The 56,305-nt window shown below is 47.1% G+C and carries 62 protein-coding genes, 1 tRNA gene and 1 pseudogene (1 of these 64 cut by a window edge); 51 read left to right on the top strand and 13 right to left on the bottom strand.

Features of this window, described 5'->3' with window-relative positions:
- The 11 genes and pseudogenes from ftsX to ACH97_RS24415 form a co-directional block, all read left to right on the top strand.
- Nucleotides 1-539 carry the 3' portion of a permease-like cell division protein FtsX gene (ftsX, locus tag ACH97_RS06510; RefSeq protein WP_020453095.1) on the top strand. It extends 352 nt beyond the left edge of the window, so only the last 539 of its 891 coding nucleotides appear in the window; its start codon lies off the left edge, out of view; its stop codon occupies nucleotides 537-539.
- A gap of 92 nt (nucleotides 540-631) precedes the next feature.
- The gene (locus tag ACH97_RS06505) at nucleotides 632-1,882 is read left to right on the top strand and encodes a murein hydrolase activator EnvC family protein (RefSeq protein WP_020453094.1); all 1,251 of its coding nucleotides are present in this window, start codon (nucleotides 632-634) and stop codon (nucleotides 1,880-1,882) included.
- 154 nt (nucleotides 1,883-2,036) lie between these two features.
- Nucleotides 2,037-3,095, top strand: a complete 1,059-nt coding sequence (locus ACH97_RS06500) for a tartrate dehydrogenase (RefSeq protein ID WP_020453093.1) — start codon at nucleotides 2,037-2,039, stop codon at nucleotides 3,093-3,095.
- Nucleotides 3,096-3,222: 127 nt separating this feature from the next.
- Entirely contained in the window at nucleotides 3,223-4,641 is a 1,419-nt protein-coding gene (gene ctpB / locus ACH97_RS06495; RefSeq protein WP_020453092.1) for a carboxy-terminal processing protease CtpB, read from the top strand.
- Between the two features lie 352 nt (nucleotides 4,642-4,993).
- Nucleotides 4,994-5,347 carry a swarming motility protein SwrAA gene (gene swrA, locus ACH97_RS06490; protein WP_003185659.1) on the top strand — a complete coding sequence of 118 codons (354 nt, stop codon included), beginning with the start codon at nucleotides 4,994-4,996 and terminating at the stop codon, nucleotides 5,345-5,347.
- 273 nt (nucleotides 5,348-5,620) lie between these two features.
- Nucleotides 5,621-6,856 carry a PDZ domain-containing protein gene (locus tag ACH97_RS06485; RefSeq protein ID WP_080131513.1) on the top strand — a complete coding sequence of 412 codons (1,236 nt, stop codon included), beginning with the start codon at nucleotides 5,621-5,623 and terminating at the stop codon, nucleotides 6,854-6,856.
- 125 nt (nucleotides 6,857-6,981) lie between these two features.
- The gene (locus ACH97_RS06480) at nucleotides 6,982-7,275 is read left to right on the top strand and encodes a DUF5316 domain-containing protein (RefSeq protein ID WP_020453090.1); all 294 of its coding nucleotides are present in this window, start codon (nucleotides 6,982-6,984) and stop codon (nucleotides 7,273-7,275) included.
- A gap of 118 nt (nucleotides 7,276-7,393) precedes the next feature.
- Nucleotides 7,394-7,627: a CsbA family protein gene (locus ACH97_RS06475; protein ID WP_020453089.1), complete on the top strand. Its 234-nt coding sequence runs from the start codon at nucleotides 7,394-7,396 to the stop codon at nucleotides 7,625-7,627.
- 183 nt (nucleotides 7,628-7,810) lie between these two features.
- Nucleotides 7,811-9,796, top strand: coding sequence for an excinuclease ABC subunit UvrB (uvrB, locus tag ACH97_RS06470; protein ID WP_020453088.1), 1,986 nt, complete (start codon nucleotides 7,811-7,813; stop codon nucleotides 9,794-9,796).
- Between the two features lie 7 nt (nucleotides 9,797-9,803).
- Nucleotides 9,804-12,677, top strand: coding sequence for an excinuclease ABC subunit UvrA (gene uvrA / locus ACH97_RS06465; protein ID WP_048349939.1), 2,874 nt, complete (start codon nucleotides 9,804-9,806; stop codon nucleotides 12,675-12,677).
- A gap of 143 nt (nucleotides 12,678-12,820) precedes the next feature.
- A pseudogene (locus ACH97_RS24415) lies at nucleotides 12,821-13,190 on the top strand (VOC family protein).
- Nucleotides 13,191-13,196: 6 nt separating this feature from the next.
- On the opposite strand, the gene ACH97_RS06450 reads toward ACH97_RS24415, so the two are convergent.
- Nucleotides 13,197-13,427, bottom strand: coding sequence for a hypothetical protein (locus tag ACH97_RS06450; protein WP_048349940.1), 231 nt, complete (start codon nucleotides 13,425-13,427; stop codon nucleotides 13,197-13,199).
- 214 nt (nucleotides 13,428-13,641) lie between these two features.
- Between ACH97_RS06450 and ACH97_RS06445 the strand changes: the two genes are divergently transcribed.
- From ACH97_RS06445 to ACH97_RS06425, 5 genes are all read left to right on the top strand, one after another.
- On the top strand, nucleotides 13,642-13,968 hold the full coding sequence (locus ACH97_RS06445) for a membrane protein (protein ID WP_048349941.1): 327 nt from the start codon (nucleotides 13,642-13,644) through the stop codon (nucleotides 13,966-13,968).
- Nucleotides 13,969-13,993: 25 nt separating this feature from the next.
- Nucleotides 13,994-15,088, top strand: coding sequence for a DUF4097 family beta strand repeat-containing protein (locus ACH97_RS06440; RefSeq protein ID WP_048349942.1), 1,095 nt, complete (start codon nucleotides 13,994-13,996; stop codon nucleotides 15,086-15,088).
- A gap of 4 nt (nucleotides 15,089-15,092) precedes the next feature.
- Nucleotides 15,093-15,293 carry a PspC domain-containing protein gene (locus ACH97_RS06435; RefSeq protein WP_003185633.1) on the top strand — a complete coding sequence of 67 codons (201 nt, stop codon included), beginning with the start codon at nucleotides 15,093-15,095 and terminating at the stop codon, nucleotides 15,291-15,293.
- Nucleotides 15,290-15,649, top strand: coding sequence for a phage holin family protein (locus tag ACH97_RS06430; protein WP_048349943.1), 360 nt, complete (start codon nucleotides 15,290-15,292; stop codon nucleotides 15,647-15,649). Before ACH97_RS06435 ends, ACH97_RS06430 begins: the two co-directional genes overlap by 4 nt.
- 97 nt (nucleotides 15,650-15,746) lie before the next feature.
- Nucleotides 15,747-19,757, top strand: coding sequence for a lamin tail domain-containing metallophosphoesterase family protein (locus ACH97_RS06425; protein ID WP_048349944.1), 4,011 nt, complete (start codon nucleotides 15,747-15,749; stop codon nucleotides 19,755-19,757).
- A 16-nt stretch (nucleotides 19,758-19,773) separates the two neighbouring features.
- Here the strand turns inward: ACH97_RS06425 and ACH97_RS06420 are convergent, their stop codons facing one another.
- Nucleotides 19,774-21,333, bottom strand: coding sequence for an MFS transporter (locus ACH97_RS06420; RefSeq protein WP_048349945.1), 1,560 nt, complete (start codon nucleotides 21,331-21,333; stop codon nucleotides 19,774-19,776).
- 139 nt (nucleotides 21,334-21,472) lie between these two features.
- Entirely contained in the window at nucleotides 21,473-21,952 is a 480-nt protein-coding gene (locus tag ACH97_RS06415) for a MarR family transcriptional regulator (RefSeq protein WP_023856369.1), read from the bottom strand.
- A 196-nt stretch (nucleotides 21,953-22,148) separates the two neighbouring features.
- Here ACH97_RS06415 and hprK point away from each other — a divergent pair, with 196 nt between their 5' ends.
- Genes hprK through ACH97_RS06390 form a run of 5 tightly spaced genes read left to right on the top strand, consistent with a single transcriptional unit; the run spans nucleotide 22,149 to nucleotide 26,029 of the window.
- Nucleotides 22,149-23,081 carry an HPr(Ser) kinase/phosphatase gene (hprK, locus tag ACH97_RS06410; protein WP_023856368.1) on the top strand — a complete coding sequence of 311 codons (933 nt, stop codon included), beginning with the start codon at nucleotides 22,149-22,151 and terminating at the stop codon, nucleotides 23,079-23,081.
- An 11-nt stretch (nucleotides 23,082-23,092) separates the two neighbouring features.
- The gene (gene lgt / locus ACH97_RS06405; protein WP_020453077.1) at nucleotides 23,093-23,905 is read left to right on the top strand and encodes a prolipoprotein diacylglyceryl transferase; all 813 of its coding nucleotides are present in this window, start codon (nucleotides 23,093-23,095) and stop codon (nucleotides 23,903-23,905) included.
- 24 nt (nucleotides 23,906-23,929) lie between these two features.
- On the top strand, nucleotides 23,930-24,877 hold the full coding sequence (locus ACH97_RS06400; protein ID WP_020453076.1) for a nucleoside recognition domain-containing protein: 948 nt from the start codon (nucleotides 23,930-23,932) through the stop codon (nucleotides 24,875-24,877).
- On the top strand, nucleotides 24,867-25,514 hold the full coding sequence (gene ppaX, locus ACH97_RS06395) for a pyrophosphatase PpaX (RefSeq protein WP_048349946.1): 648 nt from the start codon (nucleotides 24,867-24,869) through the stop codon (nucleotides 25,512-25,514). The genes ACH97_RS06400 and ppaX overlap by 11 nt, the downstream gene beginning before the upstream one ends.
- Nucleotides 25,511-26,029: an acyltransferase gene (locus ACH97_RS06390; RefSeq protein ID WP_020453074.1), complete on the top strand. Its 519-nt coding sequence runs from the start codon at nucleotides 25,511-25,513 to the stop codon at nucleotides 26,027-26,029. Before ppaX ends, ACH97_RS06390 begins: the two co-directional genes overlap by 4 nt.
- A 29-nt stretch (nucleotides 26,030-26,058) precedes the next feature.
- On the opposite strand, the gene ACH97_RS06385 is transcribed toward ACH97_RS06390, so the two are convergent.
- Together ACH97_RS06385 and ACH97_RS06380 are read right to left on the bottom strand one after the other, a co-directional pair.
- The gene (locus tag ACH97_RS06385) at nucleotides 26,059-26,727 is read right to left on the bottom strand and encodes a pectate lyase (RefSeq protein ID WP_020453073.1); all 669 of its coding nucleotides are present in this window, start codon (nucleotides 26,725-26,727) and stop codon (nucleotides 26,059-26,061) included.
- Nucleotides 26,728-27,007: 280 nt separating this feature from the next.
- Nucleotides 27,008-27,733: a C39 family peptidase gene (locus ACH97_RS06380; protein WP_048349947.1), complete on the bottom strand. Its 726-nt coding sequence runs from the start codon at nucleotides 27,731-27,733 to the stop codon at nucleotides 27,008-27,010.
- 232 nt (nucleotides 27,734-27,965) lie between these two features.
- On the opposite strand from ACH97_RS06380, the gene ACH97_RS06375 reads away from it, so the two are divergent.
- From ACH97_RS06375 to hisIE, 8 genes are read left to right on the top strand one after another with little or no spacing between them, the layout of a single operon-like run.
- The gene (locus ACH97_RS06375; RefSeq protein ID WP_020453071.1) at nucleotides 27,966-29,141 is read left to right on the top strand and encodes an ATP phosphoribosyltransferase regulatory subunit; all 1,176 of its coding nucleotides are present in this window, start codon (nucleotides 27,966-27,968) and stop codon (nucleotides 29,139-29,141) included.
- Nucleotides 29,134-29,775 carry an ATP phosphoribosyltransferase gene (gene hisG / locus ACH97_RS06370; RefSeq protein ID WP_020453070.1) on the top strand — a complete coding sequence of 214 codons (642 nt, stop codon included), beginning with the start codon at nucleotides 29,134-29,136 and terminating at the stop codon, nucleotides 29,773-29,775. Before ACH97_RS06375 ends, hisG begins: the two co-directional genes overlap by 8 nt.
- Entirely contained in the window at nucleotides 29,772-31,052 is a 1,281-nt protein-coding gene (gene hisD / locus ACH97_RS06365) for a histidinol dehydrogenase (protein ID WP_020453069.1), read from the top strand. The genes hisG and hisD overlap by 4 nt, the downstream gene beginning before the upstream one ends.
- Nucleotides 31,052-31,636, top strand: coding sequence for an imidazoleglycerol-phosphate dehydratase HisB (hisB, locus tag ACH97_RS06360; protein WP_020453068.1), 585 nt, complete (start codon nucleotides 31,052-31,054; stop codon nucleotides 31,634-31,636). The genes hisD and hisB overlap by 1 nt, the downstream gene beginning before the upstream one ends.
- Entirely contained in the window at nucleotides 31,637-32,275 is a 639-nt protein-coding gene (gene hisH / locus ACH97_RS06355; protein WP_020453067.1) for an imidazole glycerol phosphate synthase subunit HisH, read from the top strand.
- A complete protein-coding gene (gene hisA, locus ACH97_RS06350) occupies nucleotides 32,272-33,009 on the top strand; it encodes a 1-(5-phosphoribosyl)-5-[(5-phosphoribosylamino)methylideneamino]imidazole-4-carboxamide isomerase (protein ID WP_020453066.1) in 738 nt (245 codons plus the stop codon). The genes hisH and hisA overlap by 4 nt, the downstream gene beginning before the upstream one ends.
- A complete protein-coding gene (hisF, locus tag ACH97_RS06345) occupies nucleotides 33,006-33,764 on the top strand; it encodes an imidazole glycerol phosphate synthase subunit HisF (RefSeq protein WP_020453065.1) in 759 nt (252 codons plus the stop codon). The genes hisA and hisF overlap by 4 nt, the downstream gene beginning before the upstream one ends.
- A complete protein-coding gene (gene hisIE, locus ACH97_RS06340) occupies nucleotides 33,761-34,393 on the top strand; it encodes a bifunctional phosphoribosyl-AMP cyclohydrolase/phosphoribosyl-ATP diphosphatase HisIE (protein WP_020453064.1) in 633 nt (210 codons plus the stop codon). The genes hisF and hisIE overlap by 4 nt, the downstream gene beginning before the upstream one ends.
- A 58-nt stretch (nucleotides 34,394-34,451) precedes the next feature.
- On the opposite strand, the gene ACH97_RS06335 is transcribed toward hisIE, so the two are convergent.
- The gene (locus ACH97_RS06335) at nucleotides 34,452-34,931 is read right to left on the bottom strand and encodes a GNAT family N-acetyltransferase (RefSeq protein ID WP_020453063.1); all 480 of its coding nucleotides are present in this window, start codon (nucleotides 34,929-34,931) and stop codon (nucleotides 34,452-34,454) included.
- A gap of 294 nt (nucleotides 34,932-35,225) precedes the next feature.
- Here ACH97_RS06335 and ACH97_RS06330 point away from each other — a divergent pair, with 294 nt between their 5' ends.
- The 8 genes from ACH97_RS06330 to ACH97_RS06290 all read left to right on the top strand — a co-directional run bounded on the left by ACH97_RS06330 (nucleotide 35,226) and on the right by ACH97_RS06290 (nucleotide 42,613).
- The gene (locus ACH97_RS06330) at nucleotides 35,226-36,686 is read left to right on the top strand and encodes a tetratricopeptide repeat protein (RefSeq protein ID WP_048349948.1); all 1,461 of its coding nucleotides are present in this window, start codon (nucleotides 35,226-35,228) and stop codon (nucleotides 36,684-36,686) included.
- Nucleotides 36,687-36,852: 166 nt separating this feature from the next.
- Nucleotides 36,853-37,803 (top strand): thioredoxin-disulfide reductase, encoded by a 951-nt coding sequence (gene trxB, locus ACH97_RS06325; RefSeq protein WP_020453061.1) that lies wholly within the window; start codon nucleotides 36,853-36,855, stop codon nucleotides 37,801-37,803.
- A 410-nt stretch (nucleotides 37,804-38,213) separates the two neighbouring features.
- Nucleotides 38,214-38,687, top strand: coding sequence for an 8-oxo-dGTP diphosphatase (locus tag ACH97_RS06315; protein ID WP_142238573.1), 474 nt, complete (start codon nucleotides 38,214-38,216; stop codon nucleotides 38,685-38,687).
- A 21-nt stretch (nucleotides 38,688-38,708) separates the two neighbouring features.
- On the top strand, nucleotides 38,709-39,596 hold the full coding sequence (gene rapZ / locus ACH97_RS06310; RefSeq protein ID WP_048349949.1) for an RNase adapter RapZ: 888 nt from the start codon (nucleotides 38,709-38,711) through the stop codon (nucleotides 39,594-39,596).
- 1 nt (nucleotide 39,597) lies between these two features.
- The gene (locus tag ACH97_RS06305; RefSeq protein ID WP_003185579.1) at nucleotides 39,598-40,551 is read left to right on the top strand and encodes a gluconeogenesis factor YvcK family protein; all 954 of its coding nucleotides are present in this window, start codon (nucleotides 39,598-39,600) and stop codon (nucleotides 40,549-40,551) included.
- 28 nt (nucleotides 40,552-40,579) lie between these two features.
- Nucleotides 40,580-41,530 carry a DNA-binding protein WhiA gene (whiA, locus tag ACH97_RS06300; protein WP_003185576.1) on the top strand — a complete coding sequence of 317 codons (951 nt, stop codon included), beginning with the start codon at nucleotides 40,580-40,582 and terminating at the stop codon, nucleotides 41,528-41,530.
- Between the two features lie 17 nt (nucleotides 41,531-41,547).
- Entirely contained in the window at nucleotides 41,548-41,817 is a 270-nt protein-coding gene (locus ACH97_RS06295; RefSeq protein ID WP_003185574.1) for an HPr family phosphocarrier protein, read from the top strand.
- 106 nt (nucleotides 41,818-41,923) lie between these two features.
- The gene (locus ACH97_RS06290; RefSeq protein ID WP_241494243.1) at nucleotides 41,924-42,613 is read left to right on the top strand and encodes an arylamine N-acetyltransferase family protein; all 690 of its coding nucleotides are present in this window, start codon (nucleotides 41,924-41,926) and stop codon (nucleotides 42,611-42,613) included.
- A gap of 65 nt (nucleotides 42,614-42,678) precedes the next feature.
- Here ACH97_RS06290 and ACH97_RS06285 read toward each other — a convergent pair whose 3' ends face one another.
- From ACH97_RS06285 to ACH97_RS06275, 3 genes are all read right to left on the bottom strand, one after another.
- Nucleotides 42,679-42,954 (bottom strand): barstar family protein, encoded by a 276-nt coding sequence (locus ACH97_RS06285; protein WP_020453055.1) that lies wholly within the window; start codon nucleotides 42,952-42,954, stop codon nucleotides 42,679-42,681.
- A gap of 4 nt (nucleotides 42,955-42,958) precedes the next feature.
- Nucleotides 42,959-43,414, bottom strand: coding sequence for a ribonuclease (locus ACH97_RS06280; protein ID WP_048350580.1), 456 nt, complete (start codon nucleotides 43,412-43,414; stop codon nucleotides 42,959-42,961).
- Between the two features lie 254 nt (nucleotides 43,415-43,668).
- Nucleotides 43,669-44,364, bottom strand: coding sequence for an ArsR/SmtB family transcription factor (locus tag ACH97_RS06275; protein WP_048350579.1), 696 nt, complete (start codon nucleotides 44,362-44,364; stop codon nucleotides 43,669-43,671).
- 88 nt (nucleotides 44,365-44,452) lie between these two features.
- Between ACH97_RS06275 and ACH97_RS06270 the strand changes: the two genes are divergently transcribed.
- Entirely contained in the window at nucleotides 44,453-45,052 is a 600-nt protein-coding gene (locus ACH97_RS06270; RefSeq protein WP_048350578.1) for a flavin reductase family protein, read from the top strand.
- Nucleotides 45,053-45,067: 15 nt separating this feature from the next.
- Here the strand turns inward: ACH97_RS06270 and ACH97_RS06265 are convergent, their stop codons facing one another.
- Complete coding sequence (locus ACH97_RS06265; RefSeq protein ID WP_020453051.1) at nucleotides 45,068-46,039, bottom strand: 2-hydroxyacid dehydrogenase; 972 nt, start codon at nucleotides 46,037-46,039, stop codon at nucleotides 45,068-45,070.
- A 397-nt stretch (nucleotides 46,040-46,436) separates the two neighbouring features.
- Here ACH97_RS06265 and ACH97_RS06260 point away from each other — a divergent pair, with 397 nt between their 5' ends.
- Nucleotides 46,437-47,036, top strand: coding sequence for a beta-class carbonic anhydrase (locus ACH97_RS06260; protein ID WP_020453050.1), 600 nt, complete (start codon nucleotides 46,437-46,439; stop codon nucleotides 47,034-47,036).
- Nucleotides 47,037-48,656: a SulP family inorganic anion transporter gene (locus ACH97_RS06255; protein ID WP_048350577.1), complete on the top strand. Its 1,620-nt coding sequence runs from the start codon at nucleotides 47,037-47,039 to the stop codon at nucleotides 48,654-48,656. It begins immediately after the preceding gene.
- A gap of 47 nt (nucleotides 48,657-48,703) precedes the next feature.
- Here the strand turns inward: ACH97_RS06255 and ACH97_RS06250 are convergent, their stop codons facing one another.
- Both ACH97_RS06250 and ACH97_RS06245 read right to left on the bottom strand, forming a co-directional pair.
- The gene (locus ACH97_RS06250; RefSeq protein WP_057957823.1) at nucleotides 48,704-49,681 is read right to left on the bottom strand and encodes an HD domain-containing protein; all 978 of its coding nucleotides are present in this window, start codon (nucleotides 49,679-49,681) and stop codon (nucleotides 48,704-48,706) included.
- On the bottom strand, nucleotides 49,668-50,003 hold the full coding sequence (locus ACH97_RS06245) for a MazG nucleotide pyrophosphohydrolase domain-containing protein (protein ID WP_020453047.1): 336 nt from the start codon (nucleotides 50,001-50,003) through the stop codon (nucleotides 49,668-49,670). Before ACH97_RS06245 ends, ACH97_RS06250 begins: the two co-directional genes overlap by 14 nt.
- Nucleotides 50,004-50,113: 110 nt before the next feature.
- On the opposite strand from ACH97_RS06245, the gene ACH97_RS06240 reads away from it, so the two are divergent.
- Nucleotides 50,114-50,689, top strand: coding sequence for an LOG family protein (locus ACH97_RS06240; RefSeq protein ID WP_023856348.1), 576 nt, complete (start codon nucleotides 50,114-50,116; stop codon nucleotides 50,687-50,689).
- A 74-nt stretch (nucleotides 50,690-50,763) separates the two neighbouring features.
- Here ACH97_RS06240 and clpP read toward each other — a convergent pair whose 3' ends face one another.
- On the bottom strand, nucleotides 50,764-51,360 hold the full coding sequence (gene clpP, locus ACH97_RS06235) for an ATP-dependent Clp endopeptidase proteolytic subunit ClpP (RefSeq protein ID WP_003185550.1): 597 nt from the start codon (nucleotides 51,358-51,360) through the stop codon (nucleotides 50,764-50,766).
- A gap of 206 nt (nucleotides 51,361-51,566) precedes the next feature.
- On the opposite strand from clpP, the gene ACH97_RS24325 reads away from it, so the two are divergent.
- The 10 genes from ACH97_RS24325 to ACH97_RS06195 form a co-directional block, all read left to right on the top strand.
- Nucleotides 51,567-51,785 (top strand): TM2 domain-containing protein, encoded by a 219-nt coding sequence (locus ACH97_RS24325; RefSeq protein WP_338399913.1) that lies wholly within the window; start codon nucleotides 51,567-51,569, stop codon nucleotides 51,783-51,785.
- 95 nt (nucleotides 51,786-51,880) lie between these two features.
- A tRNA-Arg gene (locus tag ACH97_RS06230) sits at nucleotides 51,881-51,956 on the top strand.
- Nucleotides 51,957-52,142: 186 nt separating this feature from the next.
- Nucleotides 52,143-53,129 carry a tyrosine-type recombinase/integrase gene (locus ACH97_RS06225; protein ID WP_048350759.1) on the top strand — a complete coding sequence of 329 codons (987 nt, stop codon included), beginning with the start codon at nucleotides 52,143-52,145 and terminating at the stop codon, nucleotides 53,127-53,129.
- Between the two features lie 269 nt (nucleotides 53,130-53,398).
- On the top strand, nucleotides 53,399-53,656 hold the full coding sequence (locus ACH97_RS06220) for a hypothetical protein (protein ID WP_048350758.1): 258 nt from the start codon (nucleotides 53,399-53,401) through the stop codon (nucleotides 53,654-53,656).
- Between the two features lie 93 nt (nucleotides 53,657-53,749).
- Nucleotides 53,750-54,616, top strand: a complete 867-nt coding sequence (locus ACH97_RS06215; RefSeq protein WP_241494242.1) for a hypothetical protein — start codon at nucleotides 53,750-53,752, stop codon at nucleotides 54,614-54,616.
- Between the two features lie 13 nt (nucleotides 54,617-54,629).
- On the top strand, nucleotides 54,630-55,127 hold the full coding sequence (locus tag ACH97_RS23620) for a hypothetical protein (RefSeq protein ID WP_053073140.1): 498 nt from the start codon (nucleotides 54,630-54,632) through the stop codon (nucleotides 55,125-55,127).
- A gap of 7 nt (nucleotides 55,128-55,134) precedes the next feature.
- Nucleotides 55,135-55,488, top strand: a complete 354-nt coding sequence (locus ACH97_RS23615) for a helix-turn-helix domain-containing protein (protein ID WP_048350756.1) — start codon at nucleotides 55,135-55,137, stop codon at nucleotides 55,486-55,488.
- 204 nt (nucleotides 55,489-55,692) lie between these two features.
- Nucleotides 55,693-55,866 (top strand): hypothetical protein, encoded by a 174-nt coding sequence (locus ACH97_RS23610; RefSeq protein WP_162264442.1) that lies wholly within the window; start codon nucleotides 55,693-55,695, stop codon nucleotides 55,864-55,866.
- Complete coding sequence (locus ACH97_RS06200; protein WP_025810917.1) at nucleotides 55,844-56,032, top strand: hypothetical protein; 189 nt, start codon at nucleotides 55,844-55,846, stop codon at nucleotides 56,030-56,032. The genes ACH97_RS23610 and ACH97_RS06200 overlap by 23 nt, the downstream gene beginning before the upstream one ends.
- The coding region (locus tag ACH97_RS06195) for a hypothetical protein (protein WP_048350755.1) at nucleotides 56,032-56,305 on the top strand (274 nt) is incomplete at its 3' end. The genes ACH97_RS06200 and ACH97_RS06195, both read left to right, overlap by 1 nt.

Genomic DNA, 56,305 nt, shown 5'->3' with positions numbered 1-56,305 from the left:
AAAACCCGCTGAACGATGCATTTGTCGTAAAAACAAAAGACCCTCAAGACACACCGAAAGCTGCCAAGAAGCTTGAGAAGCTGACCAACGTCTATAAGGTGACATACGGGCAGGAGCAGGTAGACCGCCTGTTTAAAATCAGCGGTGTCACCAAAGTAATCGGGATTGCATTGGTTGTCGGCCTGCTGTTTACGGCGATGTTTTTAATCTCTAATACGATCAAAATCACGATTTTTGCAAGACGCAAAGAAATCGAGATTATGAAACTTGTAGGCGCGACAAACTGGTTCATTCGCTGGCCGTTCTTCATTGAAGGTCTGCTCTTAGGCGTATGCGGTTCTATCATTCCGATCGCTATTTTGCTCGGAACGTATCATCATGCCGTTAAGTGGATCGCTCCGAAAGTTCAGGGCACATTCATACAGCTCTTGCCGTACAATCCGTTCGTCTTCCAAATTTCAGCGATCCTTGTGCTGATCGGAGCCGTTATCGGTGTATGGGGAAGCTTGATGTCGATTCGCAAATTCTTAAAAGTTTAAACCGGCGCTCTCGCCGGTTGTATCATGTTTAAAGCTGGGATGCCTGCAAAGCGCCGGGCTCCCTTGATTCTGAAGGCAAGGAGGAACCAAGGTTGAAAAGAAAGCTTATGACGCTGGGGCTGACCGCTGTGCTCGGATCGTCGGCAGTGCTGATCCCCCTAAAAAGCAACCATGCTTTAGCTTATGAAGACTTGGAGAAAGAAAAGAGCGACGTTCAAAGCAAGAAATCTGAAAACGAGTCAAAACTCGAGAAAAAGAAACAGGAGCTTTCAAAGCTTGAATCAAAAGAAGCAGGCCTGAAAAGCGAGATCGAGAAAATCGACCGTCAGATGACGAACACGAATGAAAAGCTGGAAAAGAAAAACGAAGAAATCGACCAAACAAAGAAAAGCATTGAAGAGCTGAAAAAGCAAATCAAAAAGCTTAAAGAAAAGATTGAAAAACGCAATAAAATATTGAAAGACCGGGTTCGCTCCATGCAGGAAAACGGCGGTTCCGTTCAATACATAGATGTGCTTCTCGGCTCGAAAAGCTTTGGGGATTTCATCAGCCGTGCGGGTGCGGTTTCGACAATTGTCGAAGCTGATAAAGACCTGATGGAAGAGCAAAAGCGCGATCTTCAGCTTGTTGAGGAAAAGGAGACAAAGCTGAGCAAGGATCTTGAAAGCCTTGAAAAAGCGCTCAAAGACCTGGAAGATTTAAAAAAGACGCTCGACAAGCAGCAAAAAGAGAAAGCAAACGTCATGAAAAAAGTGAAGCAAGATAAAGATCATGCGCATGAAGAACTTGGTTCACTCGAAAATGAAGCAGAAATTTTAAAGCGTCAGGATGAAGCGATCAAAGCTGAAGAGGCGCATCGGAAAAAGCAGGAAGCTGAAGCGAGCCGCCGGGCTTCAAGCGGCCAATCGGAAGCCTCTTCTTCTAAACCGTCGGCACCAAGCAGCTCAGGCTTTATCCGTCCTGCTTCCGGCACATTTACTTCCGGGTTCGGAAATCGTTCGCTCGGGAATCACTTCGGCGTAGATATCGCCAAGCGCGGTTCAGGTGTTCCGATTCATGCGGCAGCCGCCGGAACGGTCTATAACGCCCATTACTCGTCCAGCTACGGCAATGTTGTGTTTATTACCCATAATATCAACGGGCAAACATATCAGACGGTCTACGCTCACATGTCTTCGATTAAAGTGCAGACAGGCCAGCGTGTTGAACAGGGACAAGTGATCGGAACGATGGGAAATACAGGCCAATCCTACGGGCAGCATCTTCACTTTGAAATTCATAAAGGCCTTTGGAACAACGCGAAATCCAATGCTGTTGACCCGGCCAATTATATACCGCTTTAAAAATGAAAGCCGATTCGTCCGGAAATGGACCGAATCGGCTTTTTGTTATTCAAATCGAGATGCTTCAAAATTTGTTCTTGTCAGAAAATAACACAAGGTATAGAATGAAAGTGACACCTGTCGACAGTCGACTATTTGAATAGGGGATGATCTAATGAAAGTATTCAACATTGCCAGCATACCCGGTGACGGAGTAGGAAAAGAAGTCGTACCTGCTGCACAGCGAGTTTTGAAAGCGGTTTCTGATGTTCACGGAGGACTCTCATTTCGGTTTACGGAGTTTCCATACAGCTGCGAGTATTATTTGGAACACGGGGAAATGATGCCCGATGACGGTATGGAGCAGCTGAAAGAGTTCGACAGCATCTTCCTTGGAGCGGTAGGAAACAGCAAGCTTGTCCCCGACCATATTTCCCTATGGGGGCTGCTCATTAAAATCCGCCGCGAATTTGAACAGGTCATCAATGTTAGACCTGCGAAATATTTGCAAGGAATCAAGTCTCCGCTGGCCAATCCAAAAGATTTCGATCTTCTTGTCGTCAGGGAAAACAGTGAAGGGGAATACAGCTCGATCGGAGGCAGAATCTTCAGAGATGAAGATGAAATCGCCATCCAAAATGCCGTTTTTTCAAGAAAAGGGGCGGAGAGGGCGATGCGCTTTGCATTTGAGTTGGCGGCTAAACGGAAAAAGCATGTCACAAGCGCAACAAAATCGAACGGAATCGTATATTCAATGCCTTTTTGGGATGAAGTCTTTGCGAACACGGCAAAAGACTACCCTGGCATTACCGCTGATTCGCAGCACATTGACGCGCTGTCGGCCTTTTTTGTAACGAAGCCGGAGAAGCTTGACGTCATTGTTGCCAGCAACTTATTCGGTGATATTTTGACCGATATCGGGGCGGCGATTATGGGGAGTATAGGCGTGGCACCGGCCGCCAATATCAATGTAAACGGCAAATATCCGTCCATGTTTGAGCCTGTGCACGGCTCTGCCCCGGATATTATCGGCAAAGGAATTGCAAACCCGATCGGCCAAATTTGGACGGCTAAAATGATGCTTGATCATTTTGGAGAAGAAGAACTCGGTGCCAGATTGCTTGACGTGATCGAAGACGTTCTAAAAAGCGGTTACTTGACGCCTGATATCGGCGGTTCAAGTACGACGGATGAAGTGACAGAAGAAATCATCAAGCGTGTGAAGACTATATAAGCAAAAGCTGCCGGCAATCCGGCAGTTTTTTTGCTGTGAATGGAAAATCGATTACATGATACGGGCGGTTTTTGCGCATAATACTTCAAGCAACAAAATATAGTGCAGGCAGAAGAGGAGGTATAGGATGAATCAGAAGATTGCACGGCTCATCATTGCGCTCAGCCTGTTATGCGGCTTGGTAACAGGCGCCGGTCCGATTCCGTTTCATGATGCCGTTCCAAAAGCATCAGCGGCTGCCGTCAGAAACGAATTGGAGAAAATTGAGAAAGCGTATGACCTGATTTCAAATGAATATGTAGAGCAGGTCGACAGGGAAAAGCTGTTGGAAGGAGCCATACAGGGCATGCTTTCAACATTGAATGACCCATACTCGGTTTATATGGATAAACAGACGGCAAAGCGGTTTTCAGATTCCCTTGATTCCTCTTTTGAAGGAATCGGCGCAGAAATCGGAATGGAAGACAGGAAAATCATTATCGTTTCTCCTTTTAAACAGTCTCCGGCAGAGAAAGCCGGATTAAAGCCGAACGATGAAATCATCAGTATCGACGGCGATTCCATGGCCGGAATGGATTTGAATGACGCCGTATTAAAGATCAGGGGCAAAAAGGGGTCGACGGTTACGCTGAAAGTTCATCGGCCCGGCATGAAAGATCAGCTGACATTTACAATTAAGCGCGATGAAATTCCGCTGGAAACGGTATTTGCTTCCATTAAAAAAATACAGGACAAACCTGTCGGCTATATCGCAATATCTTCCTTTTCCGAACATACGGCAAAAGATTTTACTGCTGAACTGAAAAAGCTTGAGAAAAAGGGAATAAAAGGGCTCGTTTTGGATGTAAGAGGCAATCCGGGCGGATACTTGCAAAGCGTTGAAGACATTTTAAAACATTTTGTGACAAAAGATCATCCATATATACAAATCGCCGAAAGAAACGGAAATAAAAAACAATACTTTTCAAAATTAAAAGAGAAAAAACCATATCCTGTGAGCGTGATTACGGACAAGGGCAGCGCTTCAGCGTCGGAAATTCTTGCAGGTGCATTAAAAGAAGCCGAGGGTTACGACGTGGTGGGCGATCCTTCCTTTGGAAAGGGAACCGTCCAGCAAGCGGTTCCGATGGGAGACGGAAGCAATATTAAGCTGACGCTGTATAAATGGCTGACGCCTAAAGGGAATTGGATCCATAAGCAGGGAATTCAGCCGACCGTTCCAGTCGCCCAGCCTGCATATTTCTCGGTGGGGCCTGTACAGCTGAAGGAGCCTCTCAAGCCGGATATGAACAACAATGAAATTAAGCGGGCACAGCACCTGCTGAAAGGACTCGGGTTTGTCCCCGGCCGGGAAGACGGCTATTACAGTAAAGGCACAAAAAAAGCCGTCATGGCGTTTCAGGCTGAAAACAAGCTGAAACAAACGGGCATCATTGACCAAAAAACGGCAAATACAATGAACCTGCGGATTGAAGAGAAAAAGATGAAAGAAAAGAACGATCTTCAGCTGCAAACCGCATTAAAAGTGCTGTTTAACAAAAAGTGAGGACACAGGATGTCCTCACTTTTTTTATTCTCAGAAAATAAATTCTCAATCTTTTTACCTAAAATTTTTGTTTTTTCATAAAAAAAACATTCATAATGAATAGAATTGACCCGATAACATAAGTGTATGGGAGACTTTATAAGGATGTAAAGATGCAGTAAAAATGTAACTTTTGCAAGTTGTATAACTAAGGAAAACTTTTTAAAATAGAACCAAAGCTTTTTCAAGAATTATAATGTGTGCATTTTTTTTGCGGAGAATGTTAGCGCGGTTTGCGTTCTTCGTCTCTGTTGGTGGAGTCGTCTGACGCTTGCGCTTTTCTTATATATAAATAATAAATGGGGGTACACGATTGAAAAGGGCAAGTATTGTGAGAGAGAAAAAATACTATGAATTAGTGGAGCAGTTAAAAGTTCGATCACAAGACGTTACGTTTTCCGCTACAAAGGCAGTAGGGTTGCTTATGCTGTTCAGCAGATACCTCGTAAACTACACTTCGGTCGAAAGTGTGGAGGATATCAATGAGGATTGCGCGGAACTTTATTTCAACTACTTGATGGACAACCACAAGCGGCTCGGCATCAATCTGACCGATATCAAGCGGTCAATGCAGCTGATAGGAGATATTCTAGATGTCGAAGTCAATCATTACCTGAAAGACTTTTCTTTGTCGAATGTGACGCTTTGGATGAGCCAGGAGAAATAAACCTCACGTTTACCATACCCAAGCATTTTATTATTTGTTAGAATAATAATAAAATGCACCAGCTTGCCTAAAGGTGCCAGCATTTGTCGTCACGAATGCGCTTAAAAAGCACCGGCGTTAAAGCATCATGACGAAAGTTTCTGCGGCTGACGGCTCAGGCATCCCGCCTGAACGGCCGCACGTCATTTCCTCGTGCCGACGCTTTAGACAAGCTGGGTTTCCCTAAAATATCCAACGTTAAAAAGCTGCCGTATTTAAGGCGGCCTGAAATGCTTGGCTGAGGCGGTGAACGTTCCCTTGTCAGTTGAAGAAAGCTTAATTGAACTTTTAAAAGGAGCAGGATTGTTTTTTCTGCACCCGCTCTTCTATTTTATGATGATCATGAGTCTTGCTTACGGCTATGCCCGGATCAAACGTGAAAGAAAGACGTTTCATACGCGTATTGAAGATATTTATGACGAGTTTAAGTTTACATATTCTAAAGGACTCTTGGCGGGACTCGTGCTGTCCATTGTTTCGTTCGGCTTAGGGCTGTATCTGCCGATGGGTATGCTGGTTTTAATAGCGGCGGTCAGCGTTGCCGCAGCTTTAACTTTCAGACAGAGTCTGCTGTCAGCGGCATATACGCTTGGCGTGAGCATCGTCGCCGGTTTATGTATCGAATACACCGGTTTCGGAGCGCTTGACGCATTACTTCCGCAGCTGTCCCTCGCGAATTGGCCGGCTGCTGCCGTCTTGCTCGGACTTCTGTTGGTAGCGGAAGGAGTGCTCGTCTACAAAACGGCACATATCAAAACTTCCCCTGCGATCGTTATGAGCAAAAGAGGGCTCCCGATCGGCCAGCAGATTGCGGGCAGAACCTGGCTTTTGCCGTTGTTCATTCTCATTCCGGGACATGCGATCGAATCATCGGTTCCGTGGTGGCCCGTTCTGTCATTTAACGGAGGCTTTGAGCTCCTCTGGATTCCTTATTTCATCGGCTTCGGCCAAAGAGTTCAAGGATCGCTTCCGATTGAAAGCATTAAAATTACAGCGAAGCGCATCAGCGTGCTTGGTATTATCATTCTGCTGCTCGCGGCCGGAAGCGTATGGTGGACGCCGCTTGCCGCTCTTGCCGCCGGAGCGGCGATCGCAGGAAGGGCCTTTTTATCATGGAAACAGCGGATGAACGATAATTCCGCCCCTTTCCATTTTTCAAAGAGAGACCAGGGGCTCGTGGTGCTCGGCATTATTCCGAACACGCCGGCAGCCGATCTCGGTCTCAAGATCGGCGAAATCATCACGAAGGTTAACGGGATTTCAGTGAAAAATGCGGCGGACTTCTACGAAGCGCTTCAAAAGAACCGTGCTTTCTTCAAACTTGAAGTCGTCGGTTTAAACAATGAAATTCGTTTTGAACAAAGAGCTTCATATGAAGGAGAGCATCATGAGCTTGGCATCATCTTTGTAAAAGAAGAGGATGCGGCGATGAAGCACGCTGAGGCAGCCGCCTCACAAGAAACAGAATAATTGATGTTAATAAAGCGCCGCTTTTTCGGGCGCTTTTGCTTTTCCTTTTGGGGAATCTTTTTGGTTGTCTTTTACAAAACGTTCCGCTAGGATGATGGATAGAACCGATTGAAGGAGAATGATTGATGAAAAAGGCTTTTCTCGCCGGTGTTTTTGTTTGTTTGATAGCTGTATTGATTTCGGCTGCGGCCGGGGATTGGACGTTGATTTTCAAAGTTTCGGGATCCGCCGGACTAGGCGCAATTCTGCTGTCTGCTTTATGTTCCGGCGTATTTGTCAGCGGTGACCGGTTCAAGGGAAATCACGATTCGGAAACGAAGGAGCACAGGGAGTGGAACGGCAAACTGGCAAACGCACTCGCCGTTTTCGCCATGCCGAACCTCCTGGCAGCCGGAATCTCGTTCTTTTTCGCCTTTTAACGTCTGATTCCGAATAACGCGGCATGATAATGGACAAAATGAATGAGTGTCCATGTTTGTCCGTTTCTTTGTTCTTTAATATAATCGAATAAGATCAAGAAACGTGAGGAGGGTTTTTGTGTTTACAAAAGCCGTTTTTGCACTGATATTTCCTTTCTTGCTTGTCTTGTTTTTTACAAGGGTGACCTATAACCATTACGTCGGGATTGCGCTGACCGCAGCGCTGTTGTTCGCTTCATATTTAAAAGGTTATACGGAAACCTTTTTTATTGTAGGACTTGATATCGTCTCGCTCGTGGCCGGTTCACTCTATGCGGCGAAAAAGGCGGGCGAAAAGAAGGAAGACTCATAGAAATCGTAAGAATGATTGCCGTAAAGCCCTGCTTTTGATGACAAAAAGGAGGGGTTTTTTGATAGATCAGGAAGGGCCGGCTTTTGTGGGAAAACACAGAAACCGAACTTTAGTTCGTATTTTTACTTCGGGTGTGTTAAAATAATAAGCAGGAAGATTTCGTAAAGAAACGGAGGCTTTTTTGTGAAAGACCGCTTTGAATTAGTCTCGAATTATCAGCCCCAGGGGGATCAGCCGAAAGCGATTGATCAGCTTGTCAAAGGAATCAATGAAGGCAGAAAGCATCAGACGCTTTTGGGGGCGACCGGTACAGGAAAGACGTTTACGATGTCAAACGTGATTAAAGAAGTCAACAAACCGACTCTCGTCATCGCCCACAACAAAACGCTCGCCGGACAGCTGTACAGCGAGTTTAAGGAATTTTTCCCAAACAACGCAGTCGAATATTTTGTCAGCTATTATGACTATTACCAGCCTGAAGCTTACGTGCCTCAGACTGATACATTTATCGAAAAAGATGCCAGCATTAACGATGAGATTGATAAATTAAGGCACTCTGCCACGTCTGCTCTTTTTGAACGCAAAGATGTCATCATTGTGGCGAGTGTTTCTTGTATTTACGGCTTGGGTTCCCCAGAGGAATACAGGGAACTGGTGCTCTCGCTCAGAGCGGAAATGGAAATCGAGCGAAATGAGCTGCTCAGAAAGCTCGTTGACATCCAATATGCGCGGAATGATATCGACTTTCAGCGCGGAACATTCAGGGTGCGCGGCGATGTCGTCGAGATTTTCCCGGCTTCAAGGGATGAGCACTGCATCCGGGTTGAATTTTTCGGGGACGAAATCGAACGAATCAGGGAAGTGGATGCCCTGACAGGCGAAATTTTAGGGGAGAGGGAACACGTCGCGATCTTCCCGGCTTCCCACTTCGTCACGCGGGAAGAAAAGATGAAGAAAGCGATCATAAACATTGAAGAGGAGCTGGAAGAGCGCCTTAAAGCGCTTCGTGAAGAAGGCAAGCTCCTTGAAGCCCAGCGTCTGGAACAGCGGACGAGATACGATTTGGAAATGATGCGCGAAATGGGCTTTTGCTCGGGCATCGAAAACTATTCAAGGCATTTGACGCTTCGTCCGGCAGGTTCGACTCCATATACGCTGCTCGATTACTTTCCGGACGATTTCCTGATGGTCATAGACGAGTCGCATGTCACCATGCCGCAGATCAGAGGAATGTACAACGGAGACCAGGCGAGGAAACAGGTTCTCGTCGATCACGGATTCAGGCTCCCTTCCGCTTTGGATAACCGTCCGCTCAGGTTTGAAGAGTTTGAAAAGCACATTCACAACATCGTGTATGTGTCGGCTACGCCGGGCCCTTATGAACTTGAGCATACGCCTGAAATGGTAGAGCAGATCATCCGGCCGACGGGGCTGCTTGATCCGATCATTGAGGTAAGGCCGATTGAAGGGCAGATCGATGATCTGATCGGCGAAATCCAGCAGAGAATCGAGCGGAATGAACGCGTCCTCGTCACTACGTTGACGAAAAAAATGTCCGAGGATTTGACGGATTATCTGAAAGAAATCGGAATCAAGGTCACGTACCTGCATTCCGAGATTAAAACGCTGGAGCGGATCGAGATCATCCGCGACCTTCGCCTCGGCAAGCATGACGTTCTCATTGGCATCAACCTGCTGAGGGAAGGACTCGATATTCCGGAGGTTTCACTTGTCGCCATCCTTGATGCAGACAAAGAAGGCTTTTTGCGGTCTGAGCGTTCGCTCATCCAAACAATCGGCCGCGCCGCCAGAAATGCCGAAGGCCGCGTGATCATGTATGCCGACAAAATCACCAACTCAATGGAAATCGCAATCAATGAAACGAAGCGCCGCCGCGAACAGCAGGAGGCCTATAATGATAAACACGGCATTACGCCGAAAACGATCAACAAAAAGATCAGGGACGTCATCCGGGCAACTCATGCTGCTGAAGAGCAGGAAGAATATCAAGCAAAAGAGGAGCCGAAGCTTTCGAAGATGACGAAGAAAGAGCGGGAAAAAGTGATCGCTCAAATGGAAAACGACATGAAGGAAGCCGCAAAAGCGCTTGACTTTGAACGTGCCGCTGAGCTTCGCGACTTGCTCCTAGAGTTAAAATCGGAAGGATGAATGGAGAATGGCAACGAAACGAATTGAGGTGAAAGGTGCAAGGGCCCACAACCTGAAAAATATCGATGTCTCTATTCCGAGGGACCAGCTTGTCGTGCTGACAGGTCTTTCGGGATCAGGGAAATCATCCCTTGCGTTCGATACGATATATGCAGAGGGGCAACGGCGCTATGTCGAGTCTCTCTCCGCGTATGCCCGCCAGTTTTTAGGACAGATGGACAAACCCGACGTCGATGCGATCGAAGGCCTGTCGCCGGCGATCAGCATCGATCAGAAAACGACGAGCCGGAACCCCCGGTCGACAGTCGGAACGGTGACGGAAATCTATGATTATCTCCGGCTGCTGTTTGCCAGAATCGGAAAGCCGGTCTGCCCGGTTCACGGCATTGAAATTACCTCGCAAACGATCGAACAGATGACGGACAGAATTTTGGAATATCCCGAGCGCACGAAGATCCAGGTGCTCGCGCCGATCGTCTCGGGAAGAAAAGGTTCGCACGTGAAGGTGCTCGACCAAATCAGAAAACAAGGCTATGTGAGAGTCCGGATCGACGGCGAAATGAACGACCTCTCAGAAGACATCGAGCTCGAAAAGAATAAAAAGCATTCGATTGAAGTCGTCGTCGACCGTATCGTTATAAAAGAAGGGGTAGCAGCCCGTCTCACAGACTCGCTCGAAACGGCGCTCCGCCTCGGTGAAGGCCGCGTGATCATCGATGTGATCGGACAGGAAGAGCTGCTTTTCAGCGAACATCATGCCTGCCCGCACTGCGGTTTTTCAATCGGTGAACTGGAGCCGAGAATGTTCTCTTTCAACAGCCCGTTCGGCGCGTGTCCGAGCTGCGACGGCCTCGGGTCCAAGCTGGAAGTCGATGTAGAGCTCGTCATTCCAAACGATGAGCTGTCGCTAAAGGAGAATGCGATTGCACCTTGGGAACCGCAAAGCTCCCAGTATTATCCGAAGCTGCTTGAAGCGGTATGCAGCCATTATGGAATCGATATGGATGTTCCGGTCAGGGAGCTGCCGAAGCACCAGCTTGAAAAAATCCTTTACGGCAGCGGAGACGAGCAGATTTATTTCAGATATGAAAACGACTTCGGACAGGTCCGGGAAAACTACATTGAGTTCGAAGGCGTCATCCGCAATATCGAAAGGCGCTATAAAGAAACGAGCTCTGATTACGTTCGGGAACTGATGGAAAAATACATGGCCAATCAGCCGTGCCCTTCATGCAAAGGCTACCGTCTGAAAAAGGAATCCCTCGCCGTACTGGTAAACGGCCTTCATATCGGCAAAATAACCGAAATGTCGGTTTCTAACGCCCTTCAATTTTTCCGTGAACTTGAACTTTCGGAAAAAGACATGAAGATCGCCAACCTCATTTTGCGGGAGATTAAAGAGCGCCTTGGATTTTTGAACAATGTCGGGCTTGACTATTTGACGCTCAGCCGCGCCGCCGGCACTCTGTCGGGAGGAGAAGCGCAGCGGATCAGGCTTGCAACGCAAATCGGCTCAAGGCTGACCGGTGTCCTCTACATTCTTGATGAGCCGTCAATCGGTCTTCATCAGCGCGATAATGACCGCCTGATTGATACGCTCAAAAACATGAGGGATATCGGAAACACCTTGATCGTCGTCGAGCATGACGAGGACACGATGCTTGCCGCCGACTATTTAATTGATATCGGACCCGGCGCGGGCGTACACGGGGGAGAAGTGATCTCTGCCGGAACACCGGAAGAAGTGATGAACGATGATCAATCGCTGACAGGGCAGTACCTCTCAGGGAAAAAATTCATTCCTCTTCCTGCCGAGAGAAGGAAGCCTGACAACCGTTTTATCGAGGTAAAAGGCGCAAAGGAAAACAACTTGAAAAATGTTTCCGTGAAGTTTCCGCTCGGCGTGTTCACAGCTGTCACCGGGGTATCGGGATCAGGGAAAAGCACGCTCGTTAATGAAATTCTCCACAAAACGCTGGCTCAGAAGCTGCATCGGGCTAAGACGAAACCGGGAGAATACAAAGAAATAAAAGGAATCGAGCACCTCGATAAAGTGATCGATATTGACCAGTCTCCGATCGGCCGGACGCCGAGGTCAAATCCGGCCACATATACCGGCGTGTTCGATGACATCCGCGACGTGTTTGCCCAGACGAATGAAGCGAAAGTCAGAGGATACAAGAAAGGGCGCTTCAGCTTTAACGTCAAAGGCGGACGCTGTGAGGCCTGCAAAGGCGACGGAATCATTAAAATCGAGATGCACTTCCTGCCCGATGTATACGTTCCTTGTGAGGTTTGCCACGGAAAGAGATACAACCGTGAAACGCTTCAGGTTACGTACAAAGGCAAAAATATCTCTGACGTGCTTGAGATGACGGTCGAGAATGCCGTTCAATTTTTTGAGAACATCCCGAAAATCAAGCGCAAGCTGCAGACCCTCTATGATGTCGGTCTTGGCTATATTACGCTCGGACAGCCGGCTACAACGCTTTCCGGGGGAGAAGCGCAGCGGGTCAAATTGGCATCTGAACTTCACCGCCGTTCAACGGGAAGATCCCTTTATATTTTGGACGAGCCGACGACAGGACTGCACGTCGATGATATCGCAAGGCTTTTGGCCGTTCTGCAGCGCCTGGTCGACAATGGAGATACCGTGCTTGTAATCGAACACAATCTAGATATTATAAAAGCGGCTGATTATTTGATCGACTTGGGTCCTGAAGGCGGAGACGGCGGGGGAATGATCGTGGCTGCCGGACCTCCCGAAGAAGTCGTGAAAGTCGAAGGGTCATATACCGGCCGTTATTTAAAACCGATCATTGAACGCGACAAAAACAGAATGAAGAAGCGGCTTAAAGAAAAAGAAGCTGTCAGACCGTAAAGAAAAAGCTGCCGATGTCACGTCGGCAGCTTTTTCAATGGCCGAATGATCCGCGGCAAGCTTTGTTCAAAAAGATTTTCATTGCTCTTTTATTCAATAGCTGTTATAACGTAAAAAAACAAACAATAAAGGGGGATGGGGTGATGAAGATCGATCGCATGGATCATTTGGTACTGACTGTAAAAGACATTGATGCGACATGTGATTTTTACAGCCGTGTGCCGGGGTTGAATGCGGTCACTTTTCGAGAAGGAAGAAAAGCGCGACATTCGGCAGGCAAAAAATAAACCTCCACGAAGCCGGAAAATAGTTTGAGCCGAAGGCACAGCACCCGATGCCCGGCTCCGCAGACCTGTGTTTCATACAAATGCCGGCATTGATGATGTGATTCGTCATCTGGAGGGGCTGTCCATTAAAATTGAAGAAGGCCCCGCAGAGCGAATGGGCGCTGAAGGGCCGGTCGTTTCGGTTTATATCAGAGATCCCGACGGAAATCTGGTTGAAATATCATGAAAACGGTTAACGTTCAGTCCGGCTGATGTGTTTGGTCGCTTCACTCATACTGTTTAAAATATGGGTGCTGCTGCTGTTCAGCAGAACCTTTAAATAGCGGATTTCGCTGGAAAGCGGAGGAGCGGAATTGAACGATTCCAATCGGTTCACGATCTCCTGATTCATCCTTTTTTGTTCCTGAATCAGACTAAGAAGCTGGGAGGCGGATGAGGCGTATACTTCCGATTTCTGTTTCATAACGCTCGCTCCTTTTCATTGGCTTTGCCACATATTTTAAAGGGTTATAATAAAAGAATCTATTCATAAAATCTAAAAAAATCAATTTGCGAAGTTTGACGCACGCCGATCGAATGAAAATGTAACCTAAAGGCCATGATACACGTAAACTAAGTATAAGGTCACTGTACATTAGACTCACAAAGAACGGTTTACATCATAAGGAGTGTTATGTATGACGAGAAACAACGCGCTGATTTCTTCAATTTGTTATTTTAGTGTTTTTTTTGCCGCGCTTATTTTGCCAATCGCAGCGTATTTTATAACAGATGATCAAGAAACGAAAAAGCATGCGATGCGTTCGCTTATTTCGCATATTATTCCGTTTATAAGCGTAGTCATATTGGCAGCAGGCGCGATAAGCGGTACGCTTATCTTTGGTGACGGCGGTTATTTGGCGGTCATTTTCATGATCGGAGGTTTCGTTTTTTTCGGGATCATCAGTTTGATTATTGTGGTCTGGAACGTAGTTCAAGGGATTAAAATGCTGACTCAGGCCTAAAAGAAGGAGAACGGGGGAGCTTTTCATGAAGCATGAGAAAGAACGAATTTTAAAATTGGTCGAGGAAGGAAAGCTGTCTGCAAAAGAGGCGCTGATCCTGATCGAAAAACTTGAAGAAGACTACAAGGAAACCGAGAGCAAGGTGACAGCCCTGTCTGAGGATGTCATTGATTCGGAGGACTTCTACGGCGAAAAGAAAAAAGAACCGAAGCCTTCGATCGGTTCAAAACTGTTCGAATGGATTGATACCGCTGTAAAAAAAGTAAAAGAAGCAGACTTGGATTTGAATTTCGGGCACTCGTACGATGTCCAGCATATATTCCAGTTTAAAGACACTGATTTTTCGACTCTGGATATTCAGCTTGCCAACGGCAGCGTCAACCTTGTACCATGGAGCGATTCCGACATCAGAGTCGAATGCCAGGCAAAAGTGTACCGGGCTGAAAATCAGGATGAAGCAAGGCAGGCTTTTCTCCAGCATATCGACTGCGGTGTGGAAGGCGATAAGTTCATGATCCGTACCGAGAAAAAAACGATGAAGACCAACCTTACCGTCTATATACCGGACAAAGAGTACGGCAAAATCCGCTTTAAACTGTTTAACGGCCCGGTCAGAGGGGAACATTTAAACGTAAAAGAGCTGTCCGCCAAAACGACGAACGGCGTGCTGTCGTTCTCTGCTCTCACGGCAGGAAAAGCTTCATTGGAAACTGCAAATGGACAAATCAAACTAGCCGACCATACTTGCGGAGAGATTGAAGCGGAAACCATCAATGGATTGATCGACCTTAAAGGTTCATGCGAGGCGCTTGACCTGCAGAGCTTTAACGGCAATATCGCGGCAACAGTCAAAAATCCGCACTGCCGGACGGCATATGTGAAAACAACGACTGGAAGCGTAGAGTTGAATGTTCCCCGGGACTGCGCTGTTACAGCGGAGCTGAAAAGCAATCTCGGTTCTCTGTCTCATGATCTTTCAGATGCAGAAATTTTAAAGGAAAAAAACGAGACAATCCAGAAGGAAATGTACCTAAAAGCAAATCAAAATCATGATCATAGCATGACCGTGTTTTTGGAATCGAAGACAGGATCGATCCATTTAAACCATACACAGGAGTGATACAATGAAAAGGCTATTTCGATCCGAAACAGACAGAAAGATTGCCGGGGTCGTCGGAGGTCTTGCTGAATATTTAAATATGGATGCGTCATTGCTGAGAATCATTACGGTTCTATTATTTATATTTTCGACCGGAGTTCCCGTCCTGCTGATTTATATTGTCTGGGTATTCCTTGTGCCGAATGAAGGAGACGTCAACAGATGATGAGATGGATTATAAACGTTCTTGTCAATGCCTTATTATTAATTGTCATTGCCGGTTACTTTGATGCGGTTCACGTCAGAAGCATCGGAGCAGCCATTACGGCAAGCTTGATTTTATCGATCTTAAATATGTTTGTGAAGCCGGTGCTGGTGATTTTGACGCTGCCTGTCACGGTGATTACGTTAGGTTTATTTTTATTTATCATCAATGCGATTACTCTTTATATGACCGCATCCATTATGGGGGACAGTTTTGACCTGGACGGCTTTGGGACAGCCATTTTTGCGTCGATCGTCCTATCGGTTTTCCACTTGCTCATTCAAAAAGCAATTATCGAACCGATGTCCAAAAAATAAGTTGAAGTCTGATGAATCATCAGGCTTCTTTTTTTTGCACGGATGTCTCTTTCATAAAAATGATCTGTAAAGGCAAAATACGAAAGGGAGGTAGACGATGAAAAAGTACAGAAATCGCCAAACCCTTTTGTTTCTGGCCGCAGTTTTGCTTTTTGCCTTACAGATGCCGATTTCGTCCGCGGCGGGAAAAGAGCGCATTCAGCCTCGTTCACCGGCCATCAGGCATACTTCTGTTGAACAAGTAAAAAAAGGAGACGACTTGTATTTTTCCGCGGAGGCGGCCGCCGACACGGTCATTCTGTATTACAAGCAGCATGACGAATTGCCGTATCGGGCGATTCCGATGGAAGTGGAGCCGGGCAAACAGAACGGCTATATTGCCAAGTTGGAAAGCGAATCCATAGCATCCGACAAAGTCAAGTATTACATTGAGGCTCAAGCCGGTGGTTCCTCTGTGAAGACGGATGTGTATACTGTCGCCCTGAAAGGCGTACGTACGGATACACAAAAGTTTCCGGAGCTGTTGATCACGGAAATGGCTGTCGACACGTCAAACACCGGTGCAAAGGACGGCTATGAATTTATTGAAGTTTATAACAATACCAATAAAGCTGTTCATCTGAACAGTTACAAAATTAAATACAGACATCCTGAAAAGGGTAAGGAATCAGACACCGTCTGGCCTTTTGAACGCGATGATGTGACGATTCCTTCCGGTCAAACACACGTGTTTTGGGTAAAAAACCGCTCAAATGGGCATTTGACAGAAGATGACTTCAATCAGCATTACGGTGTTCACCTTCGTGAAGGGAAATCGCTATCTGTTCTCAAAGGGAGCGGCATGGCGAATACGGCGCCGAGGGAAGTGATCATCTGTACAAACAGCGGGGAAGAGGTCGCATCCGCCCGTTATCAAAACAAGCCGGATAAAACCGATGTCACTAAAAATAAAGCGCTTCTTTATCGATATCCGCTGGACGGAACGAAGCATATGAAAATGATATCGGCCGGGGAAGAAAAACCGTCTCCTGGTTCGCTCCTGAAGGCGCAGGTTCCTTCACAGACGGTGACGGTCATGCCTGACAGAGAAAAGCCGGCGATCCATGATATGACGGATCATCAAGCGGTAAAACCGGGTGAAACGATCCAGCTCTTAGCTGATATGAAAGACAATCGGCAAGTGAAACAGGCGCAGTTTTTCTACCGTATGAATGATGATGAGCCGTTTACTGAAGTCCGTGTTGAAAAAAGCCGCAATGACGGTTTGTACCGCCACAATATCTATTTTGCCGAGCTCATTGGCAAAGAAAAAGTGGAATACTATATGCGGGCCGGCGATGGATCAAACGTTACGGCGACTGAAAAGAAAACGATACCGCTTGAACAGCGGATTTTGAAGGGACTCAGGCTGAATGTAAACGAAGGCGGAACCGTTTCCGGAAAAATGCTGCTGAAAGCCACATCAGAAAAGCCGCCTTCTGAAATGACAATTCGGATTGACGGAATTGAACAAAAAAAAGGTGAATCAGCGCTTGAAAAAAAAGCCTACTTTGCCTTCGATGTCAATCAAACAAATCTGTATTTTAAAAATGCTGTAACGATCGGCAGGAGGGTTCAAAAAGTTTTTGACGATTCGCGCCGCCGGTATACGACCATTACGGTTCCCGTTTCTCCGGAGGAATTTAAAAAAGGAAAGCCGTTTGCGATTAAAGTTCGTTCAGGCACGAAGTCAACCCCATTTGAACAGTCTGCAGAAGAAAACAGGGATGATTTTGTCCTCAAGAACCCCCGCCTTATCTTAGCGGATGGAACCACCATCCGCGATGAGCGGTACGACGATCCGAAAGCCGAGCTTCCGGCCGGAGACGGTCCAGGGGCGCGCGAATGGTATGAATTCCGTTTTTCGATTCCGGAAGCCAAGTTTACATCGCTTGCCAGTCAATGGCATACACGCGCCTGGGATGAAGGGCCGCACATCGTTGAAGCGGAGAATGGCGAAGAAAGGCTCATCCGCAGGGTGACGATCGATAACACAGGCCCTGAGATCAAAACGTCATTAAAAGACGGCAGGACGTATAAAGGTTCGTTTGAGATCAATGCGGCCGCACACGATAAATGGAGCGGTGTGAAAAGCATAAAAGCCGTTCTTGACGGCAAAAAAATAGCGCTTCCCTATTTTATATCTTCTGCCGGCCTGGATGCGGGAAAGCACGAACTGAAAATAAAAGCGGAGGATAGCGCCGGCAACCTGTCAATCGTGAAAAAGGCATTTTATATTAAAGAGGAAAAGCCGGACAAGCCCGCCCAGGTCAAAAATGCCCCCGGCAGCACACAGGCTAAGCTGGCCGTCCGCGTCAAGGACCCGACAAAAGATAAGATGAAAGTGTCATTCCATCAAGGGTTTCAGTACACTGTAAAAGACGAAGAGCATGTTGACGTGTCAGCGAACGAAAGCGTGACGGAACCTCCGCAAAGCTTTGCGGTCAGCGGGGAAAAGGCGCTGACAAAAGAAGAGCGCAGCGGCATGTCCGCACCTGACGGAAAAGGTTTTGAAACGTCATCAACAACAAAGTTTCCGTACCATCGCTTTGATGTCAAAGTGGATGAAAATACGGGGCCGAACGACAAGGTGGAAGTGCTGTGGCGCGGGAGTTCGCTTCCCGGCAGAAAAGTCTCCATGTTCGTCTGGAATTGGTCCAGCAAGAGGTGGGAGACGCTGACATTCCATGTTGCAAAGGATGACAAACCTTTTACCCTCAAAGGAAGCATCAAAGCTGCCGATTATGTCCGACAATCCAAGGCGAGCATCATCATTCAGGATCAAATTCAGCTTTCGCAACATGACTATACATTTGTGTGGATGTCTGATACGCAATATTATTCGGAAAGCTATCCGCACATTTTTGAACGTCAGGTCAAGTGGATCGCCGAACAAAAGGACAAGCTGAACATTCAGTACGTCTTTCATACGGGGGATCTTGTGGATGAAGCGGATCAGCCGCTGCAATGGAAGCGTGCCGATCAGTTCATGAAAGTCCTCGACGACAATCAAGTTCCTTACGGCGTGCTGGCGGGCAATCACGATGTCAGCCATAAAGACCGGTCTTATTTGAAATTCGGCAAGTACTTCGGGGAAAGACGTTTTAAACAAAAACCGCATTACGGCGGGTCTTATCAGAATAACAAAGGGCATTACGACCTCATTTCCAGCGGAGGAAACGACTATATCATGGTGTCGATGGGGTGGGGAATCGGAAAAAAAGAACTGCAGTGGATAGATGATGTTCTGAAACGCCATCCCGACCGAAAAGCGATTTTGTCATTTCACGAGTTTTTGCTTGTCAGCGGAAGCAGAAGTCCAATCGGGGAGAAAATATTTGAACAGATCATCAAGCGGAATCCGAATGTGATCGCCGTGTTGAGCGGCCACTATCACAGTTCCAACTTAAAAGTCGACAGGCTTGATGATAACGGGGACGGCAAGCCGGATCGCAAGGTGTATCAAATGCTTGCCGACTATCAGGGCGGTCCTGAAGGAGGCCAAGGTTATTTAAGAATTCTTCATGTGGATCCGAAGCATGACACGATCCATGTCAAAACGTATTCGCCATATCTCGACGACTATAATTTTTATGATCCGCACCAATTCGGCCCGAAAGACGAGTTCAATATCAAAACGGATCTGAAACCGCGGAAGAAAAAGGTTAAAACCGATTATTTTGAGCTGAATGTCTTTTCGAACAAGGAAATTGGGAAAGCAAAAACGGTGAAAAGCGGAAAGACGGCCTCAGTGACATGGAAGGATTTACAGCCGAATACAACCTATTTCTGGTACGCCGCAGCTTCTGATCAATACGGCGGCAAAAGCAGGTCTCAGATGTGGAAATTGACGACAAAAGATGACGGCATGAAATCCTTTTTAATAGACCAAACAGCAGGGGCGGGCTCAGCCCGGCGGCAATTGTCGGAGAGCCTTCCGCCGGCCGGCATGATGTTAAAGCAAGCGACACTTGAGCCGTCATGTATAAAAAACCTCCCAATTGCTGTAATCGGCTTTTGGCTGGCGGCGGTATTCATTTGTGAACGTAAAAAGCATTTGTTTTCCTAAGGGGAGCAAATGCTTTTTAGTTTGTCACATCTTTTTTCAGACGGGTTGCCGTGTCGGTTTGTTTTTTTCTGTAAAGCGATAAAATGCTGACAGAAGCGATGACGGCAAGGGAAAGGACGGCGGCTGTGAAGTAGAGGTTAAAAAATCCCGTTCCCACACTTTCATGGATCGCTTCGCTTATGATGTCCTTTACTTTTGGGTCGGAAATCTGGCTGAGTGATTCGTTCAGATGCGATACGTCCGACTTACCGCCTGTAAACCCCTTGATCGGCATCCCTGCATCATTCAGCTTATGTTTGATATGTGTGCCGATATTTTCGTAGCCGGCCGTTATATATCCCGCATACAGCGCGGGCGCCAAGGTCATCCCCATCTGCCTGACGAGCGATAATGTGCCGAGCGCTGTCCCGTAATCCTGTTTTGCTGCCTCTGATACAAGCATATTTAACGGCGCGCCAAACAGAAAACCAAAACCGACCCCTGCGATAATGCTTGCCAAAACAAATTCCCACTTCTCTGTCACCCAGACGGATAAGAGTAAAAACCCGGCGAACGAAATGATTCCCGAGAGCCATGCCGCTTTTACCGGTCCTTTCCGATCGGCGAGCATTCCGCCGAGCCCTGCTCCTATTCCTGAAGCCAGCGCCAGAGGCGTCATCCAATACCCCGCTTTTTCAGGAGCGACATGCAAATATTGTTCCGCATATGCAGGAATGAAAATAACGGCTGCCAAGAGTCCGCCGGATAAAAATCCGATAAAAAGCGTCCATTGAAACACCTTGTTTTTTAATAAGCTGTAGGCAAGTATCGGGTCGCCGCCTTTCAGTTCTATGCGTTTTTCATAAAAGATGAGTCCTGCAAACAGCGCGCAGCCGATCAGAAGAAAACAGTAAACCTTTGGGTCGGACAGGACGGCAGACATGTGCTGTCCGTTTATATTCGTTATTCCGTACATCACAGCTAAAATCCCAAGAGACAACAGCACAGTTCCGGCCAGATCGAGCGGCTTCTGTGTTCCCCCTTTTGTTTCTTTCATCAATGGAACGCTGAGAATGATCAGCACTGCGGCAATCGGAAGGTTGATCAAAAACAGCCAGTGCCAGCTTCCGGTCATATCCAAAATAAAGCTGCCGATATTCGGACCGAGCACTGCCGCGATGCCGTTCATCGCACCTAAAAGCCCCAGTGCGGTTCCCTGTTTTTCTTTAGGCAGCGCAGTGAGAATATGCGAGCTTCCGATAATAAAGATTCCGCCGCCGCCAAGCGACTGAATCAGCCTTGCCAATAAAAACATCGGGAAGTTTTGGCTCAATGCAACCAGCAGCGAACCGGCGCCAAACAGCAAGACTTCGATGATAAACAGCTTTTTACGTCCATACCGGTCAGACAGCTTTCCGACGATCGGGACGCTGACTGCCAAACCGAGCGTATAAAGTGTGATGCCCCAAGCTCCCCATGAGGGGGATACTTGAAAAGAATCGTTGATTGTCGTCAGTGCGGCTGAAATGATGCCATTGTCTAAAGCAGCCATAAACACGCCGATCGTAAATAATAATACGGCCCACTTTTGGTTCACACCATATATCCTCCTTTTTTATTAATTTAAAATGAATAATTCACTTTGAGTGAACTATTTTAATCATCCTTAAAAAAACACATTTTGTCAAAAGAAATTTTTCAACAAAAAAAGCTGCGCCGTTTTCCGGGCAGCTTGTCTATTCATCGTCAGCTTTTAACGCTTTTTCAAGAATGGTAAGGCCTTCATTCACTTGGGTTTTTTCCTGTTCGTTCAGTTTCTGGAGCGCCTTTTTGAGCTTTTCGTGGCCCTTTTTGTAAAGGCTTCGAAAAATCCCCTTTGCATCTTCGGTTAGTTCAACAACAATTGTTCTCCGGTCTTGCTCGGAATGTGTTCTTTTGATGAAGTTCGCTTGTTCAAGGCGGCTGAGCAGTCCGGTCATATTTGAAAGGGAAGCGCCCATTTTTTCAGCGATTTCAGAGACTTTCAGTGTGCCGTGGTTGTTCAGAAGCATTAAAACTTTCATTTGCGGCATGCTGAGATCGAGCTTCATCCATTCGGAGACATCCCCCAGGCCGGCAGCGGTCAGTACTTTCATATAAAGAACCCATGTCTCTTTTTCTTCCGGGGTCAAAATGTCTTCGTTCAGCACGGTGGTATCATGGATATTGTATTTCAACGGTTCTTCACTTCCTTTTCGCGTTCCTCTTTACATACTACTGATTTTTCGCTTTGAAAGAAAGCCCGGGAAAAGAAGACTTCACCGAAGTGTCAAGGGGGGCCATTTTCAAAAAATGTTTTAGGTTCATTTTGAAAGTGATAGAATAAAGCTGAATGTCTAGTTCTTCATCTGAGAAGAGGAGGGTGCATCAATCGTGCCGAAAGTTCGAACAAAAGATGTGATGGATAAATTTAAGCTTGAGCTCATCAGCGGAGAAGAAGGGATCAACCGCCCGATTACGATGAGCGATTTATCAAGACCGGGCCTTGAAATGGCTGGTTATTTTACATACTATCCAAAAGAGAGGGTTCAGCTGCTTGGGAAGACCGAGATTACCTTTTTTGAAAAGCTTCCAGAGGAAGAAAAAAAGCAGCGGATGCTGTCGTTATGCACGGGAATTACACCGGCGATCATCCTTTCCCGTGATTTGCCGATTCCGCCTGAACTCATCGAGGCTTCCGAAGAAAACGGCGTGCCTGTGCTTCGATCCCCGTTAAAGACGACGCGCCTGACAAGCCGTCTGACGAATTTTCTTGAAAGCCAGCTGGCTCCGACAACTGCGATTCACGGCGTCCTCGTCGATGTTTACGGCGTCGGGGTGCTCATTATCGGAAAGAGCGGCGTTGGAAAAAGCGAAACGGCTTTGGAGCTTGTCAAAAGAGGCCATCGCCTTGTAGCGGATGACTGCGTTGAGATCAGACAGGAAGACCAGGATACATTGATCGGAAGCGCGCCTGAATTAATTGAGCATCTCCTGGAAATCAGAGGCCTTGGTATTATCAATGTCATGACGTTATTTGGCGCGGGGGCGGTCAGAAGCTTTAAACGGATTACTCTTGTCATGAGCCTGGAGCTTTGGGAGCAAGGAAAGCAGTATGACCGCTTAGGGCTTGAAGAAGATACAATGAAAATTATTGATACAGACGTTCCGAAGCTGACAATTCCGGTTCGTCCGGGAAGAAATCTTGCCGTCATCATCGAAGTGGCCGCAATGAACTTCAGACTAAAGAGAATGGGTCTGAATGCCGCTGAGCAATTTACCCATAAGCTTGCGGATGTGATTGAAGATGGTGAGCTTGAAGAATAGGAGCTGACAATATGAATGAAACGATTGAACCTTTAAATCCGATTGCTTTTCACCTGGGGCCGATTGCTGTCCATTGGTACGGCATTATCATCGGCCTTGGCGCTTTGCTGGGCTTGTGGCTGGCGGTCAGGGAAGGCGAGCGGAGGGGGCTGCATAAGGACACCTTTGTCGATTTGGTGCTTTTTGCGATCCCGATTGCGATTTTATGTGCAAGGGCATACTATGTCATTTTTCAATGGGGCTATTACAGTGAACACCCGGACCAAATTATTCAAATATGGAACGGCGGCCTTGCGATCCACGGCGGACTGATCGGCGCCGTACTGACGGGAATCATTTATGCGAAGGTCAAAGGGCTTTCGTTTTGGAAGCTGGCTGATATTGCTGCTCCAAGCATCCTGCTCGGTCAGGCGATCGGCCGCTGGGGAAACTTTATGAACCAGGAAGCGCACGGTGAGGCGGTGTCAAGAGCGTTTTTAGAAAACCTCCACCTGCCTGATTTTATCATCAATCAAATGTACATCGACGGGCAGTACTACCAGCCTACCTTTTTGTATGAATCGCTGTGGAGCTTCACGGGAGTAGTCGTTCTGCTTCTTTTAAGAAAAGCGAATTTAAAGCGAGGCGAGCTGTTCTTAATCTATGTCATTTGGTATTCGATGGGACGCTACTATATCGAAGGCCTGAGAACGGACAGTCTGATGCTGACGGCGAACCTTCGCATCGCCCAGGTGATTTCAATCGTCCTGATCCTCAGTGCGGCTGCGCTGATAGCCTACAGACGTTTCAAAGGGCGAGAGATTAAACGGTATCAGGAGATGTAGCGATTTTACAAAGGGGAGACAGCAATGAAGGGAACTTTAAAAGCCGGAGCTGTGGCGGGGCTGAAAACGACGTGGACACTCGGAAAAGTGATTTTTCCTGTCACGCTGATTGTCAGCCTGCTTCAGCATACACCGGTGATGGACTGGTTGATCAAGCTGATCACGCCGGCGATGGGAATTTTCGGGTTGTCAGGGGAAGCGGCGATACCGCTTGTGCTCGGCAACATGCTGAACTTGTATGCCGGAATTGCGGGGATTTTAACGCTTGATTTGACAGTTAAAGAAGTGTTTATTTTAGCGGTGATGCTGTCGTTTTGCCACAATTTGATTATCGAATCGACCGTTGCATCAAGGGTCGGAATTAAAATATGGCTTATTTTGCTTGTGCGCATCGGCCTCGCCGTTTTTTCGGCCTTTATCATTAACCTTGTCTGGCACGGCGGTCAGGATGCGGCCCAATACGGCTTGATCTCTGCGAAAAGCGCCGCTCCTTCCGGCTGGCTTGAAATTGCGCTTGAAGCCGTCACCAAGGCGGGTCTTGGCGTCCTTCAGCTTGCAGCCATCGTGATACCGCTGATGATCATCATTCAATATATGAGAGACCTTGGCTGGCTGCATACTTTTTCAAAGTGGTTTGCACCGCTGACGAGAATGCTCGGCATGAAAGAGAACACCTCAATGACGATGGTTGCCGGGCTGACGATCGGCCTTGCATATGGGGCCGGCGTTATGATCAAAGCGGTCGAAGAAGACGGCGTCAGCAAAAGAGATGTAACGCTCGCGTTTATTTTTCTCGTTGCCTGTCACGCGGTTGTGGAAGACACATTGGTATTTATCCCGCTCGGCATTCCGGTCTGGCCTCTTTTGTTGATCAGGCTTGTAACCGCGATTCTGCTGACGATCGCGATTTCGCGCATCTGGAGAAAGCCGGGTTATTCCGTTCGCAGAAAGGAAGCTTTGTATGAAAGTTAATACGGTTTTATTTGATTTGGATGGAACGCTAATCAATACAAATGAGCTGATCATCGCCTCATTTTTGCACACGCTCGACCATTATGCACCGGGACGCTATAAACGGGAGGATGTCCTTGCTTTCATCGGACCTTCCCTTTATGAAACGTTCTCAAGCATTCAAAAGGATAAGGCTGAAGAAATGATCACCATGTACCGGACATTTAATCATCAGATGCATGATGAACTGGTAACCGAGTATGAGACGGTTTACGAGACGCTGGAACGTCTCGCGGAAGAAGGGTATAAGCTCGGGATTGTCACGACAAAGCTGCGGGACACCGTTATCATGGGGCTTAAACTGACGGGGCTTGATGCCTTTTTCGAGACGGTTGTGACGCTGGATGACGTCAAGCGGCCGAAGCCAGATCCCGAGCCTGTTTTGCTCGCCCTTTCCAAGCTTGGCAGCCGTCCGGAAGAAGCCATCATGATCGGTGATAATTACCACGATATATTAGCAGGGAAGAACGCCGGAACGAAAACAGCAGGCGTTGCGTGGACGATTAAAGGAGAAGAAAGCCTGGCTAAACACGAGCCTGATTTTATGCTCCAGCAAATGAGCGATCTCCTTCGCATTCTTGAGGTGGAGGAAGCTTGAGAAAAACGAAGCGCTATCCGGTGTCCGGCGCCAATTCCTTATGGCACATCTATCAGACGGTTCCATTTTTTAAAGTGGTCAAAAACTTTATCGTCATTCAGGCAGCGCGCTATACGCCGTTTCTTGGGATGAAAAATTGGATGTACCGGACGTTTTTGCGGATGAAAATCGGAGAGAAATGCTCATTTGCTTTAATGGTCATGCCGGATATCATGTTTCCTGAAAAGATCTCCGTCGGGCGTAACACCGTGATCGGCTACAATACGACCATTTTGGCGCACGAGTATTTAATAAAAGAATATCGGCTCGGCGAGGTTGTCATCGGCGATGAAGTCATGATCGGAGCCAATACGACGATCCTTCCAGGCGTCGAAATCGGAGACGGCGCCGTCATTTCCGCCGGTACGCTCGTTCATAAAGATGTGCCTCCGGGCGCTTTTGTCGGCGGCAATCCGATGCGGCTGATCTATACAAAAGAAGAAATGGAAAAAAGGTTGGAGACCCCCGCTGAATAAAGAACGGGGGCCTTTATTTGCAATCAAAGTTAAAATTCATGATTGTTCCTTTCCGTAATATGCTTCACACCGATCCACTTCTTTCCGACTTTTGAGTACCTTGTATTTGTCATCGTAACGGAACTTGTACTGCTGTCGGTTCTGAAGATGGCCTCTTTCATATTTGTAATCGTGCAGTTATCAATATTGACCACTGCCTTAAATGTCGAGCCTCCGAGCTGGCGAATGAATTTGCCTCCTTGATCCGCAGTGAAATTTTTCACGGTAAATGTACTCGCTTTATTAATCTGAAAGATTTTGTCCGCGGCAAGCCGGGCTGATCCTCCGTTAATCGTGACATTTCCTTCGCTTTTGACAGTCAGGGCATCTTCGCCGACATCTTCCCAAACAACATTGCTTATAGAAGCGTTACCATAAGTGTGAACACCGTCAGCAGCAGGAGCGCCAAGCACGACATTTTTGAGCGTTGCGCCATTCTCCACTTTGAAAATCGGTTTTTGATCTTCGCGCTGGCTTCCGTCCCCCAGCTCCGGACCTGCAATCAGCCGCTTGCCTTTCCCGTCATACGTTTGTCCTTTTTCGACTACGATCGTTTTGTGAACGACCTCGGCGGCCGAGGCTTTTTCGGGCAGAGCCTGTCCAAACCCGCAGACGAGCAAACCTGACAAAATAACCGTACCTGCTAATCTCTTCATCATTTTCATCCTCCTCATGAAATATTGTTCAAAACAGATTTGTCTCCCGTAGGTGAAAGCAGTTTCTGGTCCATTTGCAATAAGATGAGACACCTATTTCGGTACTATCATATATGCGAGTTTGCTGACGTGTAAACAAATAATTTGAATATTGTGAAAAAACAGTAAATAAAACACGTGAAATGGGGTTGTTTTCTGTATTTTGGATGTGACGAAAGGGTAAAGGGGCTTATTTTAATAGGGGTTGAAAGAACTAAAAAAAGGCAGGGGGTTAACTGCCTTTTTAGGCGGCGATCACGATCGCCTGACTGCCCATTTGTTTCCATGATTTTTCAAAATGTTCTCTATCTGTTTTTCTGTTTTTATATCCGTACGGATCATTCACATAAACGTAATCTTCATCATAGCCTGTCACGGCAACACTGTGAACGCTGTACGTCACATCGACTTTGCCTGACGGTGTATTCCATGTTCCCATATCGTTGACTGGGGTGAAATGTACAGTGGTGATCACCCAAACCGGTCTTCCCTGATTCAGCTGTTCATATATTTTCTCCGGCTCACTTCCCGTCAAATCGACAGCTTTAGTACCTGCGTATGAATAGGCCAAATCGTAAATCGGGCCATGGTAGACACTCAGTCCGGGTCCGTTTTCCATATCTCCGACAAAGCCGTCGTTAGGATTTCCCTTTAAGCCGTTTTCATAGTGCAGAGGCACTTTTTTCACCTCATTGGCAAGCTCATTTTTTGTGACATGATATCCGCTGTAGTTTAAGATCATCGCCAGGCTGGCGACTTCACAGCCGTTATAAAGCTTCGGCGAGTCCATTTGGTTGATCAGCGGGACGTCAAGCGGCTGACGTACTTCTTTATTGTCAGCAGCATTCTTATGGCTGCTGTGCAGCATTTCGGCTAACGGGCTTAACGCATCTTTAGAAAACAGTATAAGAACGGCGGTCATAAGAGCTGCTACGAAAAAAATAAAAAAAAGAGTTTTGAAAAATTTCATTCTAAGTCTCCTGTCTTCCCTTTGCTGGTTTGGTTAAGGCAAAGATTTGCGATCGTATACATTATAACATCAAGATGTTCATGACATAAAAGTTATCATTTCCCATACGGTCCGGAGTCTATTTTAAGAGCGGCTGTTGATTTTGATTCTTTTATCTGTTAGCATATTATCATATTAGCGAACTAAAGGATTCGGAATTTTCCTTCAAACGGTTATGGGGGTGCAAGTGTAGATGTTTATGTTTGAAAAACCGCATGGCATGCGGGATACGCTGCCTGTGCTTTACGAAACGAAGAAAAAGGTGCGCTCTTCATTAACAGAGGTGATGGCTTTGTGGGGGTATCAGTTCATGGAGACACCGGCCCTTGAATTTTATGATACGGTCGGTGTGCAGTCGGCCATATTGGATCAGCAGTTGTTTAAACTCCTTGATCAGGAGGGACAGACGCTCGTGTTAAGACCTGATATGACGGCTCCGATCGCAAGGGTGGCGGCCTCAAAGCTTCATAAAGATGATCACCCGCTTAGAGTGGGCTATGCTGCAAATGTGTTCAGGGCACAGGAGCGTGAAGGCGGGCGTGCCGCCGAATTTGAGCAAGTCGGCGTCGAACTGATCGGCGATGGATCTACAAGCGCTGACGCAGAAGTGATTGCGCTCGTCATTTTTTCGCTTAAAAAAGCCGGCCTGACTTCATTTAAAATCTCGATCGGCCATGTCGGAATTTCAGACGCTCTGTTTGTGGAGGTTTTAGGAAACGAAGAAAGGGCTCATGTCCTGCGGCGCTATTTATACGAAAAGAACTATGTCGGCTACCGGGAGCATGTAAAATCCCTCAATTTATCCTCAATTGATAAAAGCAGGCTGCTCGAGCTTTTGGAGTTGAGAGGCGGTATTGAAACGTGCAGCAAGGCGGCATCGATCATCGATTCTGAAAAAGGAAAACGCGCGGTTTCAGAACTGAAGACGCTTTGGGAGACGCTCGGCGACTATAGTTGCACGGACGACATTAAGCTCGATTTAGGCATGGTCAGCCATATGAGCTACTATACCGGCGTTTTGTTTGAAATCTATGCTGAAAACGTCGGCTTTCCGATCGGAAACGGCGGCAGATATGACCAGCTTCTCGGCCGCTTCGACTCACCCGCTCCGGCAACCGGTTTCGGCATCAGGACTGACAGGCTGCTGGAAGCATTGAAGCCGGCTGAAGAGCAAGAAAAAATCGATGTCGTCATCTTCAGCACGGAACAGAGAAAAGAGGCGATCAGATTTGCCGAAGAAGAGCGAAGAAAAGGCAAAAAAGTCGTCATACAGGACTTAGCGGGAATCGGAGATATTGACCAAATGACAAAGTCTTTTCAAAACGTGACCTATTTTATCGGGGCCAGAAAGGAAGAGAAGCATGGGTAAGGAATTGACGATTGCGATGCCGAAAGGGCGGATATTTGAGGAAGCTGCCGATATGCTTCGAAAAGCAGGCTATCAGCTCCCTGAAGAATTCGACGATTCGAGAAAGCTGATCATTCAAGTGCCTGAAGAGAACCTTCGCTTTATCCTCGCCAAGCCGATGGATGTCACAACATATGTCGAGCACGGGGTGGCCGATGTCGGAATCGCCGGCAAAGATGTCCTGCTGGAAGAAGAACGCGATGTCTACGAGGTGCTTGATTTAAACATCAGCAAATGCCGTCTTGCCGTAGCCGGCCTGGCAGAGACGGCGGCCGACAGCGTTGCACCCCGGGTTGCGACCAAGTATCCAAATGTCGCGTCAAGCTACTTCAGGGAGCAGGGAGAACAAGTGGAAATCATCAAGCTCAACGGTTCGATTGAACTCGCTCCCTTGATCGGGCTTGCCGGCCGAATCGTTGATATCGTATCAACAGGACAGACTTTAAGGGAAAACGGGCTGGTTGAAACCGAAAAAATTTGCGACATCACGTCGCGTTTCATCGTAAATCCTGTCAGCTACCGAATGAAAGACGCAGTCATCGATGAAATGGCTTCAAAACTTTCTCTTATTGTGGAAGGGGAAAAAGCAAAATGAAGATCAAATCCATCAGCGGAAATACGTCGGTTTTACTAAAGCGCACCATTGACGCCGGAACGGAAGAACAAAGAAAAGCAGTCCGCGGCATTATCGAAGAAGTGAAAAAGAACGGGAATTCAGCTGTTTCCGCATTCACAAGGCAATTTGACGGAGCGGATGTGGCCGACTTTCGCGTTTCTGAAAAGGAAATCAAGGAAGCATACACCACGCTCAAAAAGCGGGATCTCGAGATTATTCGGGCGGCGATTTTAAACATTAAAGAATATCATGAGCGGCAGCTCACATCATCATGGTTTTACCACCGCAAGGACGGAACGATGCTCGGCCAAAAAATTACGCCGCTTGATTCAGCCGGAGTGTACGTGCCCGGCGGAACGGCTGCTTACCCATCATCGGTCCTGATGAATGTCATTCCGGCGCTTGTTGCCGGCGTCGATCGCATTGTCCTTGCCTCACCTCCGGGAAAAGACGGCAAATTGTCGGCGGGAGTGCTGGCGGCTGCCGCCGAGCTTGGCGTCACAGAGATTTACAAAATGGGCGGCGCTCAGGCGATTGCCGCATTGGCTTACGGAACGGAATCCATTTCCCCCGTCGATAAAATCACGGGACCTGGCAATATTTACGTCGCCTTTGCTAAACGGGAAGTATTCGGCCAGGTTGATATCGATATGATCGCGGGCCCAAGTGAAATCGCCATCCTCGCTGACAGTACGGCAAACCACCGGGAAATCGCCGCTGATCTACTTTCACAGGCTGAGCACGATGCGATGGCATCGAGCATTCTTGTCACCGACTCAAAGCCGCTTGCCGAATCTGTTTTAAAAGAGGTTTACGAACAGCTCGAACATCTTCCGAGAAAAGAGATTGCACGGCAGTCGATTGACAACCACGGTTTGATCTATGTTACAAAGACGATGCATGAAGCCGTTTCCGTCATCAATGAGCTCGCTCCTGAACATTTGGAAATTTTAACAGCTCAGCCTGATGCCCTGCTCGGACAGATCAAACACGCGGGCGCCATTTTCCTGGGCCGCTACAGTTCAGAGCCGGTGGGCGATTATTTTGCAGGCCCTAATCATGTTCTGCCGACTAACGGCACAGCCAGATTTTCAAGCCCGCTAAATGTGACTGACTTCCAAAAGCGCTCCAGCATCATTTCCTACAGCAGGGATGCATTCCGCGAGAATGCCGAGAACATCGCGGCCTTTGCAAGATTAGAAGGACTTGAAGCCCATGCAAGAGCAATTGAATCCAGAGACCGGGAGGAAAACTGATGAGAAAAGCCGAACGGGCAAGAAAAACCAATGAAACTGATATTAAATTATCCTTTCATATTGATGGAGAAGGGAAAGCGGATATTCAAACGGATGTCCCGTTTATGACACATATGCTCGATTTATTTACAAAACACGGGCAGTTTGACCTTTCAGTTGAAGCGAAAGGCGATGTTGAAATCGACGACCACCATACGACTGAAGATATCGGTATTTGTCTCGGACAGGCGCTTTTGGAAGCGCTCGGAGATAAACAAGGAATCAAACGCTACGGTTCGAGCATGGTACCGATGGATGAAGCGCTCGCCCAGGTTGCGATTGATCTGAGCAACAGGCCGCACCTCGAGTTCAGAGCCGAATTCCCGAGCCGGAAAGTCGGAACATTTGATACAGAGCTTGTCCATGAATTTTTGTGGAAGTTTGCGCTGGAAGCGCGAATGAATCTTCACGTCATCGTTCATTACGGTACGAATACCCACCACATGATCGAGGCGATTTTTAAAGCGCTGGGACGTGCGCTTGATGAAGCGACATTGATCGATCCGCGGGTCAAAGGAATTCCGTCAACGAAAGGAATGCTGTAAATGATCGGTGTCATAGATTACGGAATGGGAAACCTGTACAGCGTCTCTAAAGCGCTTGAACGGATCGATGCTCCTTATTTCGTGTCCGAGCATCCGGATGAACTTAAGAAAGCGGACAGCTATATCCTTCCGGGAGTCGGCGCTTTTCGGGATGCGATGGAGACTTTAAGCCAGACCGGCCTGAAAACATTTATTCAAGATGCCGTAAGCGAAGGAAAACCTTTTCTCGGCATATGCCTCGGCATGCAGCTTTTGTTTGAAGAAAGCGAAGAACGCGGGGCGTCAGAAGGACTCGGCCTTTTGAAAGGAAAAATCGTTAAACTGAAAGACCGTGATCAAGCGGGAGATCGCTTAAAAGTGCCTCACATGGGCTGGAATCTGCTCACGGTCCACCGCGACTCTCCGCTTTTACCAAAGACGAAAGAAGGATATGCGTATTTCGTTCATTCGTATTATGTCAGCGGAATCGAAGAGGAGGCTTTGCTTGCCAGCGCCGAATACGGTGTGCGTGTGCCCGCTGTCGTCGGTCTTGGCAATGTATACGGCGCCCAGTTCCATCCGGAAAAAAGCAGTGCGGTCGGCATGTCGATCTTAAAGCGTTTCAAGCAGCTTACACAAGAACAGAAGGTGAAAAAATGAGCGAGTTTACTGTATACCCTGCCATTGACATGAGAAACGGCAAATGCGTCAGGCTCATCCAGGGAGATTACGAAAAAGAAACGATTTACGGTCATTCCCCTCTGGATATGGCCTCCCGGTTTGCTGAAGCGGGGGCAGACTGGATTCATCTTGTCGATTTGGACGGGGCAAGAGAAGGCAAAAAAGTGAACGACAGCCACGTCATAAGCATTGCTGATGAGCTCAACGTTAAAGTGCAGGTCGGCGGCGGCATCAGGACCGAAAAAGACGTGTATGACTACTTGTCGCAAGGTGTTGAAAGGGTGATCTTAGGCAGCTCGGCCGTATCAAATCCCGAGTTTGTCAAAAACATGCTGAAAGCTTACGGCCGGCATATCGCAATCGGTCTTGACGCAAGAGACGGATTTGTTTCGACTGAAGGATGGCTTGAGACCTCCTCCGTTAGAGCGGAAGAGCTTGGCCGCGAGCTTGCGAATGAAGGTGCGGAAGTGTTTATCTTTACCGACATTGCGACTGACGGAATGCTGTCAGGACCGAATATCAGCAGTACAGTGGAGCTTGCCAGGGCAACCGGTAAACAAGTCATTGCCTCCGGCGGTGTCAGCTCTCTCGCCGATCTTGAGGCACTCGCTTCCCGGGCTGCGGAAGGCGTCTCTGGCGCCATTGTCGGAAAAGCGCTGTATACCAATCAATTTACCGTGGCTGAAGCGCTTGAAAGGGTGGCGGAAAAGTGATCACAAAACGAATTATCCCGTGTTTAGACGTAAAAGACGGCCGCGTTGTCAAAGGTGTACAGTTTGTTGAATTGAAAGATGCCGGCGACCCCGTTGAGCTGGCTGAAGTATATGATCGTGAAGGCGCTGATGAGCTTGTTTTTCTCGATATCTCGGCATCCCACGAGGGGAGAAAAACGATGGTTGACGTCGTTGAAAGAGTGGCGGCCAAGCTGGCGATCCCGTTTACCGTCGGCGGCGGCATTAATCGTTTGGATGATATGAAAACGATCCTGCGGGCCGGAGCCGACAAAGTTTCCGTTAATACGGCTGCCGTTCTCCGTCCGGAACTGATAACGGAAGGCGCTGACTTTTTCGGCTCTCAATGCATTGTCGTCGCGATTGATGCAAAATTCGATCCGGAAGCTGATCAGTATTATGTTTATACACACGGCGGACGTAAAAAGACGGACCTTGAGGCCGTTTCATGGGCAAAGGAAGCCGTTCAGCGGGGAGCCGGTGAAATCCTGCTGACAAGCATGGATGCAGACGGAGAAAAGAACGGATTTGACTGCAGGCTCACAAAGTGTGTATCAGAAGCCGTTTCAGTCCCGGTCATTGCATCCGGAGGCGCAGGTCATGCGGACCACATGTATGATGCATTTGCAGAAGGGCAGGCGGACGCGGCTCTTGCCGCATCTATCTTTCATTACAAAGAAACATCTGTAAAAGAAGTAAAAGCTTATTTAAAAGAGCGCGGGGTGAATGTAAGATGATCAAGGCAGACGAGTTGACATTTAATGAAGCCGGCTTGATTCCGGCGATTGTCCAGGATGCAGTGAGCAAGGAAGTGCTGACACTTGCTTATATGAACAAAGAATCGTTTGAAAAAACGCTGGAAACGAAGGAGACATGGTTTTTCAGCAGGTCGCGAGGAGAGCTCTGGCATAAGGGAGCGACGTCAGGAAACATTCAGCGTGTGATAGACATCAGGCTTGACTGTGATCAGGATGCGCTCATCGTGCTGGTCGAACCGGCGGGACCGGCCTGTCATACAGGAAGCTACAGCTGTTTCTCGCCCGGCGAACATATCAGACAGACTGGCGGCGGCCGCTTTGACATCATCAATGAACTTGAAACGGTGATTGCCAAACGGCAGGCGGAAATGCCTGAAGGCGCATATACGACATATTTGTTCAGTGAAGGCGTTGACAAGATTTTGAAGAAGGTTGGCGAAGAAGCGGCGGAAGTCATTATCGCTGCAAAAAACCGGGATTCTGAAGAGCTGAAATGGGAAGCGGCTGACCTTCTTTACCATCTGCTCGTTTTGCTGAGGGAGCAGTCCCTTCCGCTTGATGATGTGCTTGGCGTCCTGAAAGAGCGCCATGAAGGCGCTGAATCATAAGCGTATTGCTTACACCTAAAAAGCAAACTGCCTTTTGGGTGTTTTCCCGATAGGGGAGCTATTTGATGTTTAATTTCATCACGATTTGCTCTCCGATCGGCCCCGTTTTTCTTTCCCCTGTGTCTGCAAATCCGGCTTTCACATACAGGTGCTGGGCCGCGGTGTTTTTCACGTTCACAACCAGCACGATTTCATGACAATGGGTGAACGCCTTGGCGACAAACTCAGGAAGCTTGAGCATTCCTTCTTTTGCAAAACCTTTTCCCTGGTGCTTTCTGTCGACGGATAGTGCCGTTAACAGCATGGCTTCCGGGTTGTACGAGTAGTCTTTTACCCTCTCGGTCGCATGCAGGATAAAAAATCCGACGGGCTTGCCTTCGCTTAACATTACGATTGGAAACTGACCGTCCGTCCGTTTTAAAACCTCTTTCGGCAGCGCGGTAAATCGATGCTGTTCTTCAGGAAGCTCGAATTCGAGAAGCGCAGCTGAATGTTCTTCCGAGAAATGCTTCAATTGTATTGATCCGCTTTTTTTCACATGATGAACCCCCTTTCTATGATCATACAATGGGAACGTATATTCGTCACTATCTAGTGCTAAAAAAAGATTTTGCCCTGGTTAAAATAAAAAGCGTACTTCCGATATAAAACCTACCTTGAACCTTCTGAAGGCCCTATGCGCTCCGATGCTCCAAACGTCCGGAATAAAATGGTGAAAAAACCATATGTGGAAAATGAAGAGAATTTTCTCGAAACTTGTTTTTGACCTGTTAAGCCGGCGGGGAACTATGTTATACTACTCACGGTATATAGTTTGAAATGGAGGGTATCTGTGGGAAAGTACACTTCTGAACACCATAAAGATTCGAGAATTGTCCAACTGTTCCAAGATGGGCAATATTTTTATCATAAAGGGCTCAAAGCATATAGAGAACGCAATTTATCCCGCGCGAGCAAGCTCATTCAGAGAGCGATTTTTCTTGAACCGGAAAACACGGGAATGCTGTCCCAACTTGCGGTTATTTACACGGAAATGGGATTTTATCAGCAATCAAATGAACTTTTGGACTTTATCCTGAAGAACATCAACGAAAAAATGACTGAATGCTACTATTTTAAAGCAAACAACTATGCGCACCTCGGTCTTTTTCACGAAGCCTACAAAGCAGCGGAGACTTATTTAAAAGAAGACCCGGACGGCGAGTTCAGCGAGGAAAATGCGGAGCTCCTTGATTTATTGGATATGGGAGAGGAAGATGAGGGCTATTCGCAGTTCGATCAGGACGACTTGATTCTGAAACAGGATCGGGCGAAATCACTGCTGGAAAATGGACAGCTTCAAGAATCGATCGTGATGCTTGAAGAAATCACTTCCGATTACCCAGAGTTTTGGTCAGCTTACAACAACCTTGCACTGGCATATTTTTATGCCGGAGACATTCAGAAAGCCAAAACGACGATTTTTTCGGTCTTGGAAAAAAGCCATGGAAACCTGCATGCGCTTTGCAATCTTCTCATTTTTTATCACTATGAACGACGGGACGATAAGGTCGAGGCGCTTTCCGAACAGCTTTCCAATGTTTATCCGATGCTGTTTGAGCAAAGGTATAAGCTCGGCGCCACGCTATCCCTCGTCGGCAGATACGATCTCGGCTATAAATGGCTGAAATCACTCTACCGCATGGGATTTGAAGGGGATGAGACCTTTTATTACTGGCTCGCCTGCTCAGCTTACTACACCGGCCGCACTCAATTTGCCCGGTCTGTATGGAAAAAGATGCAGGAAGAGTATCCGGATGACGCCCGCATGGAGCCGTGGAAAGAACGGAAGGAAAAGAAACCTGTCCAGCGGCCGCTTGAGGAGCGCCTTGCCGCGTACTATATCAGCGGAAGAAAAGGGGAAAAAGCCCAGCTGAAAGCGGTGCTTGATTCACAGATGGCAAAAACGCCGTTTGAAGATCAGTTTGTCAGGCTTGTGCTTTACGGGGAAAGCAGTGCAGCCGTTGATTCAAAAGACGCGCTACTTGCTTACAGGACTGCAAAAGCGATTGAACAAGCGGATCAGTCGGCGATGGAGCAGGAGGCCATGTGCTTTTGGATTTTCCATGTCATTCAGCAGATCAGGGCTTACGGGCTTCAGCTGAAAAATGCCGGCGGGCTTGCGGCAGCGATCTATTACATTTGGAAGACGGAGCATCAGGAGCGTTTGACAAAAGCCGAAACCGCTAAAATTTTCCAAATATCGCCCAGAACGCTTTCAAAGTATGAACGTACATTAAAAGAGCATCTATAGAAACAGGTGTGAACTTCATTGTTCAGCCTGTTTTATTATGTGAGCAAAAAAATAGCGATTATTCATGATATTTTATAGGATATGGGTAAGGAAGTTATAAGAAGGGAATCTTATTTAACAGGAATGCACTGCTTGCAAGCATAAGATTCATGAAGGAGTGAACATTGTGTCAGAAGAAAAAATGTATGACGTCATTATTATAGGAGCAGGTCCTGCGGGAATGACGGCAGCCGTTTATACGTCAAGGGCGAACCTGTCGACTTTGATGGTTGAAAGAGGCGTTCCGGGCGGACAGATGGCCAATACGGAGGATGTTGAAAACTATCCGGGATTTGAAAGCATTCTGGGACCCGAGCTTTCAAATAAAATGTTTGAACATGCGAAAAAGTTCGGCGCTGAGTATGCGTACGGCGATATTAAAGAAGTCGTCGATGAAGGAGACTATAAGATCGTCAAAGCGGGATCAAAAGAATTTAAAGCGCGCGCGGTCATCATCACAGCAGGCGCCGAATATAAGAAGCTCGGCGTACCTGGCGAAAAAGAGCTTGGCGGCCGCGGCGTTTCTTATTGTGCGGTTTGTGACGGCGCCTTCTTTAAAAACAAAGAGCTGGTCGTTGTCGGAGGAGGAGACTCCGCTGTTGAAGAAGGCGTGTACTTAACCCGTTTCGCTTCGAAAGTAACAATCGTCCATCGCCGCGATAAGCTGAGAGCGCAAAGCATTCTTCAGGCGCGCGCGTTTGACAACGAAAAAGTCGACTTTCTCTGGAATAAGACGGTCAAGGAAATTCATGAAAAAGACGGAAAGGTCGGCAAAGTAACGCTGGTCGATACGGTCACGGGCGAAGAAGAAGAGTTCCGGACTGACGGCGTCTTTATCTACATCGGCATGCTCCCGCTTTCAGAGCCGTTCAAAAACCTCGGCATTACAAATGAAGAGGGCTACATCGTGACAAATGAACAGATGGAAACAAAAGTCGAAGGTATTTTTGCAGCGGGCGATATCCGCGAGAAAACCCTTCGCCAAATCGTAACGGCAACAGGCGACGGAAGCATTGCCGCACAGAGCGTTCAGCACTATATAGAAGAGCTGAAAGAGAAAGAAAAGGCTGTAAAATAACGTATTTTTATCGTCATCATGATTTAACCGCCCTGTAACACCAGTGAAACAATTATTCGTTATGATGGGTATAGTAATTGACCCCCTTTTATAATGAATTTTATTGGCACGGATGATCTTATCCGTGTCCTTTTTTTGTTTTATTTTTCCTTAAAGAGAAATTTTTACAAATTTCACAAGTTGTTCAAATTTCAATATTGAAACGTCCATTTTTGCTGTAAAATAGAATAAAAGAACGGTTTTCGCAAGCGCTTCCATTCGCTGAAAAAGCCGTTTCTTTAAGTTTTACCCGGAAAAAGCCTTAAAGCAGTCCGGAAAAAAGCGATTTTCGCGGCGGAACTGCATGTTCATTGTGAGCGGGGACAGGAAACGGTATAATAGAAAAAAGAATTGAAGGAATAAAAGGATGGGTGACAACTTTGCAAAGAGTGACGAATTGTGTGCTGACATCAGGTGATAAAGTCCTGTTGCTGCAAAAGCCCAGACGAGGCTGGTGGGTAGCCCCCGGCGGCAAAATGGAAAGCGGGGAAACCGTCAGGGACGCCGTCATCAGGGAATACCGCGAAGAGACGGGCCTGTATGTGCTGAACCCGCAGCTGAAAGGGATATTCACCTTTATCATAAAAGAAAATGATCAGGTCGTATCTGAATGGATGATGTTCACATTCGTCGCCGATCATTATACAGGTAAACATGTAGAAGAATCGGAAGAGGGCATCATCAGGTGGCATCAGGCGGGAGACGTCGGGAGCCTGCCGATGGCGCCGGGCGACGTCCATATTCTGGATTTTATGCTGAAAGGCAAAGGACTGCTTCACGGCACCTTTACGTATACGCCTGACTTTGAATTGCTGTCCTATCGCCTCGACCCGCAAGGCGAATAAACATAAGAGGGGGAGAGAAGCATGAATGCGAATGGAGGCCATGATATACAGCTTGTGATCATAACCGGAATGTCAGGGGCAGGAAAAACAGTGGCGATTCAAAGCTTTGAAGATCTCGGTTTTTTCTGTGTCGATAATCTGCCGCCATCTTTGCTGCCGAAATTTTTGGAGCTGATGAAGGAATCAAGTTCAAAAATGAGCAAAGTTGCCCTTGTTATGGATTTGCGCGGCCGCGAGTTTTTTGACAGCCTGATTGAAGCGCTTGACGAGATTGGGGAAACATCCTGGATTACCCCGCGAATTTTATTTTTAGATGCCAAGGATTTGGTTCTCGTTTCAAGATATAAAGAGACAAGAAGGTCCCATCCCCTTGCGACAACTGGCCTGCCGCTTGAGGGCATCCGAACGGAACGGGAGCTTCTCGAAGAGCTGAAAGGCCGTTCTCAAATCATCTATGATACATCCGATATGAAGCCGAAAGACCTGCGCGAAAAAATCGTCCAGCATTTTGCGGCAGATCACGGACATACCTTTACTGTGAATGTGATGTCATTCGGGTTTAAATACGGATTGCCGATCGACGCTGATCTAGTGTTCGACGTAAGGTTCCTTCCCAATCCGTACTATATCGACAGCATGAGGCCGCTGACGGGGAAAGACCAGGAAGTATCTTCATATGTGATGAAATGGAACGAAACGCAAAAGTTTCTTGAAAAATTGACCGAGCTGCTGAGCTTTATGCTTCCGTCATACAAGCGAGAAGGAAAAAGCCAGCTTGTCATCGCGATTGGCTGCACCGGCGGACAGCATCGTTCTGTGACGCTGGCTGAATACCTTGCCGATTATTTTAAAAAGGACTACTATACTCATGTTACTCACCGGGACATCGAGAAGAAAAGCAGAAAATAGCATGGCAGATCAGAAAAAAATCGCAATCTTTGGCGGAGGAACTGGCCTTTCGGTACTGCTCAGAGGATTGAAGCAGCAGCCGGTAGACATCACGGCGATTGTGACAGTCGCAGATGACGGCGGAAGCTCGGGGAGGCTGCGCGACGAGCTGAAAATTCCCCCGCCGGGGGACGTCAGAAATGTCCTCGCTGCACTGTCTGATGTCGAACCGCTTGTTGAAGACCTGTTCCAGCACCGCTTCTCTAAAGGCGGCGATTTAATCGGCCATTCATTGGGAAATTTGATTTTGGCGGCGATGACGAATATAACCGGTGATTTCTTTCACGCCGTCACTGAAATGAGCAAAGTCTTAAATGTGAGAGGAAGGGTTCTGCCCGCGGCCAATACCAGCGTTGTCCTTCATGCGGAAATGGATGACGGACAGATCATATCAGGGGAATCGACGATTCCGTCTTACGGGAAGCGGATTAAACGGGTGTTTTTAACCCCTGAAAAAATCGAACCCGTTCCGGAAACGATTGACGTGATCCGCGGCGCCGACCTGATTATTCTCGGCCCCGGAAGCCTGTATACGAGCATCTTGCCGAACCTTCTCGTTCCGAAGATAAGGGAAGAGATATTAAACGCCCCGGCAAAAAAAGTTTATATTTGCAATGTAATGACCCAGCCGGGAGAAACGCTGTACTACAGTGCGGCAGACCATGTAAAAGCGCTTAACCAGCATATGGGCGGTCCGTTTATCGATACGATCCTCGTCAACAATGAGGAAATCCCGGACGACATTCGGGAACGCTATGCGAAGGAGCAGGCACAGCCCGTCCAGTTTAATATTGATGATCTGTCTGCGATGGGGCTTGAGGTCATCAAAGATCAGATTGTGACATACGAGAATGGCGTGATCCGTCATGATACACATAAAGTCGCTTCGCTACTTGTTGATTTGTTAAAAGAATAGCAGGCCTTGGAATGGGGGTGTCTATAATATGTCATTTGCATCGGAAACGAAAAAAGAACTTACAAACCTTGAAGTAAAGGATTGCTGCGCGAAAGCAGAGCTCTCTGCCCTCATTCGGATGAACGGTTCATTGTCTTTCTCAAACCGAAAAGTGGTTCTCGACGTCCAGACCGAGAACGCGGCCATCGCCAGAAGAATTTACACATTGCTGAAGAAACAATACGATGTTTCCGTTGAACTGCTCGTTCGAAAGAAAATGAGACTGAAAAAAAACAATGTCTACATCGTACGCCTGATCGAAAATGCCAAGCCGATTCTCGAGGACTTGAAAATACTCGGAGACAACTTTGTCATTGCCAGAAACATCTCCGAAGACTTAGTCAAAAAACGATGCTGCAAACGGTCTTATATGAGAGGGGCATTTTTAGCCGGGGGTTCTGTCAACAATCCCGAGACATCTTCTTACCACCTCGAGATTTTTTCGCTGTACAAAGAGCATAATGATTCATTGTGCAGGCTCATGAATCAGTTCCATTTAAACAGCAAAACGCTTGAGCGGAAAAAGGGATACATCACGTATCTGAAGGAAGCCGAAAAAATCACCGAGTTTTTGAATGTGATCGGCGCGCATAATTCGCTGCTCCGCTTTGAAGACGTCCGGATCGTGCGCGATATGAGAAACTCGGTCAACCGGCTCGTCAATTGCGAGACCGCCAATTTAAACAAAACGATCGGCGCTTCTCTGCGGCAGGTGGAAAACATCAAGCTGATCGACGAAAGAATCGGGCTTGATGCGCTGCCGGAAAAGCTGAGGGAAATCGCTCAGCTCCGCATTGATTATCAGGAAGTAACATTAAAGGAACTCGGGGAAATGGTGTCGAGCGGAAAAATCAGCAAATCGGGCATCAACCACCGACTTAGGAAACTGGATGAAATAGCTGAGCAGCTGCGTTCAGGACAATCTGTCTCTTTAAAATAGGGAATGGGGGAGATCGTATGGTTCAACAAAAAGTGGAAGTTCTTTTAAAAACAGGGCTTCAAGCGCGCCCAGCGGCATTGTTTGTTCAAGAAGCCAACCGTTTTCAATCAGATATTTTTCTGGAAAAGGGAGATAAAAAAGTGAATGCCAAAAGCATCATGGGGCTGATGAGCCTTGCTGTCAGCTCCGGATCGGAAGTCACGCTGATCGCTGACGGATCCGATGAACAAGATGCCCTTGATGCACTGACTGCATATGTTCAAGAGAAAGAAGCTAAACCTTTATGAGGTTTGGCTTTTTCTCATTGATAAGCGGAAGGAGAATTACCGATGACGACGATGCTCGATTCGCTGTTTAAGAGGATTGGATACAAGCCAGGTCAGCAGGTGACATTTGCCGACTTGCCTTTTATCGCTGCTGGCTTTGCAGTTTCCATTTGAAAATGGCGCGGTTTTAAGAAACGAACGGATTTCGATGACGAAAACAGAGCTGACGGAAGCCTTGCTGAACAATAAAAGGGGCGGTTTATGCTATGATTTGAACGCTTTTCTTTACTATGTGCTGACAGAGCTCGGCTTTTCCGTTCACATGGTCCGCGGAACGGTATTTAATGCAAAAGAGCAGGCGTGGGCGCTGACGGGAACGCATGTCGCCGTTATTCTGCGGGAAAGCGATGAAACCTATTTGCTTGATACTGGATTCGGCATCAACCTGCCGCTTGCCCCTGTTCCGTTCTCAGGTGAACCCATCACCTCAAAAACAGGAGCTTACCGTATCAGGAAAACAAAGACAGATAAAGGAGATTACCTTCTTGAAATGGATAAGGGAGAGGGGTGGCAGACCGGCTACGCATTTTCGCTGACGCCAATCGATGAAGCGGCGCTTGCGTGCGTGCGGGATGCGATTTTCGATGAGGAAGCGTCTCCCTTTAATAAAAACCCGCTCGCTTCCAAGCTGACAAAGGACGGAAAGTTAATTTTGTCGAAGGATCACTTCACAAAGCAAACCGGAAGCGGTTTGACGAAAGAAGATGTGAACGCCGGAGATTTCCAGAACATTTTCGTTCAAGCATTTTTTGACTGAAGCACCACTGCGCGCATCAATTAAATAAGCGGACGCCTGTCTGCAGCGCCCGCTCGTTTTCTGTTTTATCCTTCTGTTTTCAGCTGAAAGCCGTCCAGAGTTTCTTCGGCTTCGCGAAAAAGCTGCAAATATGCTTCGGCTTGATCGCCCAAGTAAATCCGGCTTTTTTCGATATTCTTCCACTCGATCAGCAAAGGCATGCCGACCCAGCCGGTCAGACAATCCCACAGCGCGTCAAGGTTCTCGCCATAGTAGTCCGGAAGCTCCAGCTGTTCTTTTAATGTTTGGTGAAGGTCTGATACACTCGTGATCTTGTCTCCGTTTAAAGTGACTTGTTTCATATGATCATCTCATTCTCGTAAACGTTTTATAGTGGTCAGTTGTTTTATAAACCAGTCTGTCGCTGGAATAGACGATCCGGTCTGACCCCCGGAATCCCGATGTATAGTTGATGTCGGCTTCTCTCCATACGCGTCCGGCCGCATCTGGAAGCAGCTTTTCTCTGTTTTGAAAGATATCGCCGCCGATGCTTTTTCCAGGCGCTACTTCTGCGAGATTGCCTTTTTGCGGGTCCCACCCTAATTTTGCCGCTTCTGCTTTTGTGATGAAGTTGTCAGGCAGCCTGCCGTATTTCACGATATAGTCTGCAACACCTTCAAACGTATTAATGACCTCATTTGACTGAACGGTGCTGCCTTTTTCTGCATGCGGCCCTTCAGCTGAGCTTGTAAAAAGGTTCCCCGCCAGAAAGCCGAGCGCGAGAACAATCCCAAGCGCAAGTGTGGATAATATTTTTTTCACGGATAAAGTCCTCCCCATCTTTAGACTTTATAGCATAAACATGAAGAATGTGCCTTCATGGGATTGAACAGCTGCATTTCCTCATTTCTATTCCGTCTGTAATCATATTGAATTGTACCTCAAAACATGCTCAGAAATCATTATAGTATTGTAAATTTTCCATGAAACCCGAGGACGGGAACGGATCGCCGCGGTTTCCTATTTGACTCCCGGAATGTCAGTCAAGATTTGAAGAAAAAACCAACTGCTTTTCATCAGTTCTTTTCAATGGAAATGTGAAATAGGCGGTAAAGTTCCTTTGCGCCCGCGGGCGTGACTGCAACGGCCCGTGTGCGCGGGCGCCGCTCGATCCAGCCCATGCGGATAAAAGCGTCGAGCAGTGCGGAGCCCAGGGCACCGGCAATGTGATGCCGCCTTTCACTCCAATCCAGGCATTTATGGCAAAAAGAGCGCCGTTTCTTTTTGACTTCCCCAACATCGATGCCAAGTTCCTTCAAAAATAATTCTCCTGCTTCAGTCACGGTAAAAGCCGTCTCTTCTTCTTTCAACACGCCCATCTCCACGAGCCGCTCCGCAAGTGTGACGCCGAGCGATCCAGCCAAGTGATCATAGCATGTCCGCGCTTTTCTGACCGCCCGATCTTCGGCTGACTGCCGGAAAGAGCGAATTTCAGCAGGGGGGGCTATGTTGAGCAGAGTTTCCAGCGATTGTGCAACTTTGCCATCTTTGAGCCGGTAATAGCGGTGCCGTCCTTGCTTCCGGCATGTCAGCATTTCGGCGTCAAGCAGTTTGGAAAGGTGAAAGCTTGCTGTCTGCTGTTTGATTCCCGCATATCCGGCCAGCTCGGTAGCTGTATAAAACCGGTCATCAAGCAATGCGGTTAAAATCGCGGCCCGCGACGGATCGGTGACAAGCTTGGCGACCTCGGCGATATTCGGATTCACGGTCATGACACTTCCTCCTAAAATGTAATCGATACTTCGATGTTAATTGAAATATTGGAGAATTACAATAAAAGCATAAAAGGAGGAGACCGATATGCATCTAAACAGCAAAATTATTCAGCCAAGCATTTTATACTACGGAACACCCGTCATTTTGCTCAGCACGCTGAACGAAGACGGTTCCACGAATCTCAGCCCGCTTTCCTCTTCTTGGGCGCTTGGGGATTCGATCGTACTCGGCGTCAGCACCTGCGGCAAAGCATTGGAGAATTTAGAGAGACAAGCCGGATGTGTCATCAATGTGCCGGATTCATCTTTATGGAGCAATGTAGAACGGCTCGCTTCCTATACCGGCAAACGATGCGTTCCGGAAGAAAAAAAGCGGCTCGGCTTTACATACCTTAAAGAAAAGTTTGCAGCCGGCGGATTTACGGCAGCAGATTCCCTGGCGGTGAAACCTGACAGAGTCGCCGATTGTCCGCTTCAAATTGAAGCGGAAGCCGTCAATATCCGCATTTCAGAACATTCACCGTATTTTGCCGTCATTGAAACAAAAGTGCTTCATGTGCACGCACATGAAGCGATTATAAAAGGGGAACACCACATCGATCCTCAAAAATGGGGGCCTTTAATTTATCTTTTTAGACACTATTTTGGTTTAGGACGCGAGCTCGGCAAAACATTCCGGGCCTGAATGTAAGAATGTGCGTCATCTCAGTTCTTTGACTATATCTTTTGGCTGTCTGCCCTGAAGACCGTCAATCAGGTTTTGGACGGCGCTTTTCAGCATGTTGACGTGTGTGACAAGAGTGGATGATCCAATGTGGGGAACGAGGGTCACATTGGAAAGGCTTAGGAGCGGATTGTCTTTTTCAATCGGCTCCTTTTCAAATACATCAAGTCCGGCTCCTTTAATCCATCCTTCTTTCAGCGCTTGAATCAACGCTTGTTCGTCAACGGTTTTGCCGCGGGAGATGTTGATGAAAATGGATGACGGTTTCATTTTTTTGAATTCAGCTTCGCCGATAAGGCGGTATGTCTCATCTGTGAGCGGTGTGATCAGAACAATGAAATCCGAGCGTTCCAACAATTCATGAAAGCCCGTATAAACCGCGCCGGTTTTTTTCTCTGTGTCGGGTTTGCGGCTGCGGCTGTAATAGAGCACTTCCATATCAAAACCCAAGGCCGCCCGTTTGGCGACTTGTTCTCCGATTCGTCCCATTCCGATGATGCCGAGCGTCCGGTGATGGACATCGCATCCGAACAAGCTTTCATCATCCTCTGATTTGGTCCATTTTCCATCGCGGATGTAGCGGTCGAGCTCGGCGATTCGCCGCGCTGAGGAAAGGATCAGACCGAAAGCGAGGTCTGCGACTGTGCCGTCAAGAATGTATGGTGTGTGAGTGCCGATAACCGATTTTTCTTTCATTGCTTCAATGTCAAAGTTGTCATAGCCGACGGAGTTGTTGCTGACGATTTTTAACTTCGGCGCATTGCATAATAATTCACGGTTGATTTTTGTCCCTGAGGTTAAAAGACCGTCTGCTTCCTTGATTTTTTCGAGCAGGGTCGATCTGGGAATGCGCTCGCGCGAAGTCCAAATTTCATATGTGCAGTGTTCGGCGAGCATCTCTTCGATTTCTTTTGGGACCGGTTTTGTGACATATACAAACGGTTTCATCTGCATTCTCCTTCCGCGTATCATCTGCTTCTATTATAGAGGAAAAACGGCTTCTATAAAAATCAAAGTCTGTTCCGAATAAACGCAGGACTATCAGCTCAATTATTGTTGTTTAGAAAATCATAGATACTTATTTCAGTTTTTTAATTTATTTTAATGCATTTTTATAACTATAAATCCAAATATTAGATGTTCTATTTTGCTTCCAGTTCTATTTTTATAGGTGAAGAACAGTGTAGATTTTATTATTTTAGAAAGATATAAAATTAGACTTTTTAAAATATTCAGTACATTTATAGTGAATTTTTTGATTCGAATCCAAATCGAAAAACCATGTGCTATAATTCGGCTGTAACAATATCAAGGTCATATGACTATGAAAAGGAGTGAGAGAGAAATGGCGATTTTAACTTCCATTTTGAAGCGAAATCAGTCTTTTGTAGAGGAAAAGGGGTACGAGTTTTATGAAACGACAAAATTTCCGGAGAAGAAACTTGTGATTTTGACATGTATGGACACGCGTTTATTAGAACTGCTCCATCATGCAATGGGGTTAAGAAATGGAGACGCAAAAATCATTAAGAATGCGGGGGCCGTTGTTTCTCACCCTTTTGGAAGCGTCATGCGCAGCATTCTTGTGGCTGTCTATGAGCTGCAGGCTGAAGAAGTCTGCGTGATCGGCCACCATGAGTGCGGTATGGCAAGCCTGAACGCTTCATCTATCCTTCAAAAGGCCAAACAGCGGGGGATTGATGATGGCTGTCTCGAACTCCTGCAGCATTCAGGCATCGACTTGGACACATGGATGACGGGCTTTGACAGCGTTGAAGACAGCGTCAGCCACAGCGTGAACATGGTTCGGAATCATCCGCTGATGCCTTCAGACGTTCCGGTGCACGGATTGGTGATTGATCCAAAGACCGGCCGTTTGGATGTTGTGGAAGATGGTTATTCACGTGAAGACGTTTTGCTTTCGGAAATGGGGAGGATAGATTGAATGTTACGTTTTTCAGGCAGATTTGAAGGATACAGCCTTAAACGGTTTCAAAAAGATATTGTAGCAGGAATGGTCGTTGGAGTCGTCGCAATTCCGCTTGGCATGGCTTTTGCCATAGCTTCGGGGGTGAAACCGGAACACGGTCTTTACACAGTGATTGTCGCCGGTATTTTGATTTCGCTTCTCGGCGGGTCGAAATACCAGATTGGCGGACCGACAGGCGCTTTTGTTCCGATCCTGTTCGCTATTGTGCTCCAATACGGATTTGAGAATCTGCTGATTGCCGGTTTTATGGCCGGAGTGATTCTCGTCATATTAGGGCTGCTAAAACTCGGCAAGATTATCAAGTTTATTCCGCGGCCGGTGATCATCGGGTTTACGGCCGGCATCGCAGTGATTATTTTCACCGGAGAAATCGCCAAGTTTTTAGGTTTGAGGAATGTTGAGAAGCATGAGAGTTTTTATATGAATATGCGAGAGGTTGTCATCAACCTGAACACGCTCAGCTTCTACAGCATTTTGACGGCTGTCGTATCGCTCTTCTTTGTGCTGTTTACGCCAAAGATTCTGCCGAAAGTGCCGGGAGCGCTTGCAGGCTTGCTTGTATCGACGGTCATGGCCACGATGATGTTTCCTGAACAGGTGGTAACGATCGGCTCAGCTTACGGCGAAATTCCGCGCAGCTTGCCGAGCTTTCAATTTCCTGAATTGTCATTGGAAAAAATCATTTACCTGCTGCCTCCCGCTCTTGCGATTGCGATGCTCGGCGGAATCGAATCGCTGCTTTCCGCGATGGTGGCAGACAATATGAAGGGAACAAGGCATGACAGCAATAAAGAGCTTGTCGGCCAGGGGGTTGCGAACATTGCCGCACCGCTGTTCGGCAGAATTCCGGCGACAGGCGCGATTGCCCGTACGGCAACCAATATTAAAACGGGTGCTGCTTCTCCGATTTCAGGGATCGTGCACGGCGTGTTTGTTTTATTGGTCCTGCTTTTGTTTGCGCCATACGCTTCCCTTATCCCGCTTGCAAGCATGTCGCCGATTTTAATGGTGGTCGCTTGGAATATGAGTGAGCGGAAAGAGTTTGTAAACATTTTGAAAATTAAGAATTCCGACTCTGCCGTGCTTGTCGTCACATTTCTTTTAACGGTTTGGCAGGACCTTGTATTTGGAGTGGCGGCCGGGATCCTGCTGGCGATCATCACCTTTATCGTCAGAATGAGCAAATCGTTCCGCATTAAAAAGGATGTGTCTGAATCGATCGTCCAGTCGGCTGCTGCAGCGGAAGAAAAGAAATTCCACCGCTCTGTCAGCATTTATTCTGTTGAAGGCCCGCTGTTTTTCGGCTCATCGAATTCATTGGAGGATTCAATTTTGGACAAAGGCCACCCGCCAAAACTCCTCATCCTGCTTATGAACAAAGTAGACTACATGGATTCTTCCGCAGAAGGCAGCTTGATGACGATCGTCAACCGTGTCCACCAGCAAAACGGCAAAGTGATGATTGTCGGGCTGCAGCAGCAGCCGCGTGAGCTTCTTCATAAAACAGGGCTGTTTCATAAAATCGGCAAAAAGCATTTTGTCGACAGGCCTGAACAAATATTTGACGTGACATAACTGAAGAAAACCGCCTGTTCCGGGCTGACCGAAGCAGGCGGTTGCTTTTATTCGGCGGCTTTTACATATGTGCCTTTTTTCATTGTGGCTATTGCCGTTTCTTTCATCAAAAGGACGTCTTTTGAAAGTGTGGAGGCGGGGACTTTTCTTCCGTTAACGGCGACTTTTGGATCGATCCATCTTACCTTTAAAGTTTGATGAAAAGTAAAATCGTCTTCGTCTCCTTGCTTAACGCTCTGGCTCGCTGTACTGAGCCTTTCAAGCGTTTCCCGGAAGCACGCTTTTTGCTTTAGCATCGCAAGCAGTTCCGTGTCGGTTTTGAAAAAATCGCGTCCCGTGATGATACGCATGTCAAGCGCCTTTTTCAGCATTTGGCTGAGTGTACAGAGCGCATATACATTGAGGGGATTCATAAAGAAGTCAATTACCTCTTGATAGTAAAGGCGGGTGAACCATTCGGCGTGCTCTGTCGAAGTGCAGCAGATTTCGCCTTCGACAACGGTCAGTCCGGTTTCTAAAAATCGTCGAATCTCTTCTTGGTCGCCAAACCCGTAGGCTAAAGAGTCGCGAAGCGTGTAATCGATGCGATCCGCACATAATGAAGGAGCCGGCTGCTCCAGCAGCGTCCATTTTTTTTCATCGTATAAGATATCTTCATCTTTGAATCCGTATGTATCCAGAATCCAGGGGATATCAGATTGCTTGACCCATTGCCGAAACATCTGTTCATGGTAATCTTCGTTTTCCATGTTAAATACATCATCAGCCACATGGGAAAATGCCGTATGGGAAACATCGTGAAGCAAACCTGCAATTTGTTCTTCAAGGCTTCCGCCAAGCCTGCGGATCAAAAGCATAACCCCGATGCTGTGTTCGCAGCGGCTGATGTTCCATGCGGGATTGACGAGAAAGCATGCTCCGCCTTGGTGAATCCCATTTAGACGCTGAACGGCTTTTGAATGAATGAGGTCTGTCAGCACAGGCTCCAAATCTGCCTCGCCGTAAAGGCGGTCATTGATCTTCATGATGCTCTCCTGCAAATCTTTTCGTCAGTTTGCGGCGGTGGGCATCCATCATGTCTTCCAATGAAACATCGTATATGCCGGCAAGCATAATCAAATTCCCCATCACATCGCCCATTTCTTCGATCAGTTCCTTTTTCAGTTCAGCAGCCGGCCGTTTTGCTTCATCAGGACGGTCTCTTCCGATTTCGTATGCCCTGACCGCTCTCGCCAGTTCACCGGCCTCTTCCATTAAAAATCCCATCCGGATGAAAGGTCCGTATTCGCTCCATCCCCTTTTCCGATAAAATGTCTTTGTCCATTGCTCCGCGTCTGTGATTGTCATAAGTCTACACTCCCATTTAGAAATTCAATTATATTATCGCACACGGAACAAACAATATATAGTACAATGTTAATTGCTTTTATCAATATATGGAGTTGGAGTGAGCGAAAGTGAAAACGGTATGCGTATATTCAGGATCAAATATGGGGACGGACCCGGCGTACAAGAAGAAAGCTGCAGAGCTTGGTGTTTATATTGCCGAGAAGGGGCTTCGCCTTGTTTATGGAGGATCGAGAATGGGATTGATGGGCGTGATTGCGGATACCGTATTGAAAAACGGCGGGGAAGTTGTCGGCGTTATGCCGAAAGGACTTTTTACAGGGGAAATCGTTCATCAGCAGCTGACAGAGCTGATCGAAGTGAGCGGCATGCATGAGCGCAAAGCGAAAATGAGTGAATTAGCTGACGGCTTTATCGCGATGCCCGGAGGCTTCGGTACGTTTGAAGAGCTGTTTGAAGTGCTTTGCTGGGCCCAGATCGGCATTCATCAAAAGCCGATCGGACTTTACAATGTGAACGGCTATTTTGACCCACTTCTTAAAATGCTCGAATACAGCGTTCAAGAGGGCTTTTCGAATGAATCGCACCTTCAGCTGATTCATGCTTCGGCGAGCCCCGCGGAATTGATCGGGAACATGAATGATTATCGCTACCCTGTCCTCGAGAAAAAGTGGAAGGATTTATAGAAACTCTTACATAATGAGCGGAGGTACGGTAACATAAAAAAGCTGCCGATGACTTCGGCAGCTTTTTTTGCTGTTTACTTCTGTGCGTCGATATTGCGTGTGAGCACTTTATCAATCAGGCCGTATTCTTTTGCTTCTTCAGCCGTTTTGAAGTTGTCACGGTCTGTATCGCGCTCGATCACTTCAAGCGGTTGTCCAGTGCGCTCTGCAAGAATTTTGTTCAGTTTGTCACGCAATGAAAGAATGCGCTTCGCGGCAATTTCGATTTCTGTTGCCTGACCTTGCGCTCCGCCAAGCGGCTGGTGGATCATGACTTCACTGTTTGGAAGAGCGTAGCGCTTCCCTTTCTCGCCGGCTGCGAGAAGGAACGCACCCATAGATGCCGCCATTCCCGTACAAATCGTAGAGACTTGAGGTTTAATGAACTGCATGGTGTCATAAATCGCCATGCCGGCTGTGATAGAGCCGCCAGGGCTGTTAATATAGATGCTGATATCTTTTTCTGGATCTTCGGCTTCAAGGAATAGAAGCTGAGATACGATGGAGTTCGCAACATTGTCATCGATTGCTGATCCCAGCATAATGATACGGTCTTTCAACAAGCGTGAGTAAATGTCATACGCTCTTTCCCCGCGGTTCGTCTGTTCAATGACTGTAGGTATTAAATTCATAATGCTCCTCCTTCACCTTAAAAGGTAAGTATGTAGTTTAATCATACATTTTTGGTCAATAAAGGTCAAACAAAAAGCCGCCTTCATTAAAAAGACATACTGGGGTTTATTTTTCCCATTTTAAAGGACATTCAAACAAAAGATCAACTTTACAGAGGAAAGTATAGAAAAATGGGGTCTAAGTCCATTGATCTTCAATTTAATTTATAGGAAAAAAGGAAGCCGGTTATATATGTGAACGCGGACAAGAGCGTTCAGGGTTCCAAAATAAGAAGAAACCAAAGCTGATCGTATTTCTTTTATGGTGGTTTCTCGGAGGTGTTGCCGCTCACAGATTTTATCTGGACGAGAGAAAAGACTGCGCTGTAGCCATGCTGCTTCTCTGCCTTGTCAAAACAACGGACGAAGTAAGAAATCGAGTATAATCTGAACCTGCATTGTTTCGAGCAAGAGATTGTGATTGACTTTTTAAAGAACAGCCCTTATAATATAAATTGCTGACGTTAAAAAATCATATTGTGCGCTCGTAGCTCAGCTGGATAGAGCGGTGGTTTCCGGTACCACGTCTGCCGGGGGTTCGAATCCCTCCGAGCGCGTTTTCACGTTTTAGCCCCGTCATATCAACGTTTTCCGACGGTCCGTTAAAGCGAAAAGTGTAGCGGAAGGACACGATCTGTGAAGAAACGGATTGACGTTTTTAGCGGATTTCGTGTCGCCTATATCGGACTAGTTCGAGTCTTCTACGAATGCCTTGCGGAATAATATTTCGGGAGGCTTTTTGTATGGCGATAATTAGACGAAAGCAAGGCGTTAGGTACCGGCGCGATGTAAGTCAAACGGAGCTGAGACCGTCTTATATGACCGTTCAAGACGCTCTAGATGCGGTGGTTTTGGTGTTTACAACCGAGAACTACCGCGATCGAACGATTAATGACTATCGAAGATATTTCGACGAATTTACGGAAGTAACAGGGATTCGTATGACGGACCCTGTAACGTCTGTTAGCGAAGATCATTTTCGTAGTTATATCACGATAATGTTAAAGCAACGCAAGCTATCACCAGTTACGATTAATATTAGGCTTGGCGGCATCAAGTCGATATTTAGCCGAATGGTGGAGCGAGAAATCATAAACGAAAGCCCCGCCAAGAAAATTACGAAACTGCGTGTCGATCAAACGAAAATAAAGAGCCTGACCGATTCGCAAGTAAGGCGTTTCTTTGGTGTAATTGACAAGGATACTTATGCTGGTTTCCGCGATTACGTAGCGTTCTATGTATCGTTAAAATGCGGCCTTCGTTCGAATGAGTTGGAAGGCCTTAATCCAGATGATATCGACTTTGAAAATAAGGTACTCATGCTCCCGGGGGCGATTAATAAGAACCGAAAGAATCGAATGGTTCCCATGACGGACAAAGTTGCGGAGATTCTAAAACAGCTCCGCATAGAGACAACCGAATATTTTGGGGCCGTGAGAAAAGTCTTCGTTAATCAATACGGAGAGGAAGTATCTAAGGATCATCTAAGAAAGCGGGCAGATAAGTATGCTAAATTAGCGAATTTGAAAAACGAGTGCAGGGCGAGCATTCACAGTCTTCGTCATACTTTCGCAATCAATTACCTGCGCAACGGGGGCGATATTCGGTCGTTACAAAAAATACTAGGTCACGCCGACTTAGAATCAACGCAAGTATATCTTGACTACGTAGATGATGTAGTAATCGAACAGTTTAATAAAGCGAGTCAAAACGACAAGCTCGATGTGTAACGAATTAACCTCGTCTTTTAAGGCGGGGTTATTTTTTTTGTCTAAAACGGTGCCAAGTCGAAATTACATACGCATCTATTATTGAACGCAGAAAAACGTGTGCCAATCCGAAAGTGACTTCGCAGTTATTTATGACAGCGAAATTATAAAAACGGTGTCCATTTCGGAAAGTTGATGCGCAGTTATAAGTGAAGGCGGAAAAAATTTCGAATCGAGTGTTGCAAAAACGAATACTACCTACGTGTTATAAAGTGTAAGGAGGTTTTCGAATGGCAAATGAAGTTAAGACGTTCAGTTATGAGCAACTAGACGAAAATACAGCGAAATTTCTGCGAGCCAAGGAGAATAACATGCGCGAGATTGTTGGTCGGGCATATACGGAATTAGGTCGAGAATTAAAGGAGGCTCAAGAATGTCTGGCTAAAAACCGGTACGGGTGTTTTCGTGAATGGCTGCGCTCTATAGGAATTAAAAAAGATGCAGCAATTAGGTTAATTCAGAGGTACGAGTTAATTGTCTCAAAGTGAAGGCGGAAAAATTTCGATATTGATGTCGCAAAAATGACGATCCCTGTGGGGTTGTATAAGTGAAAAATGATAAATGTTATTGGAGGGATGAGTGTGGGTGTGCCTTCTCAGTTTGATTATAGTCAGCTAGATGGAAAAATATCTGCTTTCCTCAAAGAAAAAGAAGTTGTTATGAAAGAAATTGTTAACCGAGCATACACAGAACTTGGTCGGGAGCTAAGAGAAGCTCGAAGTGTACTTTCTAAGAATGGGTATGGATGCTTCAGGCAGTGGACAGAGTCGATTGGATTGAAAAAAGATGCTGTAAATCGTTTAATACAACGTTACGAATTAATTGTCGCATCGTGCGACGAACAGGCGTCTCTCCTCGAAGACCTACCCGTCTCACTAACGTACGAAATCGCACGCCCATCCGCAGAGTCAACCGAACCGAAACGTCAAGCTAAACAGGCGGTCCTAAATGGCGAAGTCAAAACGCTAAAGGAGTACAGGGAACTATTGGCGGAGAAGGAAGCGGCAGAGGCAGCGCTTAAGCAAGCGGAATCTCAACGGGAGCAAGCGGTGCGGGAAGCGGATATACTTCGCGACAAACTCGAACGAGTCGAAGAAGCCGAACCGGAAATTCAGACGGAATACGTCGAAGTTAAAACGCCTGATCCGGAACTACTCGCTGAAAACGAACGATATAAAGAATTGTTCGGAGACATTTCGATGTATGAAGGACGGACAACACGCGTGACTAACGGAGACGCTATCACGTATACGGTTCGAGAGTTCTCCGAGGATGTTAGGAAATTCGTTGAGAAGTACGGGCATCTAACGCACTTTGCCCAAGAGTTTAACGAAATGATTGACGAAGGTAAAGAGGAGTACCGAAAGTCCATCCATGTGATGCAGACGCTTATGAATTCGATACAGCGTGCTATGAATGAAAAAGAAGCAATTATTATAAACGGATAAAGGAGCGATTTAAATGTTAACAATCAAAAACGTAAAAGACGGTGGAGTAGCTTACATCTTCGGAGCAGAATATGCGGGGGTTGCGAAGGCGTTATTTCCTCAATTCGCACAGCGGTTATTAGGCGGCAGCAATGAGAAATCAGTTGCAGAAAAACCTAAGACCAGGCTGAACGACATCTATAAAAAAGTTGAGCAATCGTTGCCTTCACCGAACAAGGAGACTACAACATACACCCGACTAAAAGGACTGTCCCATGAAAAGGCTGCAAACGAAATTATAACGATTCTTTACGAAAAGATGGGGAATGCGGTACCTCAGCAACTACGTCCTTTCTATACAGAAGTTGAATCCCGTCTCGGAGTTCAATTCTCAAGGCTCCATAAAGAGCGTCTTCGAGCAGCCAAAGGGCATGCGGGTAAGTATCCTTACCGTAAAATGGACACGATCCTTTTACACGCTAGCAGAGAGGCCGTACTCGAAATCGCAGAAAACTACGCATTCGAAGGATGATAAACGAATGACAAACGAAGAACGAGGCGTTTTGGATTTACGCGAGCACAAATTCGCACAGGTAGCGAGCAGCGTGTTATCTGACGTCAAGATTCTCGACAAGAGTGCGCAAAAGCTCGTTTATACGATGTTGTCGATGCACGCGGACAATCACAGCAAGCAGTCGTTTCCTTCGATCAAGACGTTGGCAGCCGAATGTTTCTGTTCGGAGAATACGGTCCGGGAGGCATTGCGGAAGTTGAAGGAAGTCGGCTTGATCGATATTCGCGAAAGAAGGAGTAAAGAGAGCGGACAATTATCGAACCTGTACGTGCTTCTACCGATCCCGAAAGCATTCGAAAATGAAGCCGGGGGTTCATGAGGTGAACCCGTCCCTTGCTCAAACGACAGACGAACTATACTCATTTACTATACGCATTATCTATACTCAATTAAATAATAGCGCTCATATACATTCGCGCGGATATTCTTAAATAAAAGATGTATCGCGATAAAGGAACATCTGCAAGAGAGAGCGTATGCGAACGATTGCTAGGTCTTACTAATAAACGAAAGGATGTGCGGTATGTTTACGAAATACGAGCTCGCTGTTCTATACGAAGCTTTAAATGACTTGCGCCCGGAAACTTGCGCGCTGGTACAAGATGAGCTGCCGGTTTCTGTTTCAGAACTACGCGTTAAAGTTAAGCGACTAATTAACGAAGGAGCTGACGAAAGTGACGGAAGTACAAACGAATGACCTAAAGTCGACAATCGAATTTTTACTCGACAATATGGAGCTCGTCGCCCGCCAAGTCGAACTGAACGCGGTCCTGATGCGAAAAGGAAAGGACGCCCTTATCCGCGCAGGATTCACCGAAGACCAGGCGTTTGAAATTATCAAAGCGAGAGGAGCGATGCTGTAATGACGATTGAAATCCCGATTTCCCACGATTACAAACTCACGTCAGACGAACGCAATATCATCGTAAATGAACGCTATTTCACCGATCCAACGAAAGCGCCGAACTGGCCGAAGCGTCTCGCCGAAAATCCCGACCTGGATCCATCACCAATCGCACGTTGGCGGGAGATCGCGTACTTCTCATCGGTTGATCGCGCAATCATGTTCGTCATGGATCGGCGCGTAAAACTATCGGACGCCACGACGCTGGAAGACCTCGCACGAATTATACGGG

The sequence above is a fragment of the Bacillus paralicheniformis genome, assembly GCF_001042485.2.
Taxonomy (GTDB): Bacteria; Bacillota; Bacilli; order Bacillales; family Bacillaceae; genus Bacillus; species Bacillus paralicheniformis.
The sequence above is the reverse complement of the archived record's forward strand: the minus strand, read 5'-3'. Positions and strand labels throughout refer to the sequence as shown.

What these genes read in the sequence shown, in the direction of transcription:
- ACH97_RS06500 (WP_020453093.1), top strand. Translation starts at nt 2,037, where the DNA reads ATGAAAGTATTCAACATTGCCAGCATACCCGGTGACGGAGTAGGAAAA.
- ctpB (WP_020453092.1), top strand. Translation starts at nt 3,223, where the DNA reads ATGAATCAGAAGATTGCACGGCTCATCATTGCGCTCAGCCTGTTATGC.
- ACH97_RS06480 (WP_020453090.1), top strand. Translation starts at nt 6,982, where the DNA reads ATGAAAAAGGCTTTTCTCGCCGGTGTTTTTGTTTGTTTGATAGCTGTA.
- uvrA (WP_048349939.1), top strand. Translation starts at nt 9,804, where the DNA reads ATGGCAACGAAACGAATTGAGGTGAAAGGTGCAAGGGCCCACAACCTG.
- ACH97_RS06450 (WP_048349940.1), bottom strand. Translation starts at nt 13,427, where the DNA reads ATGAAACAGAAATCGGAAGTATACGCCTCATCCGCCTCCCAGCTTCTT.
- ACH97_RS06445 (WP_048349941.1), top strand. Translation starts at nt 13,642, where the DNA reads ATGACGAGAAACAACGCGCTGATTTCTTCAATTTGTTATTTTAGTGTT.
- ACH97_RS06440 (WP_048349942.1), top strand. Translation starts at nt 13,994, where the DNA reads ATGAAGCATGAGAAAGAACGAATTTTAAAATTGGTCGAGGAAGGAAAG.
- ACH97_RS06435 (WP_003185633.1), top strand. Translation starts at nt 15,093, where the DNA reads ATGAAAAGGCTATTTCGATCCGAAACAGACAGAAAGATTGCCGGGGTC.
- ACH97_RS06430 (WP_048349943.1), top strand. Translation starts at nt 15,290, where the DNA reads ATGATGAGATGGATTATAAACGTTCTTGTCAATGCCTTATTATTAATT.
- ACH97_RS06425 (WP_048349944.1), top strand. Translation starts at nt 15,747, where the DNA reads ATGAAAAAGTACAGAAATCGCCAAACCCTTTTGTTTCTGGCCGCAGTT.
- lgt (WP_020453077.1), top strand. Translation starts at nt 23,093, where the DNA reads ATGAATGAAACGATTGAACCTTTAAATCCGATTGCTTTTCACCTGGGG.
- ACH97_RS06400 (WP_020453076.1), top strand. Translation starts at nt 23,930, where the DNA reads ATGAAGGGAACTTTAAAAGCCGGAGCTGTGGCGGGGCTGAAAACGACG.
- ppaX (WP_048349946.1), top strand. Translation starts at nt 24,867, where the DNA reads ATGAAAGTTAATACGGTTTTATTTGATTTGGATGGAACGCTAATCAAT.
- ACH97_RS06385 (WP_020453073.1), bottom strand. Translation starts at nt 26,727, where the DNA reads ATGATGAAGAGATTAGCAGGTACGGTTATTTTGTCAGGTTTGCTCGTC.
- ACH97_RS06380 (WP_048349947.1), bottom strand. Translation starts at nt 27,733, where the DNA reads ATGAAATTTTTCAAAACTCTTTTTTTTATTTTTTTCGTAGCAGCTCTT.
- ACH97_RS06375 (WP_020453071.1), top strand. Translation starts at nt 27,966, where the DNA reads ATGTTTATGTTTGAAAAACCGCATGGCATGCGGGATACGCTGCCTGTG.
- hisG (WP_020453070.1), top strand. Translation starts at nt 29,134, where the DNA reads ATGGGTAAGGAATTGACGATTGCGATGCCGAAAGGGCGGATATTTGAG.
- hisD (WP_020453069.1), top strand. Translation starts at nt 29,772, where the DNA reads ATGAAGATCAAATCCATCAGCGGAAATACGTCGGTTTTACTAAAGCGC.
- hisB (WP_020453068.1), top strand. Translation starts at nt 31,052, where the DNA reads ATGAGAAAAGCCGAACGGGCAAGAAAAACCAATGAAACTGATATTAAA.
- hisH (WP_020453067.1), top strand. Translation starts at nt 31,637, where the DNA reads ATGATCGGTGTCATAGATTACGGAATGGGAAACCTGTACAGCGTCTCT.
- hisA (WP_020453066.1), top strand. Translation starts at nt 32,272, where the DNA reads ATGAGCGAGTTTACTGTATACCCTGCCATTGACATGAGAAACGGCAAA.
- hisIE (WP_020453064.1), top strand. Translation starts at nt 33,761, where the DNA reads ATGATCAAGGCAGACGAGTTGACATTTAATGAAGCCGGCTTGATTCCG.
- rapZ (WP_048349949.1), top strand. Translation starts at nt 38,709, where the DNA reads ATGAATGCGAATGGAGGCCATGATATACAGCTTGTGATCATAACCGGA.
- ACH97_RS06305 (WP_003185579.1), top strand. Translation starts at nt 39,598, where the DNA reads ATGGCAGATCAGAAAAAAATCGCAATCTTTGGCGGAGGAACTGGCCTT.
- whiA (WP_003185576.1), top strand. Translation starts at nt 40,580, where the DNA reads ATGTCATTTGCATCGGAAACGAAAAAAGAACTTACAAACCTTGAAGTA.
- ACH97_RS06295 (WP_003185574.1), top strand. Translation starts at nt 41,548, where the DNA reads ATGGTTCAACAAAAAGTGGAAGTTCTTTTAAAAACAGGGCTTCAAGCG.
- ACH97_RS06285 (WP_020453055.1), bottom strand. Translation starts at nt 42,954, where the DNA reads ATGAAACAAGTCACTTTAAACGGAGACAAGATCACGAGTGTATCAGAC.
- ACH97_RS06275 (WP_048350579.1), bottom strand. Translation starts at nt 44,364, where the DNA reads ATGACCGTGAATCCGAATATCGCCGAGGTCGCCAAGCTTGTCACCGAT.
- ACH97_RS06270 (WP_048350578.1), top strand. Translation starts at nt 44,453, where the DNA reads ATGCATCTAAACAGCAAAATTATTCAGCCAAGCATTTTATACTACGGA.
- ACH97_RS06265 (WP_020453051.1), bottom strand. Translation starts at nt 46,039, where the DNA reads ATGAAACCGTTTGTATATGTCACAAAACCGGTCCCAAAAGAAATCGAA.
- ACH97_RS06260 (WP_020453050.1), top strand. Translation starts at nt 46,437, where the DNA reads ATGGCGATTTTAACTTCCATTTTGAAGCGAAATCAGTCTTTTGTAGAG.
- ACH97_RS06255 (WP_048350577.1), top strand. Translation starts at nt 47,037, where the DNA reads ATGTTACGTTTTTCAGGCAGATTTGAAGGATACAGCCTTAAACGGTTT.
- ACH97_RS06250 (WP_057957823.1), bottom strand. Translation starts at nt 49,681, where the DNA reads ATGAAGATCAATGACCGCCTTTACGGCGAGGCAGATTTGGAGCCTGTG.
- ACH97_RS06245 (WP_020453047.1), bottom strand. Translation starts at nt 50,003, where the DNA reads ATGACAATCACAGACGCGGAGCAATGGACAAAGACATTTTATCGGAAA.
- clpP (WP_003185550.1), bottom strand. Translation starts at nt 51,360, where the DNA reads ATGAATTTAATACCTACAGTCATTGAACAGACGAACCGCGGGGAAAGA.
- ACH97_RS06225 (WP_048350759.1), top strand. Translation starts at nt 52,143, where the DNA reads ATGGCGATAATTAGACGAAAGCAAGGCGTTAGGTACCGGCGCGATGTA.
- ACH97_RS06220 (WP_048350758.1), top strand. Translation starts at nt 53,399, where the DNA reads ATGGCAAATGAAGTTAAGACGTTCAGTTATGAGCAACTAGACGAAAAT.
- ACH97_RS23620 (WP_053073140.1), top strand. Translation starts at nt 54,630, where the DNA reads ATGTTAACAATCAAAAACGTAAAAGACGGTGGAGTAGCTTACATCTTC.
- ACH97_RS23615 (WP_048350756.1), top strand. Translation starts at nt 55,135, where the DNA reads ATGACAAACGAAGAACGAGGCGTTTTGGATTTACGCGAGCACAAATTC.
- ACH97_RS23610 (WP_162264442.1), top strand. Translation starts at nt 55,693, where the DNA reads ATGTTTACGAAATACGAGCTCGCTGTTCTATACGAAGCTTTAAATGAC.